Source organism: Micromonospora sp. NPDC049359 (genome assembly GCF_044466585.1).
Classification (GTDB): domain Bacteria; phylum Actinomycetota; class Actinomycetes; order Mycobacteriales; family Micromonosporaceae; genus Micromonospora.
The window spans coordinates 550-57092 of the sequence record NZ_JBITMW010000005.1 but is presented as its reverse complement, the minus strand read 5'-3'; the positions used below and the strand labels follow the sequence as shown (position 1 = coordinate 57092).

Below are 56543 nucleotides of genomic sequence, written 5' to 3'. Positions count from 1 at the left end.
ACCCGCCGTCGACCGGGCGGCCCGCGCCGATCAGGTCGTCGACCGTCCGCCGGACGGCGTCGCCGTTGGGCAGCCGGCCGAGTACCACGACCGCCGCTCGCCAGTGCCGCAGATCCTCGACGGCCTGGCGGCGGTCGGCCGCGCTCAGCACCGGTGTCAGGCCGGTCTCGGCGACCCGGCGCAGCAGCAGGGCGGTGGGCCGGTCCGGGGCGCCCCAGCGGGCCGCCGGGTCGTCCGGCCCGCTCGGCCCGATGAAGTACCCGCCGGGGGCGTCGAACGACAGCCCGGCGCGCGCCGACCAGAGCATGACCGGGCTCAGCGCGGCGCCGGTGACCGGAGGCAGGCCCACCACGGTCCGTCCGGGCGGCACCAGCGTCCGCCATCGGCCCTCGGCGACGAAGGCCGGCACCGGCGGGACCGGAACAACCCGGATCGGTGTCGGCGTCAGCGGCAGCAACGCGGCGGCCACCGCCGACGCCCACACCAGCCGTACCGGCAGGCCCGGCACGGCCGTCCGGCGGGCCCCGGCGACGCGGTCCACGAAGAGCGCCACCAGGACGCCGAGCACCGGCACGCAGACCAGCGCGAACCGGGCCGGCACCGCCAGGTCGAGCAGCGGCAGCCCGGCGACGAGCCGGTACGGGCCCGGGATCCCGGTGGCGCTGCCGTCCACCCGCAGGTCGGTGCCGAGCGACAGCAGGGCGAAGACCACACCGCAGCCGGCCAGGGCGCGGACCAGCGGTCGTCGCCACAGCCAGACCACGACCACGACGGCGAGGACCAGCAGCCCGGGTCCGAAGAACGAGTTCTCCTCCGTCGGGTTCGGTGAGAGCAGACCCGGCAGCCAGTCGTCCCCGAGCACCGTCTGCCGGGCCGAGGCGGTGAACGACGCCGCGTCGAGCTGGAAGCCGTGCGCGGCGAAGGCCATCCCGGTGTAGTGCTGCGGGCCGTGGAACTGGAACCACAGCGGGTACGCCAGCAGCACCGCGCCGACCACCGCCGCCACCGCGAGCCGGCCGAGGAGGGCCGGCGCGAGACGACGGGCCGCGGCCCGATCGGCCAGGGCGTAGCCCAGCGCGAACACCCCGGCGGCGAGCGCCAGGAAGACCAGCACCTCCTCGCCGATGAAGACCTGCCAGACGAGCAGCAGCCCGAGGCCGACACCGGGCCGCCACACCGCCGACCGGCCGGTGCCCGCCCGGAACACCAGGGCGAGGATCGCCGGCAGCAGGAACTGGGCGGCCACGTGCAGGTGCGCGCCGGCCTGGGCGACCATGCCGGGGGCGAATCCACAGACCAGCCCGCCGAGCGCCGCCGCGGAACGGGCGGAGACGAGCCGACGGCGCAGCAGCGCGTACCAGGCCGTGGCGGTGCCGGCGAGGCAGCCGACCACCGCCACACAGAACGCCACCTGCGAGCCGAACAGCAGCGTGACCGGGGCCAGCGGCACGCCCAGGCCGAGCACCGACGTGTTCGCCATCAGGTTGATGCCGTACGGCGCGTTCAGGGCGGCGCTGAAGAGCGGGTTCTCCCCCGCGACCACGGCGTGCGCCGCGTGGGCCAGCATCCACTCGAAGAGCACCTGGTCACCGGCCTGGTGGAAGAGCCGCTGAGGATGACCCCACTGCCGGCTGGTCAGCACCGCGGCCAGCGCCAGGTAGCCCGCGACCACCAGCGCGTCCGGCAGCCACGCCGCTCGTGGCGGGCGCGCGGTCGGGGAATCGGCCGGCGTCGTCGACGGCGCCGTTCCCGTGGTCATCAGACCGAGCGGTCGGTCAGCGTCCGGACATCCCACACCCAGACGTCCAACTCCTGGCGGCCGGGGCCGACCAGCTCTTCGACGGTACGCCGCAACGGCTCGGCGTTCTGCTGACGGACCGGGAGTACGAGGATCGCCGCCCGCCAGTGCCGCAGCTCGTCCGTGAAGCGCCGGCGCTGCCGGTCGTCCAGTTTGGAGGTACGACCGGTGGTCGCCACCTCCTCCAGCAGTTGGCCCACTCCGCTGGGTCGTCCGCCGAACCGGCCAGGGTCACCGGTGTTGCCGTTGCGGGGGGCGAGGAAGTAGCCACCCGGGATCTTGAAGTCGAGGTTGGTGGCCGCCGCCCAGCGCATGCCGTGCGTGTTGCCCATGCTGGGCACCGGGATCGGCACGAGCGTCTGGTCCGGACCGACGTACGCCCGCCACCGGTCGGCGGTGATGAACTCCGGCACCGGGGGCCGGGAGACCATCCGCAGCGGCATCGGAGCGATCGGCAGCAGCGCGAACGCCAGGCCGGCGGCGGTGAGCGTCCGGACGGTACGTCGGTCGGCCGGCCGCAGCGCCCAGGCCCGCTCGACGGCGATCGCGAGCAGCAGACCGATGACCACCGTGGTGATCAGACCGAACCGGGTGGGCACCACCGCGTCCAGCAGGGGCAGGTGCACCAGCAGCTCCCACGGCCCGGTGACCAGGTCCCGGTCCCACCAGGAGATCTGCTCACCGAGCGAGAGCAGGGCGAAGAACGCGCCGGTCGCGGCGAGCGCCCGGACGAGCATCTCCCGACGCAGCCAGACCACGACGCCGACGGCGAGCATCGACAGGCTCCAGCCGAAGAAGGCGTTCTCCTCCGAGTAGTTGGGCGCCAGATTGACGTTGGCCCGCTGGTTGCCGCCGAGAGTGGCCGAGCCGGGCGCGAAGAAGGCGGCGATGTCGTTGCCGTAGTCCTGCACCGCGTCGCTGAGCCCGTGGTACGCCATCGGCCCGACGAACTGCACGTACAGGGGGTACGCCAGCAGGGCCCCGGCCAGCAGCGCGCAGGCGGCGAGACCGGCGGCCAGCGGTCGCCACGCCGCCCGCCAACGGTCCGGCTCCTGGACCACCACAGCGATCAGGAAGATCCCGCAGGCCAGCGCCGTGAAGAGCAGGATCTCCTCGTTGATGAACGCCTGCGCGGTGACGAGCAGAGCCAGCAGGGCGCCGTCGCGGACCGGCCGGCGCGAACGGGTCAACACCAGGACCCGCCACACGATGAACGGCAGCAGGAACTGGCTGATGATGTTCGGGTGCCAACTCGCGTGCGAGAGCATCGCCGGGGAGAAGCCGCAGAACCAGCCACCGACGGCCGCCGCGAGCGGCGTACGCACGAGGTGGCGGCGGAGCACGAGATACCAGGCCATGGCGGTGCCGGCGAGGCCGAGCGTCACCAGCACCACGAAGGACACCGCCGGACCGAACAGCAGGGTCACCGGCACCATCGGGATGCCCAGCGCCAGCACCGCCGTGTTGGCCATCAGGTTGACGCCGTCGGGGTAGTTGAACTGCTCGGTGTAGAAGGGGTACTCACCGTGCAGCACCACCCGTACCGAGTGGGCGAGGAAGAACTGCACCTGAGCCGGGTCACCGGTGTAGAGCGACGCCACCCGACCGGCCGGGTCCAGCCAGAGCCGGCTGGTCACCCAGAGGGCGGCGAGCAGGAACAGCGCCCCGACCGCCAGGTGTTGCCGCCGTCGGGTCCAGCGGGCCCAACGGCTCCGCCTCGGCCCGGACGCCGGGACCGTCCCGTCCGGCGCGGTGGTCGCCGCCCCGGTCTCGTCCCGGTCGACCTCGTGCGGCACGACCTGATCCAGCGCGACCTGGGCCGGCGCGGCCTGGGCCGGCGCGGCCTGGTCCACCGCGACCTCGTGCGGCACGGCCTGGGCCGGCGCGGTTGTTTCGGGCGCGGTCGAGGTCACCGGGGCCGGGGCGGTGTCGACCCGGTCGGTCAGGGCGGCGGAGTCGCCGGGCGCCCCGACGGACCTGGCCCGGGAAGCGAGGGCGCGGGACTCGGCAGGCGTCACAGTCGGCGGAGTCTACCCGAGTGGCGAAAAGGGCACTAAAGCCCCGGTGATGTCCATTGTGGCGGACGAGGAACCGGCCAGCGGCGGCGTCGCATCGGACATCTCGTACTATGGCGCTTTCCGACAGCGACGGCGAGGCGATCGGGGGCGGATCAGGTGACTCCGGGCCGCCGGCACGGCAGGATGCTCGCCGCCCTGCTGACGGCGTTGTTGGTCAGCACCGCGTGCGGTCCCGTCGCGGACCGCGCGCCTCGCGACCTGCGGGTGGGGTACGACAGCCTCGACGGCACGCTGGCCGTGTGGCCGCCCCGGGGCGATCTGTCCGGCGACGCCGCGGCGACGACGGCGGTCACCGAGGCGGTACGCGACTGGCGGTCACCGGACGACGACCGGGCGCACCTGCCATCGTCCGGCATCCTCTTCTCCGGACGCGTCGACGGGACCCCGGTTGCCCTGGTCGCGGCCGACGTGCCGGGCGAGAGCGCGTCCTGGCTGCTGCAACTCACCGGTGACGGCGGCCGGTACGCGATCAGCCGCGCCACCGAGTACACCGACCCCGGCTACCTGGTCTACTCCGACGTGCTGCCGGTCCAGACGACCGGCGGTCGGCGCTACCTGGTCTCGGCCCGGGTGCAGCAGTTGCTCGGCCCGCAGGGTCGGGCGTTGGCCGTCACCGACGGCCTCAGCGCGCCGGTCGACGTGCCGGCCTGCACGGCGGTCGGCGTGACGGCGACCCTGCGCGCCACCGAGTCACTGCCCCGGGGGCGGGCCGCCGACCGGCTGCTCGATCTGGGCACCGGCACGACCGACCCGCGTTATCCGCTGGTACGGGACGAGTCCGGCGCCGGCCGCCGCGCGCTCACCGGCCTGGACACCTGTGTGCTGGCCGGCGAGCGGGGCCCCTTCGGCAGCATTCCGCGCCGGATCGGCGACCGGGACGCGCCGAAGTCGGTACCGACGTCCTGGCCGATGGCGAAGCTCTCGGTCCGGTCGCTCGGGGAGGTGGCGCTCGGCGGCGGCGAGCCGGCCGAGTTGCAGCAGCTCAGCTGGGACACCGACGCCGGCACGATGACCGCCGTCGTCTACCGGCCGGCGGACGGGAGCGCCCCGGTGGTGTCGCCGGCCGACCGGGCCACCCCGTTGCAGACGTACCAGCTTCCGATCCCCAACCAGCCGCTGCTGGTGCTCAGCTGGCGGGCTACCCGGGACAGCTCGCTCTCCGTGCCGCCGGGCACCCCGCTGCTGGTGGAACGCCCCGGCCTGGTGGTCGTGCCGGAGCCGTCCCACACCCAGACCTACAGCCTCGCCAACACCGACAAAACCCACTACCGCTCAGTAAGCCCCCACCGCTAACCCCCACCCCGCCCCACCCCGCCCGGCCCGCCCCGGCCCGCCCCGGCCCGCCCCGGCCCGCCCCGGCGATCTTGCACTTTCTGCTGCGACACAAGGCGCAAAAGGGTGCGCTTCGACAACCGAAAGTGCAAGATCGGCGCGCGGCGAGAGGGTGGGAGGGTGGCGGGAGGGCGGGAGGGTGGGAGGTCGCGCGGGGACGCGGCCGGGGTGGCGCGGACGCACGACGGCGGGCAGCCCCTGGGGGCGCCCGCCGTCGGTGGAGCCGGGGCTAGTTCTGGGCGGCCGTGTTGCTGGTGGGGGTCAGGTGGTCCGGGGTGGCGTCCAGGCGGGAGATCCAGCCGGTGACGTCACGGGCCACGTCCTGCGCGGTCAGGCCGAGGTCGGCGAGGATCTGCGCGCGGGTGCCGTGCGGGTGCCAGTCGGCCGGTACGCCCAGGTCCTTGAGCGGCACCCGGACGTCGGCGTCGCGCATCGCCTGGCCGATAGCGTCGCCGACACCGCCGACGCGGACGCCGTCCTCGACGGTGACCACCAGGCGGTGGCGGGCGGCCATGTCGACCAGCTCGGCCGGGACCGGACGCACCCAGCGGGGGTCGACCACGGTGACGCCGTAGCCGTGCTCGGCGACCCGGGCGGCGACCTCCATGCCCATCTGGCCGAAGGAACCGACGGCGACGAGAAGCACGTCGGTACGCGCCGACTCGGCCAGCACGTCGACGGTGCCGACCCGGCGCAGCGCCGGAAGGTCCGCGGCGACCGCGCCGGTCGGGAAGCGCAGGACCGTCGGGCCGTCGTCGGTGGCGACCGCCTCGCGCAGCTCCTCGCGGAGGGTGACGGCGTCACGGGGAGCGGCGATCCGCAGACCGGGCACCACCCCGAAGACCGACATGTCCCAGATGCCGTAGTGGCTGGGGCCGTCCGGGCCGGTGATGCCCGCCCGGTCCAGCACGAAGGTCACCGGCAGCTTGTGCATCGCCACGTCCAGCAGGACCTGGTCGAAGGCACGGTTGAGGAACGTGGCGTAGACGGCGACCACCGGGTGCAGGCCACCGAGCGCCAGGCCGGCCGCCGAGGTGGCGGCGTGCTGCTCGGCGATGCCCACGTCGTACACCCGCTCGGGGTACTTGCGGGCCAGCTTGGCGATGCCGGTCGGCTCGGCCATGGCGGCGGTGATGCCCACCACGTCGGGCCGATCGTCGGCGATGGCCAGCAGCTCGTCGGCGAAGACGTGGGTCCACTTCACCGAGGGTGCGGCCAGCAGCGTGCCGGTCTCCACGTCGAAGGCGCTGCTCGGGCCGTGCAGGCAGTCCGCCTCGTCCTCCTCGGCCGGACGGTAGCCGTACCCCTTGCGGGTCACGGCGTGCACGATCACCGGGCCGCCGAAGTTCTTCGCCGCGCGCAGGGCCGACTCGACGGCCGCCACGTCGTGCCCGTCCACCGGGCCGACGTACTTGATGCCCAGGTCCTCGAACATGGCCTGCGGGGCGACCGCGTCCTTGATGCCCTTCTTGACCGCGTGCAGCACCTCGTACATCGGCTTGCCGACCAACGGGGTGGAGCCGAGGGCGTCCTTGACCGTGTCGAGGACCTTCTCGTAGCCCGGGTTGAGTCGCAGCGAGGAGAGGTGGTCGGCCAGCCCGCCGATGGTGGGCGAGTAGGACCGGCCGTTGTCGTTGACCACGATGACCAGCGAGTTGCCGGCGGTGGCGATGTTGTTCAGCGCCTCCCAGCACATGCCGCCGGTGAGCGCGCCGTCGCCGACCACGGCCACGACGCTGCGCTGCTCACCGCGCAGGGCGTACGCCTTGGCCAGCCCGTCGGCGTAGGAGAGCGCGGTGGAGGCGTGCGAGTTCTCGATGAGGTCGTGCTCGCTCTCGGCCTGGCTGGGGTAGCCGGAGAGGCCACCGCGCTGGCGGAGCTTGTCGAAGCCGGCCTGCCGCCCGGTGAGGATCTTGTGCACGTACGCCTGGTGGCCCGTGTCGAACAGGAGCCGGTCCCGGGGGGAGTCGAAGACGCGGTGCATGGCCAGCGTCAGCTCGACCACGCCGAGGTTGGGCCCGACGTGCCCGCCGGTGCGGGAGACCTTGGCGATCAGGAAGTCCCGGATCTCGGCGGCGAGCACATCCAGCTCCTCGCCGGACATCCGCTTGACGTCCTGCGGACCTCGGACCGTCTCCAGCAGCCGACCGTGGTTGGCCGTGTCCTCTTCAACGCTCATGACCGGAGAGTCTATCGGCCGCCCGGTACTCCGCAGCCTGGCCCGAGCCGCTTGCCGCGGAGCAGCCCGCTGAGCACCTGGTCAGGCTGGCGGCAGCAGCAGTCCGACGCACTCGACGTGCTGGGTCATCGGGAACAGGTCGAAGCCGCGCAGCGCCGTCAGCCGCCAGCCCAGCTCGGCGAAGGTGCGGACGTCCCGGGCGAAGGCCGCCGGATCACACGCCACGTACGCGACCGCCCGTGGACCGGCGGCGGCCAGGGCGCGCACCACCGGGGCGCCGGCGCCGGAGCGCGGCGGGTCGAGCACCACCACGTCGACCGGGCCGGTGATCCGTCGGCGGGCCAGCGCGGTCTCCACCCGCGCCGACACGACCTCGACGCGGGGCAGGTCGGCCAGGTTCTCCCGGGCGGCGGCGACACCCTGCGCGGAGGCCTCCACCAACGTCACCCGACCGGACGCGCCGACGCGGGCGGCCAGCCCGGCGGCGAACAGCCCGGCGCCCCCGTAGAGGTCCCAGGCGACCTCGCCCGGCTGCGGGTCCAGAAGCTCCAGCACAGCCGTGTTCAGCGTGTCGGCCGCCGCCGGGTGCACCTGCCAGAACGCGGACGCGGGCAGCGCCCAGTCCCGCCCGGCGGCCACCTCACGGACCTCGGTCGGCCCGCTCACCGGGGTGACGACCCCGTCGCGGACCTCGGCGACGCTCACGTCCCCGCCGCCGCTGACGACGGTCTCCACCGCCTCCGCTGCCGGCCAGCGCGCACCGGCCGGACTGAGCACCGCAAGCTGCTGGATGGCCGGGTGGGCGATGCGGCAACGGTCGATCGGCACGACCTCGTGCGAGCGGTGTTTGAGCAGGCCCGCCCGGTCGGCGGCGTCAACCGCGTAGCGGACCCGGGTACGCCAGCCGAGCGGTCCGCCCGGGAGCGCCTCCACCTGCACGCCGAGCCGATCCAGCTCGACGTCGGTGAGCCCGCCGAGACGGGCCAACTGCTCCCGCACCACGGCGGTCTTCCAGGCCAACTGCGCGGCCGGGGCGACGTGTTGCAGGTCGCACCCGCCGCAGGCGCCCGGCTTCGCGTACGGGCAGGGCGGCTGCACCCGGTCCGGCGAGGGGTCCAGCACGGTCACGGCGTCGGCCCGGACGAACCCCCGGTGCACCTCGGTGACCTCGGCGATCACCCGTTCTCCGGGCAGCGCGTGGCGGACGAACACCACCTGCCCGTCCACCCGGGCGACACAGTGCCCGCCGGGGGCCACCGCGTCGACGGTCAGTTCGACCCGCTCCGCCTCGCCGAGGCCCCGCTCGGCCGTCGAAACCGAAGCCGTACCCGCGGTCGTGCGCTCAGTCACGGCTCTCTCCCAGCGTCTCGCCGCCCGCCGGGGTGGCCTCGCCGGGCGGCGGCGCGGCCACCGCCGCCGGCACGGTGCCCCGGGGTCCACGCGCCGGCGTGTTGGAGAGCGTGGCGTCGAGCCGGTCCAGGTTCTTGCTGGCGGTCGAGGCGAGCTGCCACGGCACGCTGACCACCATGACCCCCGGTTCGAAGAGCAGCCGGCCCTTGAGGCGCAGCGCGCTCTGGTTGTGCAGCAGGTTCTCCCACCAGCGCCCCACCACGTACTCGGGGATGAAGACGGTGACCACGTCGCGCGGCGACGTACGGCGGGTGGAGGCGACGAAGTCCAGGATCGGCCGGGTGATCTCCCGGTACGGCGAGTCGACGACGGTGAGCGGGATCGCCATCTCCCGCCGTTCCCAGTCGGCCTGCAGGTCGCGGGTGTCCTTCTCGTCCACGTTGACGGTCACCGCGGTCAACGTGTCCGGGCGGGTGGCCCGGGCGTACGCGATGGCCCGCAACGTCGGCTGGTGCAGCTTGCTGACCAGCACGATCGCGTGGTTGCGGGCGGGCAGCACGCCCCGGCTCTCGTCCGGCGGGGTCAGTTCGGCGGCGACCCGGTCGTAGTGCCGGCGGATGGCCAGCATCAGCGCGTAGATCACCGCCATCGCGGCGATCGCGATCCACGCGCCGAGCAGGAACTTGGTGATCAGGACGATCACCAGCACCGTGCCGGTCAGGCCCATGCCGAACGTGTTGATGGCCCGGGAGCGGTGCATCCGCTTGCGGGCCTCCGGGTCCCGCTCGGTGCGCAGCCGCCGGTTCCAGTGCCGGATCATGCCGGCCTGGGAGACGGTGAACGAGACGAACACCCCGACGATGTAGAGCTGGATGAGCCGGGTCACCTCGGCCTGGAAGCCGACGATCAGGACGATCGCGAAGAGGGCGAGGAACGTGATGCCGTTGGAGAAGGCCAGCCGGTCGCCCCGGGTGTGGAACTGGCGGGGCAGGTAGCGGTCCTGGGCGAGGATCGAGCCGAGCACCGGAAAACCGTTGAACGCGGTGTTCGCGGCCAGGAAGAGGATGAGCGCGGTCATCCCGGCCACCACGTAGAGCAGGATCGAGCCGGCGCCGAAGACCGTCTCGCCGAGCTGGGTGGTGACCGTCTTCTGCACGTACCCGTCGGGGCCCGAGACGATCTGCAGGGCGGGGTCCTCGACGAACTGCAGGTGGGTCAGGCGGGCCAGCCAGATGATCCCGACGAGCAGGCTCACCGCGATCGCGCCCAGCAGCAGCAGTGTGGTGGCGGCGTTGCGGCTCTTCGGCGCCTTGAACGCGGGGACGCCGTTGGAGATCGCCTCGACGCCGGTGAGCGCGGCCGCGCCCGAGCTGAACGTCCGCAGCAGCAGGAAGATCAGCGCGAAGCCGGTCACGCTGTGCTCGGCCTGGATGACCAGGTCGGCGCTGGGCGCGCGGAGGTCGTCGCCCAGGACGAAGACGCGGAACAGCCCGGTGAGCAGCATTCCGCCCATCACGATCACGAAGCCGTAGGTGGGGATGGCGAAGGCGGTACCCGACTCGCGCAGCCCGCGCAGGTTGACGGCGGTCAGCAGGATCACCGCGAGGACCGCGATCATGACCTTGTGGGTGGCCACGAACGGGACCACCGAGCCGAGGTTGGCCACCCCCGAGGAGACGGACACGGCCACCGTGAGCACGTAGTCGACCAGCAGGGCGCTGGCCACGCCGATGCCGAACTTGGGGCCGAGGTTGACCGTGGCCACCTCGTAGTCGCCGCCGCCGGAGGGGTAGGCGTGCACGTTCTGCCGGTAGCTGGCCACCACCGTGAGCATCACCACGACGACCGCGAAGGCGATCCACGGGGAGAACACGAACGCCGACGCCCCGGCGATCGACAGGGTCAGCAGGATCTCGTCAGGCGCGTACGCGACGCTGGACAGCGCGTCGGAGGCGAACACGGGCAGCGCGATGCGCTTCGGCAGGAGGGTGTGCTGCAGGCGGTCGGACCGGAACGGTCGACCGAGGAGCAGCCGCTTCAGCAGCGAGGTGGGACTGGCCACGAACGCCAAGAGTACGACCACCACGGTGCGAACGCGGGGGTGGGCGATCATCGCCGTGCACGGCGGCGGGGTACGGTCGGTCCCCGCTCTCGACCGGGACGTGGCAGGCTCGCACTCGAAGGCCACCGGTAGCGGGAACGGTACGCACCTTGGGAGGGACAGCGTGCACGTCGTGATCATGGGATGTGGGCGGGTCGGGTCGACCCTCGCCCACAGCCTGGAGTCCCGGGGACACTCGGTGGCGGTGATCGATCAGGACGCCGACGCCTTCCGCCGGCTCGGCCCCGACTTCGCCGGCATCACGGTGACCGGGGCGGGCTTCGACGGCGAGGTGCTGCGCCAGGCCGGCATCGAGCGGGCGGACGCCTTCGCGGCGGTCTCCAGCGGCGACAACTCCAACATCATCTCGGCCCGCCTGGCCCGCGAGACCTTCGGCGTGTCCCGGGTCGCGGCCCGGATCTACGACCAGCGCCGGGCGCAGGTGTACGAGCGCCTCGGCATCCCCACCGTGGCGACGGTGCGCTGGACGGCCGACCGGATGCTGCGGCACCTGGTGCCCGAGGGCAACGTGGAGATCTTCCGCGACCCGACCAGCACCGTGTCGATCGTCGAGGTCCCGGTGCACCGGGAGTGGATCGGTCACCCGGTGCACGTGCTGGAGCAGTCCTCGGGTGCGCGGGTCGCCTACCTGATCCGCTTCGGCATCGGAACGCTGCCCACCGCGTCCACCCTCGTGCAGGAGGGTGACCAGGTGTTCATGCTGGTCAGCGACGACATCGTGGCCGCGGTCACGGCGGTGGCGGCAACGCCGCCGGAAGGAGGGCACTGAGCCATGCGGATCGCCATCGCCGGCGCCGGCAACGTGGGCCGTTCGATCGCCCAGGAGCTGATCGAGAACGGCCACCAGGTGATGCTGATCGAGCGTCAACCGAAGATGCTCCGACCGGACCGGGTGCCCGCCGCCGAGTGGGTGCTCGCCGACGCGTGCGAGGTGGCCAGCCTGGAGGAGGCGAACGTCGCCGGCTGTGACGTGGTGGTCGCCGCCACCGGCGACGACAAGACCAACCTGGTGCTGTCGCTGCTGGCCAAGACCGAGTTCGCGGTGCCCCGCGTGGTCGCCCGGGTCAACCGGGCGGAGAACGAGTGGCTCTTCACCGAGCAGTGGGGCGTCGACGTCGCGGTGAGCAAGCCCCGGGTGATGGCCGCCCTGGTCGAGGAGGCGGTCACCGTCGGCGACCTGGTCCGGCTCATGACGTTCCGGCAGGGCGAGGCCAACCTGGTCGAGATCACCCTGCCGCCGACCGCCCCGTACGTCGGTCAGCCCCTGCACGCGGTGCCGCTGCCCCGCGACTCCGCCCTGGTGGCGATCCTGCGCGGCAAGCGTGTCCTGGTGCCCAGCCCGGACGACCCCATCGAGGCCGGCGACGAGTTGATCTTCGTTTGTACGGCCGAGGTGGAGGACGACGTGCGCGCGGTCATCCTCGGCCCGGACAGCGTCGAGCGGACCCGCGGCTCACGCTGAGCCGTCCCCGGCGCCGGCCCTGCTCAGGCGCCGGGCAGCGGGGTGGGCTGCGGCTCCCGGGTGACCCGGCGCACCGTCCAGACGGTGATGAGCAGCAACAGCGCGTACGGCGGATAGCCCAGCGCCAACCGGGCCACGCCCAGCGCGGTGTCCTGGTGGGCCAGGTAGAGCCCGGCCTGCACGCCCACCTTGGCGAGCCACACCACGCCCCAGAGCACGGTCAGCCGGGTGAAGATGCGCACCAACTTCGGGTCGGTCCGCCACTCGGAACGGCCCTTGGCGACCAGCACCGACCAGATCCAACCGACGAGGGGCTGTCGGACGGCCGCCGAGATCAGCAGGGCGATGCCGTAGCCGATGCCGTACAGGATGCCGGGCAGGTAGAAGTCGCGCTCATCGCCGGTACGCCACGCGATGGCGGCGCCGATGCCGACGCCGAACAGACCGTTGACCGCATGTCGGATCGGCCGGCGCTGGGCCAGCCGCAACCCGGCGATCAGCAGCGCGACGGCCACCGAGGCGATCACGGCGGGCCGCAGGTCACCGATGATGTTGGCGACCACGAAGACGACCACCGGGATGCTCGACTCGACCAGCCCACGCCAGCCGCCGAGCTGGTCGGCCATCTGCTCGGCGATCGTCGGCAGCGCCTCGTCGTCCTCGGCAGGAGTCTCCGGCTGTGCCGCCCGGTCCTGTCCCGTCGTCATGACCGGCCTTCCGTCCCCGGCGCCGTCACTTCGGCGAGTCCAGCTCGTAGTACGGGTTGTAGATGACCTTGCGGTCGTCGCGCATCGCCACCCGGCCACGAGCGGTCAGGTGCCGCCCCGGCTCGATCCCGGAGATGTGCCGCCGGCCCAGCCAGACCAGGGTGACGACGTCGCTGCCGTCGTACAGGTCGGCCTCCAGGGTGGGCAGGTTGGTGCGCGGCGTGTAGACCACGGTGCGCAGCCGACCGGCGACCGAGACCAGTTGGCCCCGGGAGCACTGCTGGGCCAGGACGCCACCGCACTCGGCGCTCTCCTGCCGCAGCTCCTGCGCGTCGATCTCGGCCTCGCTGGCGGTGAACCGTTGCAGGATGCGCCGCAGCGACACCTTGCTCTCGTCGGTCGTCATGACCTCCGCGTCACCCTCTCCACGCTCGCCGGGACCAGCCCGGCTCCGGCGACGCCGGAACCGTCCCGCCAGCGTACGCCGACGGGGTCGGTTCCGGCGGGCCGGGACGCGGTCGTTCAGACCTGGCGGGGCTCGCTGGACGCGTCCTCGGCCTGGTCGGCCATCTCGCGGGGCAGTCGCAGCGGCAACGGCTCACGGACCGGCTTCGCCTCCTGGCCACGGTCGACCACCAGGCCTTCCAGGCACTCGGCGAGCGGGCCCGAGCTGGCCGAATCGGTGGCCGCCGGCCCCTGGAAGACGCCACGGACCATCCAGCGCGGCCCGTCGACGCCGACGAACCGCAGGTTGGTCGGGCCGTCCGGGGTCCGTACCTGGGCGTGCAACTCCGTGCCGTACTCGCCGTCGACCTCCTGCGCGGAGGCGCCGTCCCGCAGCAGCGACTGCCGGATCTCCTCGCGCACCTCGTCCCAGATCCCCTCGGACCGGGGGGCCGCGAAGACGCCGAGCTGCAACGCGTTGTCCCCGTGCACCAGCACGACCTGCTGGATCACGCCCTGCGGGTCGGCCTGCACCCGCACCTCCACCTCGGCGACCGCCGGAATGTGCAGGCTGCCCAGGTCGAGCCGCTGCACCTCGTCGTCAACCTCGGAGATGTCGTACGGCCCGCGCACCAGCGCCGCCGCCGCGCCGCCCTCGTCGAGGACCTCGGTGCCCCGCTCGTCGCGGGTGTGCCGCCCGGCGTCGGCCCGCTTTCGGGAGAAGATCACTGCGCCCACCCTCCGCTGTTCACGATCACCCTGCCACTTCTTCCGTCTGCCCGCCGGCCGGCGACGGCACCAGCTGAGCGTGCCCACCGGTCGAACCGTGCCCGCCGGTACCACGCGTGGACCCGGGCAGCTCGGCCACCGGCTCGAACCGCGCCCGTGCCACGCGCTGGATCACGAGCTGGGCGATCCGGTCCCCGCGAGAGATCTTCGCGGGCGTGTCCCGATCATGGTTGATCAGGTTGACCATGATCTCACCCCGATAGCCGGCGTCGACCGTACCGGGCGCGTTGAGCACCGTCACGCCGAGCCTGGCCGCCAGGCCGGACCGGGGATGGACCAGGCCCACGTAGCCGTCCGGCAGGGCGACGGCCACGCCGGTGGGCACCAGGGCGCGGCCGCCGGGCGGCAGCTCCACGTCCGCGGCGGCCACCAGGTCGGCCCCGGCATCGCCGGGATGGGCGTACGTGGGCATCGGCAGCTCGGCATCGAGCAGCCGTACGGGCACGGGTACGACGTCGGTCACGGGTCCCCTCTTCGGTCCGGTTGTCTCCGGTGACCCTGCCATCCTGCCGGTTGGCCGGCCCGCCGTGCGCCGTACCCTCGCAGGAGTGAGCATGTCGCCCTCCCCGTCCGCCGATCGGCCAGGGGTTCCGGCCCGCCCGGCGTACGCCGAACGGCTGGACCTGCCCTGGTGGCTGTGGCTGATCAGCCTGGTGGCCGCCGGACTGCTGGCGGTCGAGATCTGGATGGGTGGCTCCGGCGCCCGCGCCTGGGTGCCCTTCGCCGTGCTGCTGCCGGTCACCGCCGTCGGGCTGTGGTGGCTGGGCCGGATCGGGGTGGCGGTCGTCGACGGTGAGCTGCGGGTGGATGACGCCCGGCTGCCGGCGCGCTTCGTGGGCGACGTGGTCCCGTTGGACGCCTCCGGGCGTCGTGAGGTGCTGGGCGTGGGCGCGGACCCGCTCGCCTTCGTGGTGCAGCGGCCGTGGATCAGCGGCGCGGTGCAGGTGGTGCTCGACGACCCGGCCGACCCGACCCCGTTCTGGGTGGTGAGCAGCCGGCGTCCGGTCGAGTTGGCCGAGGCGCTGCTGGCCGCGCGGGACGCCGCCAGGCCCGCCGACACCAGGCCCGCCGACACCACGGCCGGCGAGCCGGGCTGAACGCCGCCCAGGGCCCGCTCAGGTGCCCGTGGGCGGGCCGGGCAGGGCCGGCGGTGACGCCGGCCGGGCGATGCCGCGACGACGCAGGTCCGCCTGGAGCTGGTCGGCCATCTGGCGGGTGGCCCGGCGGTTCAGGAAGCTGGCCACCGCCGCGCCCGTGAGGAACGGCCCGAGGGTGGTGAGGTTGCGGCCGAAGCGCCGCAGCAGCATGTCCCGCATCTCCTTGCGGGCGGCGGTGCCGAGCACCGCGCCGACCCCCACGCCGGGCACCATCGGGTTGACCCCGCGCTGAGTGGCCCAGGAGTGCACCAGGGCCACCGCCCGCTGACTGCCGGCGTCGGGCAACGACACGCCGTGGATCTCGTGCAGCTCACCGATCAGTTTCAGCTCCACCGCCACGACGGCGACGGTCTCGGCGGCGAGCAGCACGGGCGCGGAGAGCAGCGTGGGCGCCACCGTCCACTCGACGGCGGCGACTCCCCCGCCGGCCGCGCCGATCCCGGCCGTGGTGCGGGAGGCGTTGCGGATCAGTCGCTCGGCCAGGGCGGCGTCGTCCAGGCCGGGGAAGTGCCGACGCAGGGTGGCCAGGTCCCGGACCGGCACGTGCGGGGCTATCTCGGCCACCGTGTCGACCATCCAGCGCACCGCGGCACGGGGCTTGAACAGGTCGGAGATGCCCCGGCTGCGGGCCTGGGACACCATCCGGGTGAGCAGTTGGCGTCGCCGGGCCGGCGCGATGTCGTCCTCGGTCAACGCCGCGACGGTGGCACCGAGGTCGTCCGCGCCGCCGTCGGTGGTGTCGCCTCGATCGCTCATGGGTGGAACCTCCCGGTGCTGTGGCTACCCGCTACGAGTCAAGCAGGTACCCACCGGCGTCGCACGCCTACACCGGTAGCGGCGGCCCCGATCAGGAGGCCGCCGCCGGTGTCGTGCGTGTCAGACGCACTCTCGGCAGATCAGCTCGCCGTTGCGCTCGACCGCCAGCTGGCTGCGATGGTGGACCAGGAAGCAGCGGGCACAACGGAACTCGTCCTGCTGCATCGGTAGCACCTTGACAGTGAGCTCCTCGTCGGCCAGGTCGGCACCGGGCAGCTCGAAGCTCTCGGCGACCTCGGCCTCGTCGACGTCCACCGCGCCCGACTGTGAGTCGACGCGCCGGGCCTTGAGCTCTTCCAGGCTGTCCTCGCCGAGGTCGACCTCGTCGCGACGCGGGGCGTCGTAGTCGGTGGCCATCGGATGTCACTCTCCCATATCGATGTTGTCGCTTCCGGTTGTAACGCCGGACGACGCTGTTTCGGTTCCGCTGGCCGGCAACCACTTGTGTCGGGCACCCGACCCGCGGACCGTACGGGTCGGGACCGCTGGGGCCACTCCCCTGCGAGCGCGGAACCTTACCCCCCCTTGGGCGAGGCATGTATACCGCCCTTGCGGCTGAGATGTACGCCCCCGCACGCGAAGTTGTTCCCAATGTGATTCAGGCGACACGAAGATAGGGGTAGTAGTACCCGGTTCGCGGTCGGCGCGCCGGCATGTCGGACTGTTTCCACGCGACGGCCGGACAACCGTTAACCTCAGCGGCGTATTCGACGGCCGGCGGTCAGCGCGATCGTTGGCGGCCGCCACCACCCACCTCAGCTCCGGGGAGCGCCCAGATGAGTTTTGCGCGAGTGCGAGCACTCGTCGTCGTCGGCCTGCTGGGGGTCCTGGCGCTGGCGTTCGTGATCACCGCGATCGTCCGGGACAGCCAGGGCAAGGCCGGCGCGGCGGGCAGCTGCCCGGACGGCTGGCCGCTGGCCGACGTCACCCTGCACGAGACCAAGGACGTCAAGATCAACGTCCTGAACGCGACCGACGAGCCGGGCCGGGCGAGCGCCGTCGCCGACGACTTCCGGAACCGCAAGTTCCAGGTCAAGAAGGTCGGCAACGCGCCCAAGGGCATCGACGACGTGGCCGTGCTGAAGTTCGGCCCCAAGGGTGTCAGCTCCGCCCACCTGCTGAAGGCGTACTTCCTGGACAACGCCGATCCGGTCTACGACCCCAAGCGCACCGACGACACCGTGGACGTGGTGTTGGGCAACGGCTTCCAGCAGCTCGCCACCACCACCGAGGTCAACCAGTCCCTCGGCGACCTGGGCCCGCCGGTCGCGCCGCCGGGTTCCTGCCCGTCCCCCGGCCCCAAGAAGTGACGGCCTGACCGGCAGTCCCACCTTAGGGGCCGCCGGAGGCGTCCAGGGCGGCCAGCCGGTCGTGCAGCCCGGCGAAGAGGGCCGGCGGGGCCGCGATCACCAGGTCCGGGCCCGCCGGGCGACCGGCCAGGCCGGCCACCCGGGCGCCCGCCTCGGCGGCGACCAGGCCTCCGGCGGCCTGGTCCCAGGCCGACAACCCCTTCTCGAAGTACGCGTCCAGCCGCCCCTCCGCGACCATGCAGAGGTCCAGCGCGGCGGCGCCGAGGCGACGGATGTCACGTACCGAGGCGATCAGTCCGGCCACCACCGACGCCTGGTGCGCCCGACGGCCGGCGTCGTAGCCGAAACCGGTGCCGACCAGCGCCTGCCCCAGGTCGGTCTCACCCGAGCAGCGCAGCCGGACACCGTCGCGCCACGCCCCGCCGCCGGCCGTGGCGGTCCACTCCTCACCGGTGTGCACGTTGCGCACCACGCCGGCGACCACCGTCCCGTCCACCTCGGCGGCCAGCGACACCGCGCTGTACGGCAACCCGTAGAGGTAGTTCACGGTGCCGTCGATCGGGTCGACGATCCACCGCACCCCGCCCGGTGCCACCGGACCGGTGTCCGTCGTGCCGTACTCCTCGCCGAGGACCGCGTCCCCCGGTCGCAGCCGGCGCAGGGCGTCGAGGACCTGGCGCTCGACGGCCCGGTCGGCGGCCGTGACCACGTCGGTGACCGTGCTCTTGGTCGCCGCCACGGAAACTCCCTCGACCCGCATCCGGTACGCGGTCGACGCGGCGTCCCGCGCCACCTCGATCGCGATCGCCAACAATTCCCGCGTTAACGGTGCCGAACGGTCCATTCCAGGGTCCCCTTCCGGCACGACCGGGGCGTTGCGGGCCGTGCGCGAGTATCATCCTTACAAAGTCCACATCTGCGCCGAATCGGCGGTCCCGCCGCCGTTACGCCGTGCGGCGCAGGATGATCGCCGCAGACGGCGTTACAATTCACCCCTACCCACGCGCCGCGGGCCGCCGAGACCACCGGCCGGCCCGGGACACGGGGGTTCCTCAACCACATCGCCCGGCCCGGTTGACCCGCCGTGCCGGACGACCCGGCCGTGCCCGCTCTTCGCCTCCGGAAGGTCATTCGTGACAGAACCCCGCCAGCCCGGCGCCGACGTTCGCTCGCTCACCGACACCCTGATCGCCCATGCGCAGAGCGCTGGCGGTCAGCTCACGTCGGCTCAGCTCGCGCGCACCGTCGAGACCGCCGAGGTGACTCCGGCCCAGGCCAAGAAGATCCTGCGGGCGCTCTCCGAGGCGGGAGTGACCGTGGTGGTGGACGGCTCGGCCAGCACCCGCCGCCGGGTCGCCGCAGCTCGCTCGACGACCCCGGCGTCCCGAGCCACCACCGCCAAGACGACCAAGAAGGCCGCCGCGCCCGCCCCGAAGCAGGCGCCCGCCTCCGACGAGGCGGCGGCGACGCCCGCCCCGCGCAAGGTGGCCGCTCGCAAGACCGCCGGGGTCGCCGCCGCGGCAGCCACCCCGGCCAAGGCGACCAAGTCCACCCGCGCGACCAAGGCCACCGTGGCCGCGGCGGCCGGCGCCAAGCCGGTCAAGGCAGCCGGCAAGGGCGAGGGCGCCGAGGGTGAAATCGACCCGGAGGAGCTCGCCGCCACCATCGAGGACGTGGTGGTCGAGGAGCCGGCCGAGCTGGCCCAGGCCGCCGAGACCGACGCCGCCGCGTCGGCCACCGACAACGACTTCGAGTGGGACGACGAGGAGTCCGAGGCGCTCAAGCAGGCTCGGCGCGACGCCGAGCTGACCGCCTCCGCCGACTCCGTGCGGGCGTACCTGAAGCAGATCGGCAAGGTCCCGCTGCTCAACGCCGAGCAGGAGGTGGAGCTGGCCAAGCGGATCGAGGCCGGGCTCTACGCCGCCGAGCAGCTGCGCGCGGCCGACGAGGGCGAGGAGAAGCTCGCCCGGGAGATGGTCCGCGACCTGGGCTGGATCTCCCGCGACGGCGAGCGCGCCAAGAACCACCTGCTCGAGGCGAACCTCCGTCTGGTCGTGTCCCTGGCCAAGCGGTACACGGGACGCGGCATGGCCTTCCTCGACCTCATCCAGGAGGGCAACCTCGGTCTCATCCGGGCGGTCGAGAAGTTCGACTACACCAAGGGCTACAAGTTCTCCACGTACGCCACCTGGTGGATCCGGCAGGCCATCACCCGCGCCATGGCCGACCAGGCCCGCACCATCCGTATCCCGGTGCACATGGTCGAGGTCATCAACAAGCTCGGCCGCATACAGCGTGAGCTGCTCCAGGACCTGGGCCGCGAGCCCACTCCGGAGGAACTGGCCAAGGAGATGGACATCACACCCGAGAAGGTGCTGGAGATCCAGCAGTACGCTCGGGAGCCCATCTCGCTGGACCAGACCATCGGCGACGAGGGCGACAGTCAGCTCGGTGACTTCATCGAGGACTCCGAGGCCGTGGTCGCCGTCGACGCCGTCTCGTTCTCGCTCCTGCAGGACCAGCTCCAGCAGGTGCTGCAGACGCTCTCCGAGCGTGAGGCGGGCGTCGTACGGCTGCGCTTCGGCCTGACCGACGGTCAGCCGCGGACGCTGGACGAGATCGGGCAGGTCTACGGGGTGACCCGGGAGCGGATCCGCCAAATCGAGTCCAAGACGATGTCCAAGCTGCGACACCCGTCCCGGTCACAGGTTCTCCGGGATTACCTGGACTGAGCCTGTTTCGTCAACCGAACGTGTCGTTTTGACCACCTGGCGTGCAACGCCAGGTGGTGATCGTCCGGATACACGAATGTGATCGTTGACGTGGCACCCTGGGTTCACGGCACACTGTCCCTGCCATGTGTGACCTCGGTCCCCCGCGGGCACACAGGGAAGGCAAGGCCCAGCACGGGTGTTGCACGATAGGTGAGCAACGACCGAAGAGATTGTTCATCGGTGACGACCAGAGGAGGAAGGCGATGACCCCGACCCTCACGCCGCCGCCCGAGACGGTGGCTCCCCCAGCCGCCGATGAACGGTGCGACCGCTGCAATGCTGCCGGCAAGCTCCGAATCACTCTCTCGGGTGGGAGCGAGTTGGTGTTCTGTGGGCACCACGCGAACAAGTACGCGGAGGATCTCGTGAAGATCACCGTTCGGTTCGCGACGGACCCTGAGTTCAGCTGGCGTGGCGCCGATCTGATGGCGAACTAAGTCCGCGACCGACATAGCCGACCGGAGGTACCCCACACGGGGTGCCTCCGGTCGGCTTTTCCCTGCCCTGCCCAGCCCTGCCCAGCGCCCGCCAATATCCACGCAACTTCGGGGATATTGCTGGTTCCGACGCGCGAGAGGCAGCAACATCCCCGAAGTTGCACAGATCTTGGGCACCGGGCCCTCCCCGCGCCCCGCCCCGCGCCCCGCCGCGCCGCGCGCCCCGCCCCGCGCCCCGCCGCCCCGCGCCCCGCCGCGCGCCCCGCGCCGCGCCGCGCCGCGCCGACCAAGATCGTGTTCGAACCAGGATGTAGTGGCCTCACAGACCCGTGACACCACTACATCAGTGATCGAGCACGATCTTGGTGGGCACGCGACACCTGGGGGCACGCGACACCTGGGGGCACGCGACACCTGAGGGCGCTGGGGCCTGGGGGCGGGGTGCCTCGAATACGCGGGGTGCCTCGGGTGCCCGGGGGTGCCCGGGTTGCGGAGGCGCCGGATGCTCGCCGCGCGTTCGTGCTGGGGTCGTGGGGTGCGTGGGGTCAGAGGGTCTGCACGGTGGCGATGCGTTCCTCGAGCTGTTCGATGGTGGCCTGGGCGCTCGGCGGCCCACCGCAGAGCCGGCGCAGCTCGGCGTGGATCTTGCCGTGCGGCTGGCCGGTGCGGTGGTGCCGGGCGGCCACCAGAGCGTTGAGTTGGCGCCGGAGCGCCACACGACGCTGGGCGGCACTCAGGGGCACCGGAGGCGCCGCCGAGGGCGCAGCGGCCGGCTGAGCGGCCCGCTCGGCGGTACGGCGACGCTGGGCGGCCAGTTGGTCCGCCTGCCGCTTGGTCAGCAACAGGGAGACCTGGTCGGCGGTGAGCAGACCGGGCAGGCCCAGGTACTCCTCCTCCTCGGGCGTGCCGGCCTGCGCGGCGGTCCCGAACGACGCGCCGTCGAAGATCACCTGGTCCAGTTCGGCGGTGGCCGAGAGCGCGGCGAACCGCTTCTCCAGCTCCCCGCTGGCCTGGTCGTCGCGCTGCGCGCGTTCCAGCAGGTCGTCGTCGAGGCCGTCGGACTCCTTGGGCTTGCCCAGGACGTGGTCCCGCTCGTTCTCCATCTCGCTGGCCAGCCCGAGCAGGTGCGGCACGCTGGGCAGGAACACCGAGGCGGTCTCACCGGGGCGGCGGGCCCGCACGAACCGGCCGATCGCCTGGGCGAAGTACAGCGGGGTGCTGGCGCTGGTGGCGTAGACGCCGACGGCGAGCCGGGGGATGTCGACGCCCTCGGACACCATCCGTACCGCGACCAGCCACCGCTGGTCGGACGCCGCGAACGTCGCGATCCGCGCGGACGCGCCCTGGTCGTCGGAGAGGACCACGGCGGCCTTCTCACCGGTCACCTGCTCGATCAGCTTGGCGTACGAGCGCGCGGTCTGCTGGTCGGTGGCGATGATCAGGCCACCGGCGTCGGGCATCCCCGCGTTACGCAGCACGGTGAGCCGGGCGTCGGCGGCACGCAGCACCTGCGGCATCCAGTCCCCCGCCGGGTCCAGGGCGGTACGCCACGCCTGCGCCACCAGATCCTGGGTCATCGGCTCGCCGAGGCGGGCCGCCAGCTCGTCCCCGGCGTTGGTACGCCAGCGGGTCTCCCCCGAGTACGCGAGGAAGAGCACCGGCCGGACGACCCCGTCGCGCAGCGCGTCGGCGTAGCCGTACACCGAGTCGGCGCGGGAGCGCAGCAGCCCGTCACCGCCCCGCTCGTACTCGACGAACGGGATCGGGTTGTCGTCGGAGCGGAACGGCGTGCCGGTGAGCATGAGCCGGCGTACGGCCGGCTCGAAGGCGGCCTTGACACCGTCGCCCCAGGTGCGGGAGTCACCGGCGTGGTGGATCTCGTCGAGGATGACCAGGGTGCGACGGGTCATCGTGCGTCGCCGGTGCACCTGCGGGGCCATGCCGACCTGGGCGTAGGTGATCACCGCGCCGTGGAAGTCGGCGGCGGAGTGCACGTCGGCGTTACGGAACGCGGCGTCGAGCTGGATGCCCACCCGGGCCGCGGCCTCGGCCCACTGGGTCTTCAGGTGCTCGGTCGGGGCCACCACGGTGACCGCCTCGACGGTGCCGTCGGCGAGCAGTTCGGCGGCGATGCGCAGGGCGAAGGTGGTCTTGCCGGCGCCCGGGGTGGCGACCGCGGTGAAGTCGTCGGTACGCCGGCGCAGGTACTCCACCAGGGCCTTGCGCTGCCAGGCTCGCAGTGCCGGGAACGTCTCGAGCACCGGCGTCCGGGCTGCCACGCGAAGCTCCTCTCCGACCGCACCAGGGCGGACACCGGGCGAGGGCCACGAGTACCGCCGCCCATGAAAACGCCTCCGCGCAGTAGCTGCCGCGAAGGCCGACTCAGCATAACCAGCGCGCGCCCGCAGGCCCAGGCGACGCCACGCTGGTCACATTGGCAACGGCGGTGCGACGGGCCTCACCAGGGGTCGCCGGTGTGCGGTGGACGCAGGGTCGCCACCGGCGCGGACCAGCGTCGACGCAGCGCGACCAGGCGCAACCCGAACACGCCGACGGCGGCGGCGGTGAGCGGCACCGGGCCGGTCTGGCCGCTCAGGTGGAGTAGAGCGACCGCGACCGATCCGACCAGCGCGGCCACCGCGTAGATCTCCCGGCGCAGCACCACGGGGATCTCCGCGGTGAGCAGGTCGCGGCCGAGCCCGCCGCCGATGGCGGTCAGCATGCCGATCAGGCAGGCGCCGACGGCCGGCACCCGGGCGTCGAGCGCCTTGAGTGTGCCGGTCACGGTGAACAACGCGAGGCCCGCCGCGTCGAGCACCAGCACGGTGGTGCGCAGCCGGGCAAGTTGCGGGTGCAGCCAGAACACGGCGACCGCGGTGATCGCGGCGGTCGCGGCGTACCGCCAGTCGGCGAAGGCCAGCGGTGGCACCTCGTCGATGACGAGGTCGCGGAAGATGCCGCCGCCGAGCGCGGCCACGAAGCCGACGAACGCGACGCCGAAGAGGTCGAGCCGTTTGGCCACCGCGGCCGAGGCCCCGGAGGCGGCGAACACCGCGACCCCGGTCAGGTCGGCGAGGAGCAGGGCGGTGGAGGTGGTCACCGCCGCAGGCTACGTCGCCGGCCGAAGGACCGGCCGGGGTTCACTCGCGGTACGAGTCGTAGATCTCCTTGCACTTGGGGCAGACCGGGGAGCCCGGCTTGGCCGCCTTGGTGACCGGGAAGGTCTCTCCGCAGAGCGCGACGACGAAGGTGCCCATGACGGCACTCTCGGCGATCTTCTCCTTGCGGACGTAGTGGAACATTTCCGGACCGGTGTCGGCGTCCTTCAGCTCCGGACGCTCGAGAACCTCTGTGCTCACGTCTGCACCTCCAACCGACAAGTTTGGCAGGTCATCACGGCCGGGTCCACTTGAGGCCGGCCGACGTCCGACCCCGTACGGTGCCCGGGTGACTGACTTTCGCATCAGCTACGGCACCGAGGTCGCCGCAGCCCTGCGCGACGGCCGACCCGTCGTCGCCCTGGAGAGCACCATCGTCTCGCACGGCCTGCCCCGCCCGCAGAACCTGCGGGTGGCGCGGGAGATCGAGCAGGCGGTCCGGGACGCCGGGGCGGTGCCGGCGACGATCGGCATGATCCGTGGCGAGCTGGTGGTCGGCCTGGACGACGCGCAGCTGACCCGACTGGCCACCGTCGATGGTGTGACGAAGCTCTCGGTGCGGGACCTGGCCGTGGCGGCGGCCACCGGCGCGGACGGCGCCACCACCGTGGCCGCGACCAGCGCGGTGGCCGCGGCGGCCGGGATCGGGGTGTTCGCGACCGGCGGGTTGGGCGGGGTGCACCGGGAGGCGGAGCACACCTTCGACGAGTCGGCGGACCTCGTCACCCTGGCCCAGACGCCGATCACGGTGGTCTGCGCCGGAGTCAAGTCGATCCTCGACGTGGGCGCGACGTTGGAGCGCCTGGAGACCCTCGGGGTCGCCGTGCTCGGCTACCGCACCCGACGGTTCCCCGGCTTCTACCTCACCGACGCCGGCTTCGACCTGGACTGGTCGGTGGACTCGCCGGAGCAGGTCGCCGCCGTACTGGCCGCCAGGGACGAGCACGCCGTGCACACCGGCGCGCTGCTCGTCGCCAACCCGCTGCCGGTCGACGAGCAGCTCGACCCCGAGCTGCACGACCGGACCCTCGCCGACGGCCTGGCCCTGCTGGAGCGGGACGGGGTGACCGGCAAGGCCGTCACGCCGTACCTGCTGGCGCACTTCCACTCGGCCACCGAGGGCGCGAGCCTCGCGGTCAACATCCGGATCATCCTGCGCAACGCCGACCTGGCCGCGCGCATCGCGGTCGCCACGGTCGCCCGCGCCTCCGCTGTCCCGGCATGACCCCTGGGACCCGGGTGGTCGTCGTCGGAGACGTGATCACCGACGTGGTCGCGGTGCTCACCGGGCCGCTCGCGGCGGGCACGGACACCGAGGCCGGGATCAGCCTCGGCGGCGGCGGCCAGGCGGCCAACACCGCCGCCTGGGTGGCCGCCCAGGGGTTGGCCGTCACGCTGGTCGGCGCGGTCGGCGACGACGACGCGGGGCGCGACCGGGCGGCCGAGTTGGCCCGCGCGGGCGTGGACTGCGTCCTCGATCGGGTGCCGGGCGTACCCACCGGCACGGTGGTCGTGCTGACCGGCGACGGCGAGCGGACCATGATCACGTCGCGGGGCGCGAACCTGCGGTTGAGCGCCGAGCACGTCGACAAGGCCCTCGCGGCGGCGCCCGACGCGGGGCATCTGCACCTGTCCGCGTACACCCTGTTGGACGCCGCGTCGCGCGCAGCGGGGCTGCGGGCGTTGGCCGCCGCCCGCGAGCGCGGGCTCACCACCAGCGTCGACGCGGCCTCCGCGGGGCCGCTGCGGCGCGTCGGCGCGCGGGCCTTCCTGGGTTGGGTACGCGATGTCGACCTGCTCCTGGTCAACGCGGACGAGGCCACGGTGCTGGCCGGCGGTCTGGACCCGGCGGCGCAGGGGCGGGCGTTGTCGGCGACGGCCCGGCGGGTGGTGGTCAAACGTGGCGCGGCGGGGGCGGTGTGGGTCGAGGGCCGCCCGGCAGCGGTCAGCGTGGCGGCGGCCCGGCGGGTGGCGGTGGTGGACGTCACCGGGGCCGGCGACGCCTTCGCGGCCGGGCTGCTGACCGCCTGGCTCGGCGGGGCCACCGCGACCGCGGCCCTGGACCGCGCGACCGAACTGGGGGCGCTGGCCGTCTCCAGCGTCGGCGCCCGACCACCGGCCTGAGACGTCGGAGCCCTGGCCCGCGGGGCGGGTCAGGGCTCGACGTCGATGATCTTGTGAGGGCGCTCCTCCGCGGTGAGGCTCATGGGTGGGGTCTCGACCCGCCGCCGCGGGTGGAACCGGTTGGACAGCCGGTGCTCCTCCTTGGGCGGTCGGTCGTTCGCCAGGAGCACGGCCAGCCACGGGATGAGCACCATGCCGAGGGCGCACAGCGGCAGCCAGAGCCAGAGCAGGGGAGCGTTCGCGCCGACCAGGATCGCTCCGGCGACGATGCAGGCCACCCGGATGCCCATCATGAGGACATAGCGGCGCTGACGGCTCGTGAGCTGATCGTGCTGGCTGCGCGAGGCATCGGTGATCAGAATCGGCTCGTACGCCTGACGCTTCACCAGGGACCTCCTCGAGGGGATTACGCACCATCCTGTCACCACGAAGCCGTGATCAGCGAATATCGAGTCATCCCGGTACGTGTTACGCGCGTGGTACGCTGCGCGACGTGGGCAGCAGGTTCAGCTTCACCGACGAGGCGTTGGCCAACCTGAGGGTCTACGACGTCACGCCCGGGGAAGTCTGGGAGGCGCTGCACAGCGCGCGACGGGTCATCCGCCACCTGGGCGACGACGTGATGGTGGTCTACGCCGCCGCCCGCCGGGGCCGTCGCCTGGCGGTGCTGCTCGCCGAGGCCGATGGCACCGACAACGACTGGGACATCCTCTCCGCCCGCGAGCTGAGCGACGCCGAGTCCAAGCGCTACGACGAGGCCGTGCGGAGAGATCGCCGATGAGGGGGGCCGTGACGATGCACCGCAACGACGCGACGAAGCAGTTCCACAGCGGCGACGACCGGCTCGCCGAGCTGATCGACGAGAGCTCCGCGGTGGACCTGCCCACGCCCGACACCGACGTGCCGATGGTGAGCCGGTCGGTCCGGCTGCCGCTGGAGACCTACGAGCGGGTCCGCGCCGCCGCCGACGCCCGGGGCATCGGGGTCACCACGCTGATGCGGCAGTGGATCGAGGCCGGCCTCGCCGACCTGGACGACTCGGCCACCGTCTCGCTGGCCGACGTCCGGCGCGCGCTGGCCTCCCTGGCGCACCCCACCGCCGCCTGAACGTCAGCCCTGATCGGCCTTCGCCGCCGCCTTCATCTGCTGCTTGTACTCCCGCACCCGGCGCAGCGAGTCGGCGTCGGTGACGTCCGCCACCGACCGGTACGCGCCGGGGTCGCCGTACCCGCCGGCCGCCGTCCGCCAGTCCTGCGGGGTCACCCCGAACCGCTTGCCCAGCAGCGCCACGAAGATCTGCGCCTTCTGCCTGCCGAAGCCGGGCAGGTCGGCGACGCGCCGCAGCAGCTCCGGCCCGTCGGCGACGCCCGACCACAGCAGCGCCGCGTCGCCGTCGTAGCGCTCCACGAGCACCCGGCAGACCTCCTGCACCCGCGTCGCCATCGCCTCGGGGAACCGGTGCAGGGCGGGCGGAGTGGCGAAGAGCGCGATCAGCGCGTCCGTGTCGTAGCCGGCCAGCTCCGCCGCGTCCAGGTCGTGACCGAGCCGCTGCGCCAGCACGTACGGCGAGGAGAAGGCCTTCTCCATCGGCACCTGCTGGTCCAGGGTCATGCCGATGAGCAGGGCCAGCGGGCTGCGCTCCAGCAGTCGGTTGGCCTCGGGGCCGATGGGAAGCACGAGCGTCATGGCCACCATCGTGCCCCGCCCACCGACCCGGTCGGACACCGACGCTCCGACGTCCGTCGGCGGGTGCCGCCGACCCGGGACGCGACGCGGGGCAGGATGGCGACGTGGACGAACACGACATGCTGCTCTCCCCCGCCGGCGTCGACGCCCTGCGGACCGCGCTGACCCGGGCCGGGTTCACCAGCAACGGCATCGCCGAACGGCTCGGCCCGCAGGCCACCGCCTCGGTCGCGCGCAACGACTACCGGGCCGCGCTGCGCGCAACCGAGGACCGCGATCCGCTCGCCACGCTGATCCGGCTGTTCATCTGCGACCAGACCGAACCGGAGACTGCCGTCGCCGCCGCGCTGGCACCGTTGGGGCTCGCCGAGGCGCTGGCCGGCGGGATCGTCGAGCGGTACGACGAGGGCCTGCGCGCGGGCGTCGACCTGGAACCGTACGGCGACGACTGGTGGGTGCTCGCCGACGTGCCGGCCTCGGCCCGGCCCGGTCGACCCCTGCGCGCCGAACACGTGCTCGGTATCGGCGGGGCCACCCACACCCTGATCGGGGCGACCGTACGCCGGCCGGTCGGCGCCGCGTTGGACCTGGGCACCGGCTCCGGCGTGCAGGCCCTGCACCTCGCGACCCACGCCGACACGGTGACTGCCACGGACCTCTCCGAGCGGGCCCTGCGCTTCGCGGCGACCAACGCCGCCCTCAACGGCCAGGACTGGGAGCTGCTGCGCGGCGACATGATCGCGCCGGTGGCCGGCCGTCGATTCGACCTGGTGGTGAGCAACCCACCGTTCGTGGTGGGCCCGGGCACCACCACACACGTCTACCGCGACTCGGGTCGGGTGGGTGACGCCATCGCCGCCGAGCTCGCCGCCGCCGCCCCCGGCCTGCTCACCGAGGGCGGCACCATGCAGTACCTCGCGAACTGGGTGCACGTCGCCGGTGAGGAGTGGGACGAGCGGGTGGCCGGCTGGTTCGCGGGAACCGGCCTGGACGCCTGGGTGATCCAGCGCGAGGTCGCCGATCCGATGGCGTACGTCGACCTGTGGCTCACCGACGTCGGTGAGGGCGCCGACCCGCAACGGGCGGCCGTCTGGCTGGACTGGTTCGACCAGCACAAGATCGAGGCGATCGGCTTCGGGATCGTATCCCTGCGCCGCGGCGGCCACGCCGATCCGGTGGTCCGCGTGGAGGACCTGCGCCAGCGGGTCCAGCCGCCGCTGGGCGACCAGATCGGCGCGTGGTTCGACCGCCAGGACTTCCTGCGGGTACGGGACACGGAGGCGTTGCTCGCCGAACGCTACCGGGCCGCCGACGGTCTCCAGCTCCGCCAGGAGGCCACCATGGGTGACGAGGGCTGGGCGGTCGACCGGCAGGTGCTCGCGATGCCGCACGGCCTGCGCTGGACCGAGGAGATCGACCCGTTGGTGCTGGCGCTGGTCGGCGGGGCGGACGGCCGCCTACCGCTCCGCGACCAGCTCGCCCTGCTCGCGGCCGCCCACGACGTCGAACCCGCCGAGATGGCCGAGGCCGCCGGCCCGATCGTCGCGCACCTGGTCGAGCGCGGCTTCATCCAGCCGGTGACCGAGTGATGCCGCGGACCGGCGCGGCGACGCTACCGCCGACTCCTGCGGCGGCAGCGGTGCCCACGGCGGCGGCGCTGGTGCCGACACCCGCGGCGCTGGTGCCCCCGACGGCGGCAGCGCTGGTGCCGACAGCGGCGGCGCTGGTGCCGACAGCGGCGGCGCTGGTGCCGACAGCGGCGGTGGTGCGCTGATGCGGGCCGTGGTGCAGACGGTCGGGCGGGCCAGCGTGACGGTGGACGACGAGGTCGTCGGTGCGATCGAGGACGGCCTGCTGGTGCTGCTCGGCGTGACGCACACCGACACCGCCGAGACCGCCGCGACGATGGCCCGCAAGGTGCACGAGCTGCGCATCCTGGACGACGAGCGGTCCGCCGCCGACGTCGGGGCGCCGATCCTGGTGGTCAGCCAGTTCACCCTCTACGGCGACGCCCGCAAGGGCCGCCGTCCGAGTTGGACAGCAGCGGCCCCCGCCGAGATGGCCGAACCCCTGGTGACGGCGGTGGTGGAAGCCCTGCGCCAACGCGGCGCGAAGGTCGAGACCGGCCGCTTCCGCACCCACATGCTCGTGGAAAGCACCAACACAGGCCCCAAAACAATCCTCCTAGACCTCTAACCCCTCCCCTCCCCTTCCCCCCTCCCCTCCTCCCTCTCCCCTTCCCCCCTCCCCGCGTCGATCAAGAGGTTCGCGTCAAATTCCGCACGATTCTTGACGCAAACCTCTTGATCACCGGGAGCGTCGGGGGCGCCGGGAGCGCCGACAGCGCCGACAGCGCCGGGAGCGCCGACAGCGCCGGGAGCGTCGACAGCGCCGGGAGCGTCGACAGCGCCGGGAGCGTCGACAGCGCCGGGAGCGTCGACAGCGCCGGGAGCGTCGACAGCGCCGGGAGCGTCGGGGGGCCCGGGGGGGGCGGCAAGCGGGCTGGTGACAGTTTTTTGTGGCGATCCTGCGGGATTGCTGTCGGGTCCGCGATCAGCTCACTCCCGTTTCACGTCCCGCCCGCCAAGCTGTGTCTCACACCGGCACCACTGGGCCGGAGACACGGCACAGACGTGGGATACGGGGAGACGAAGATGACGGAACACCGGACGCGCCCGGCCACCAGCACCGAGACCGAGGCCCTCACCGACCTGGACGCCACCGACGAGCGCGGCATCTCCACCGACCTGGTCCGGGCGTACCTCAACGGCATCGGCCGGACGAAGCTGCTGACGGCCGCGCAGGAGGTCGAGCTGGCCCGGCGGGTCGAGGCCGGACTGTTCGCCGAGGAGAAGCTCGCCACCTGCACTCCGGTCTCGGACGAACTGCGGGCCGACCTGGAGCTGATCGTCGTCGAGGGCCGCGCGGCCAAGGACCACCTGCTGGAGGCGAACCTGCGGCTGGTGGTCAGCATCGCCAAGCGCTACACCGGACGCGGGATGGCCTTCCTCGACCTCATCCAGGAGGGCAACCTCGGTCTGATCCGGGCGGTGGAGAAGTTCGACTACGCCAAGGGCTACAAGTTCTCCACGTACGCCACCTGGTGGATCCGGCAGGCCATCACCCGCGCCATGGCCGACCAGGCCCGCACCATCCGTATCCCGGTGCACATGGTCGAGCAGGTCAACCGGATGGTCCGGGCCCGCCGCGAGCTGGCGGTGACGCTGGGCCGCGAGCCAGGCGTCGCGGAGATCGCACGGGCGCTGGAGATCCCCGAGTTCCAGGTCATCGAACTCATCTCGTACGACCGGGAGCCGGTCAGCCTGGACCAGGCCGTCGGCGACGACGGGGAGAGCGCGCTCGGTGACTTCGTGGCCGCGGTGGACCCGCGTACCGACCCGGGCGAGGGGGCCGCGCAGGGCGAGCTGCGCAACGAGGTGAGTGTCGTGCTGGCCACGCTGTCGCAGCGGGAGCAGGCGGTCATCCGGCTCCGGTTCGGGCTGGACGACGGCCGGCAGCGCACCCTGGACGAGGTCGGCCGGGAGTTCGGCCTGTCCCGCGAGCGTATCCGGCAGATCGAGAAGGGGACGCTGCTGAAGCTGCGCGCGCCGGAGCGGGCCCAGCGCCTGGAGGCGTACGCCTGCTGACGCGCCCGAAGTTGTGGAAGGCCCTGGCGGTTCGCCGGGGCCTTCCCCCTTGCCGCGATGGTTGACTGGAGACCCGACGAGAGGCCACCCGTGAACTGGACGCTGGAAGTCGTGATCGTGCCCGTGTCGGATGTGGACCGGGCGAAGAGCTTCTACGCCGACCAGCTTGGTTTCGCCGTCGACCACGACACCGTGATCGGTGACGACGCGCGCATCGTGCAGCTGACCCCGCCCGGTTCCGGCTGTTCAATCGTGGTCGGCAAGGGCGTCGTCCCGGAGATGCCGCCCGGCTCGCTCAGGGGCCTGCAACTGGTCGTGCCCGACCTGAAGCGGGCCCACGCCGAGCTGGTCGAGCGGGGCGTGCGGGTCAGCGAGATCCAGGTGGTGGGCGTCAACCCCCGACCGGTGCCCGACCCGCTGGACAATGTCGGCTTCGTCTTCTTCGCCGACCCGGACGGCAACACCTGGGGCGTGCAGCAGATCTCCAGCCGCGCCTGACCGACGCGCGCCCTCACAGGCGGCGGGGGCCGGTGTCCGGCCGGGCGGCCACGCCGCCGACGCGTACCTGGGCGTGCAGGACCGAGATGCCGTCCGGGCGGGCGAGCACCGGGTTGAGGGTCACCGAACGTACCCGGGGCTGCTCGTCGGCGAGCTGACCGACCCGCAGCAGCAGGTCGGCCAGGGCCGCGCGGTCCACCGGCGCGGCGCCCCGGTGTCCCCGCAACAGCGGCGCCGCGCGGGGCTCGTCCACCAGTTCGGCGGCGTCGGTGTCGGTGAGCGGCACCGCCCGCCAGGCCCGGTCCCCGAGCAGGTCGGTGGCGACTCCCCCGAGGCCGAAGCCGACCACCGGGCCGAACGCCGGATCTTCCACCAGTTCCACCACGCAGGCCACCCCGGGCGGGACCATCGGCTGCACCAGCACGTCCGCGCCGAAGCCGGCGGCCATCTCGGTGTACGCGCGGCGGACGCCGGCCTCGTCGCGCAGGTCGAGACGGACCGCTCCCAGGTCGAGCCGGTGCCGCAGCCCCGGATCGGCAGCCTTGAGCGCCACCGGGAGACCCACCCGCGCCGCCGCTTCGGCCGCCGCGTCGACCGTGTCCACGAGCGTCGACGGCACGGTCCCGATGCCGTACGCGGCCAGCAGCGCCCCCGCGTCGACGGGGTCGGCGCGCAGCGCGGCCTGCGCGGCGTCCCGGTCGATGCGGGGCAGCTCGGGTGCCACGCCGGACGGGCGGCCCAGCCACCGCGCGTACCGGTGCACCCGGGCGAGGGCGCGGACAGATTCCTCCACGCCGCCGTACGCGGGCACCCCGGCGGGCAGCCGGCCGACCAGGAAGGTCGCCACGGTCGGTTTGCCCAGGGCGAGGGCCGCCGGAAGGGCGGCGGTGACGTCGGCGTCCACGTCGGTGCGTTGACCGGGCAGCGGTGGGGCGAAGACCACCACGAGGGCGTCCACCCGGTCGTCGCCGGCCGTCTCGGCGAGGGCGGTGGCGAACTCGGCGGCCCCGGCGCTGGGCCCGACGTCACGGGGGTAGCCGTCGGCCACGGTCAGGCCCTGCGCGACGCACGCCGTCGCCGCCAACCCGGTCAGCGCCGACGAGTTGCCGACCACGCCGACCCGGTCGCCGGTGGGCAGGGGCTGGTTGGCCAGCAGCACCCCCACGTCGAGCAGTTCCGCCACCGTGTCCACCCGGATCACCCCGGACTGGGCGAAGAGCGCGGCCACCGCCACCTCGTCCGGGCCGGCGGCGTCACCGACCCCGGGCGGGCGGGCCGGCGAGGCGAGCGCCACCACCGGTTTGGCGCGACCGATCCGCCGGGCCAGCCGGGCGAACTTGCGCGGGTTACCGAACGTCTCCAGGTACAGCATGATCACGTCGGTGCCGGGGTCGTCCTGCCAGTACTGCAACAGGTCGTTGCCGGACACGTCGGCCCGGTTGCCGGCGGAGACGAAGCTGGACAGGCCGAGGCCACGCCGGTCCGCCTCGGCGAGCAGCGCCACCCCGAACGCGCCGGACTGGCTGAAGATCCCCACCCGACCGGCCGGCGGCAGCGCGGGCGCGAGCGTGGCGTTGAGGCGTACCGTCGGATCGGTGTTGGCCACGCCCAGACAGTTCGGGCCGACCACGCGCATGCCGGCGGCGTGGGCCGCGCGGACCAGCGACCGCTGGGTGGCCGCGCCCTCGCCGCCGGCTTCGGCGAAGCCGGCCGAGATCACGACGAGGCCGTGCACGCCGGCGGCGGCCGCGTCGGCGACCACCGCGGTCGCCGCCTCCGGCGGGACCGCCACCACCGCCAGGTCCACCGCCACCTGGGCGTCGACAGCGCTCGGGTACGCGGGCAGCCCGGCCACCGTCGACGCGCTCGGATGCACCGGCACGACCGCGCCGGTGAACCCGCCGTCGCGCAGGTGCCCGAGCACCGCCGCGCCGACGCCCTGCCCGGTGGCGCTCGCGCCGTAGACGGCGATGCCCCGCGGCGCGAGCAGGCGGGCGATCGAACGCGCCTCGGTGCGGTGCTCCCGGCCGCGCTGCACCTCCAGGGTGGCCTCGGTCGGGGCGATCGGGAAGCTCAGGTGCACCACGCCGTCGGCGTACGCGCGCTGGACCTGGTAGCCGAAGTCGGCGAAGACCCGCAGCATCGTCCCGTTGGCCGGCAGCACCTCGGCGACGAAGCTCATGATGCCGTTGCGCCGGGCGGCGTCGGCCAGGTGCTCCATCAGCACCGAGCCGATGCCCCGGCCCTGGAAGGCGTCCTCCACCACGAAGGCCACCTCCGCCTCGGGCGCCTGCGGGCCCAGGCGCTCGTACCGGCCGACCGCGACGATCTGGTCGGCGGCCAGCACCACGAACGCCTCCCGGTCGTGGTGGTCGACCGTGACGAAGCGGATCAGGTCGCGTTCCGGGATGCGCGGGTACGGCGAGAAGTACCGCAGGTAGCGGGTGCGCTCGGAGAACCGGCTGTGCATCGCCACCACGCCCGGCGCGTCCGTCGGGTCGATCTGTCGCAACTGGACCGTGCTGCCATCGCTGAGCAGCACGTCGGCGGGTTGGTCCACGTTCGTCACCGGAAACGGCCCGGCTCAGTCCCGCGGATCGTACGGATCGAGCCCGAGCAGCGGGAAGACGGTCTTGCGGGTCGCCGCGATGGCCCGGTCCACCGCGTTCGGCTCGCCCGTCGGCTGCCACGGCTCGTACGACGGGTCGGCGTCGTCGGTCATCCGCAGCGGGATCTCCCGGCCCGGTCGACGGGCCGCCGCCAACTCCCGCCAGGCGAGCGGGGTGAGCGTCGCCGGGTCGATCGGGTCGCCGGTCGCCACGGCCAGCAGGTGCGTCCACGCCCGGGGCACCGCCTCGACCAGCGCGTACCCGCCGCCGCCGGTGGCGACCCAGCGGCCCTCGCACAGCTCGTCGGCGAGCGACCGCAGCGCAAGGTAGGTCGCGCGCTGCCCGTCCACCGTCAGGTTCAGATCGGCCAGCGGGTCCAGCCGGTGCCCGTCCGCGCCGCACTGGGTGACGAGCACCTGCGGGCGGAACGCGCGCAGCACCGACGGCACGATCGCGTGGAACGCCCGCTGCCAGCCGGCGTCGTCGACGCCCGGAGGCAGCGGCATGTTCACCGCGCTGCCCTGCGCGCCCGGCCCGCCGGTCTCGTCGGGAAAGCCGGTACCGGGAAAGAGCGCCAGCGGCGTCTCGTGCAGGCTGACCGTGAGCACCCGCGGGTCGTCCCAGAAGATGTCCTGCACACCGTCGCCGTGGTGCACGTCCACGTCGACGTACGCGATCCGCTCCGCGCCCAGGTCGAGCAGCCGGGCGATGGCCACCGCCGGGTCGTTGTAGACGCAGAAACCGGACGCCCGGGCGGGCATCGCGTGGTGCAGGCCACCGGCCACGTTGACGGCCCGACGGGCGTCCCCCCGCCAGACCGCCTCCGCGGCGGCAACCGTCGCGCCGGCGATCAACGCGCTCGACTCGTGCATCCCCTCGAAGATCGGGTTGTCGGAGGTGCCCAGCCCGTACCCGGCGAACAGCGGGTCGCGCGGCGCGGCCCGTACGGCGGCCAGGTAGGCCGGGTCGTGCACGCGGGTCAGCAGGGCGTCGTCGGCGGGCTCCGGCTTGACCACGCGCACACCGGGTCGGGTCAGGACGCCCAACTCCTGGGCGAGCGCGACGGTCAGCTCCACCCGGACCGGGTCGAGCGGATGGTCACCCAGGTTGTAGGCGAGCAGCGCGGGGTCCCACACCACCACCGTGTCGTCGGACATGAGCCCATCGTCGCACGAGGACCGTCGTCGGCCCGTCGCACGCGCTGGTCAGCGCTCTGGTGTCGGCCCGGTGGCGACCGGCCGGGACGCGTCGGCGACCCAGTTGCTCCACGACCCGACGTACAGCGCGGCGTCCGGCCGGCCGGCCAGGTGCAGCGCGAGAACCGCCTGCGCGGCGGTGACACCGGAACCGCAGTACGCCCCGACCTCCCGCGCCCCCTGGACGCCGACGGCGGCGAACCGGTCCCGCAGCACCTCGGCGGCCGGGAAGCGCCCGTCGGCGCCCACGTACTCGCCGGCGGGCAGGTTCGCCGCGCCGGGCACGTGACCGGCGACCGGATCGATCGGTTCGACCTCGCCCCGGAAGCGCGGCGCCGCCCGCACGTCGAGCAGCACGGCGTCGTCGGCGCAGGCCAGGGCGGCGGCCTGCCCGGCGTCGAGCACCGGGAGCGCACCGGGGCGCACCTCGACGTCGCCGGGGCGCGGGGTGGGCGCTTCGGTGGAGACCGGTCGGCCGGCGGCGACCCAGGCCGGGAGGCCCCCGTGCAGCAGGCGCACCGGCCGGTGCCCGACCCACCGCAACGTCCACCAGGCGCGGGCGGCGGCCAGGCCGTCGCCGCCGTCGTACACCACCACGGGGTGACCGGAACGGACGCCGGCGGCCCGCAGCGCCCCCCGCAGCGCGCCCGGGTCGGGCAGCGGGTGCCGGCCGCCGACGCCGGGCGGCCCGCACAGCGCGGTGTCCAGGTCGACGAAGACCGCGCCGGGCAGGTGGCCGGCCAGGTAGTCGTCGTGGCCGGGCGGGCCGGTGAGCCGCCAGCGGACGTCGAGCAGGGTGGGCGGGTCGGCGTGGTCGAGTTCGGCGGCGAGCCGGTCCACCTCGACGAGCAGCTCCTCGGTACCGGACATGGCGACCATCCAACACCATCCGGGTCAGCACGGTGCGATTCGGCAGCGGTCGCTCGGCGCGCGGCAGGGTAGCATCGTGCATCGGAGGGCCGCTTACCTTATGAAGTCTCACGATCTGGTCGACACGACCGAGATGTACCTGCGCACCATCCTCGAGCTGGAGGAGGAGGGAGTGCCGCCGCTGCGCGCCCGGATCGCCGAGCGCCTCAAGCAGAGCGGCCCCACCGTCAGCCAGACCGTGGCCCGGATGGAGCGCGACGGCCTGCTCACCGTCGAGGGCGACCGGCACCTGACGCTCACCGCGCTCGGCCGGGGCACCGCCGTGGCCGTGATGCGCAAGCACCGCCTCGCCGAGCTGCTGCTCGTCAACGTCATCGGGATGCCCTACGAGGAGGCCCACGAGGAGGCCTGCCGCTGGGAGCACGTGATGAGCGACGCCGTCGAGAAGCGGGTGTACGACCTGCTCAACCGGCCGACCCGCTCGCCGTACGGCAACCCGATCCCGGGTCTGGAGGAGCTGGGCTCCCCCGGGGCCCCGGCCAGCGAGGCCGGCGAGGGCGAGCGCAACCTGGCGTTCCCCGGGCTGTCCGGGCCGGTCGTGGTCCGCCGGATCTGCGAGAGCGTGCAGACCGACTCCGACGTGCTGCGCCAACTGCACGCCGCGGGCGTCGACCCGGGCGCCACGGTGACCGTGGCCCAGGAGCGCGACGGGGTGTCGATCGACCGCTCCGGTGACCGGGTACGGCTGCCCCGCGAGGTCGCCTCCCGGGTCTTCGTCGCCGCCAGCTGACCGGGACTCGGGCGGTCACAGCGCCCGAGTGTCGACCTTCTTGGCCACGGCGATCAGCTCAGCGGCCAGCTTGTCCGCAGCAGTGCGCTCGCCCCGGGCGCCGGTCCAGGTCAGGGTGGCGAGTCGGCCGTCGGTGGCCAGCCAACCGACCTCGGCGACCGGCCCGTGCCCGCCGCTCGCGGCGGCCGTCCGCCGGTACGCCTGCTGACCCAGGCCGGTGACCTTCGTCGCCTTGTCGGGCACCACGTCCGCGCCGAAGGTGGTCTTGTCGATGCTGGTCTCGGACACGCTGAGCGTCAGCTCCGGCAGCGCCGCGCGCTCGGCCCGGACCACGCAGGTGTGGGTGTCGTTCCGCTCGCTGGCCGCCGCCACGTCGAAGCGCACCTTGACGATCTCTTCGATCACCGCGAAGTCCAGCAGCCGGCACGCCCCGCCCGACGAGGCCGCCGCCACGTCCAGGGCCACCGGCGCCGGTGGTGGCACCGCCACCGGCCCGGCCTCGGCGGCACAGCCGCTCACCAGCAGGCCCGCCAGCCCGGCGACCACGATCCGCCCGCGCACGTTCCACCCTCTCGCCGACCGACGGCGGAAGGGGCCCGCCGGATGTCCGTCGGAAACCGTACGGGGTGTCCGGGTCCGGCGGAAGTCCTCATTCCGAGGGTGGATCGTCCACGTACGGGCAGTGCCGGCAACCCCGTCCGCAGCACGTGCCACGACGGGCCAGGAAGCCGGCGCTGAGCACGAACAGACCCGTCGCCGGATCGGGGTAACCGGCCTCTCCGGCGGCCAGCGCGGCGTCGTGCGCGGCGAGGATCCGGGCCCGGTCGGGGTGCTCGGGCGGCAGGCGGGACGGGTGCGGCTCGGTGAGCGGTCGGCCGGCCAGGGGTCGTCGCTCTCCGCTCACCGGGCCAGTCTGCTTGAGTCTCCACCGGGGGGAGACGCGAGGGTGGTGGCATGAGCGGTGATGAGCGGTACACGATCGGCGACCTGGCCCGGCGCACCGGCCTGAGCGTCAAGACCATCCGCTACTACGCCGACAGCGGGATCGTCCCGCCGACCGACCGGAGCTCCGCCGGCTATCGCCTGTTCGACGCCGAGGCGGTCGCCCGGCTGGAACTCGTCCGGACGTTGCGTGACCTGGGCGTCGATCTGGCCGCGATCCGTCGGGTGGTGGACCGCGAGGCGCCCCTGCGCGAGGTGGCGGCCACCCACGCGCAGGCCTTGGCGGCGCAGATCCACGTGTTACGACTGCGCCAGGCGGTGCTGACCGTCGCCGCACGGCGCGGGGCCGGCCCGGCGGAGGTCGACGACCTGCGCCGGTTGGCCCAGCTCACCGCCCACGAACGGGCGCACCTGGTGGACGACTTCCTGGACAGCGTCTTTCCCGGCGATCCGCCGATGTACCCGGGTGTGCTCGTCTCGATGACGCCGGAGCTGCCCGACGACCCCACGGCCGAGCAGGTGCAGGCCTGGCTGGAGCTGGCCGAGCTGTGCCGCGACCCGACCTTCCGGACGAGCATGCGGCGGCTCGCCCGTCAGCACGCCGCCGACAACGAGGTGCCCGGCCTCCCTCGCCCGGACGCCGTCGCCCTGGTCCGGGACGGGGTGGCGGCTGCCCTGGCCGCCGGTCTCGATCCGGCTGGGCCCGAGGCCGATCCGGTGGTCGCGGCGGTCACCGGCCGGTACGCCCGCCTGCACGGCCTCGCCGACGACGCCGACCTGCGCCGACGGATGCTGGACCGGCTGGTCCTGGCCAACGACCCCCGCCGGGACCGCTACCTCGACCTGCTGTCGGTGATCAACGGCTGGTCGGGTGGGGGCGCGGTCGCGCCGGCCGTGGGCTGGTTCGTCCGAGCGCTGCGCGTCCGGATGCCGGTGGAGGCTCGGTCTCAGCCGAACCAGGTCATCGCCTGACCATGGCCCCGGGTCCAGGCCAACGGCTTGCCGTCCAGCGCGAGGACGTTGTGCAACGCCGCGTTCGGCGAGTCGGGTAGCCCCTCGTGGGGCAGCACCTCCGGGGCCTCGTTCGCGATCCAGTGCCCTGGCAGCTCACCGACCAGCCGCACGAACGCGTCCCGGCGCGCGGCGGGCACCTGATAGAGCACGGACGTGTGGAAGACCACGAGCGTCGCGTCGGCCGGCGCGCGGGCCGCCAGTGCCGGCAGGTCGTCCACCAGGTCGCCCCGGACCAGCAGCGGCGGGTCGGCGGCGGCGACCGCCGCCGCCGCGCGCAGCCGGGCCCGCCGGTGCGCGTGCTCCGGCCAGATCAGGGCGTCCAACCAGGACACGTCGTCGGGGTCGCGCACGTCGAGCGGGTTCAGGTCGAGGCCGGCTCGCCACACCACCTGGGGTACGCGCCCAGGCGGCACCAACCCGCTGGCCGCGCACTCCAGGACGGGCCCGCCGTCGCCGACCTCGTGCTCGCCGTACCGGTAGGCGTACCGGTCGGGGTAGAGGCACAGCCCGGCCGACGCGCCGACCTCCAGCAGGGCGAGGGGCTGCGGCAGCGCGGCGAGCACCGGCAGCAGCACCGCGCACCGGCCCGCCTCGTTCGTCTGGGTGGCCCTGCGCTTCAGCTCGGTGTCGATTGCCGGCCAGTGGGCCAGCACGTAGTCGTGGAACGCGGTCGGGTCGTCGACCGGGCCGCCCAGCCAGCGGACCACGCCGTACAGCAGGTTCGGCTGGCGCTTGGCGGGCGGGAGCCCGTCGAGCAGGGCGAGCAGGGCGTGGTCGTCGGCGACGGCGTACGACAGCCGCTCGTACGTGGGTGAGACCCCGTACGCCTCGCGGCGGGCGAACTCGACGTACGCCTCGGCGGTTGTCATGCCCTGATCGTCGCAGCCCATTGGCCGGAAATTCAGCCCCCGGACCCGTGCGCTGGCTCACCCACCTTCTAGAGTGCTGCCGCGGCCAAACCGCTGAGCAGCAGCTCAGCCGGCCGGCGCAGCGGAAGGGAACACGTCGTGCGGGGTGACAATGTCCGGGTACTCATCGTCGGCGGGGGCATCGCCGGGCTGGCGACGGTCGCCGCGTTGCGTCCGTGGGGCGCGACGGTCGACGTGGTCGAGCGGGCACCCGGGCCGACCGACTCCGGCACCGGCATCTACCTCACCGGCAACGCGACCCGCATGCTCGACGTCCTCGGGCTGCGCGAGCCGGTCGCCGACGTCGCCGTGGAGATCACCCGGCAGCGCAGCGCCAACCAGCAGGGACGTCGCCTCTTCGACATCGACGTGACCGCGCTGTGGCAGGGCGTCGGCCCGTGCGTGTCGCTGCCGAGGGCGCGACTGCACCGGGCCCTGGCGGCCGGCGTCGGAGACGCCCCGATCCGCTGGGGTCGCCACCCGGTCGCGCTCGACCCGGAGGGCGACCGGGTCGCCGTCGAGTTCGACGACGGCAGCACCGGACGGTACGACCTGGTGATCGGCGCGGACGGGGTGCACTCGACGGTGCGCCGGCTCGCCTTCGCCGGTCAGGCGGCCCGCGACCTGGGCCAGTACGCGTACCGCTGGGTCGCTCCCCGGATCGACGACGAGCCGTTCTGGTCGGTGCAGCTGGGGCGGGGCCGGCAGTTCATGACCATCCCGATCAGCGCCGAGCACACGTACTGCTACTACAACGACGGCCCGGTGGCCGACCGGCCGGGCTGGCGCGACGACGTGGCCGCGTCGTTCACCGAGCCGGCGGCGACCATGCTCAAGGCCCTCGACCACGACGACAGCACCCTGCACGCCGGCCCGAACCAGGAGGTCGTCCTCGACTCCTGGACCCGCGGGCCGGTGCTGCTGATCGGCGACGCCGCCCACGCCACCTCGCCGAACATGGCCCAGGGCGCGGCGATGGCGCTGGAGGACGCGGTCGTGCTCGCCTCGTCGCTGGCCGCCGCCGACTCCCTCCCCGAGGCGCTACGGGGGTACGAGGCGCGGCGACGCCCCCGCACCAACTGGGTGCTCAGCCAGACCCACCGCCGGGACAAGGCCACCGGCCTCCCGCCGGCGCTGCGCGACCTGGTGATGCGCCGCCTCGGTGAGCAGATGTTCCGCTCGAACTACGGTCCGCTGTTCGCCCAGCCCTGACCCCCGTCGGGTCGGTCGGGGCACATTCCACGATCATGCGCCCGGATTCCACGACCCGTTCAGCCGCCACCGCGCCCGGCTCACCAGGCTGGGTGGACGGTCGCCAGGCACGGCCGGCAGCAGCGGATCCGGGGAGTGGAGCCAGTGCGCAGACAGTGGACGAGCTGGGCGTTCGCCGCGGTGGCGACCGGTGTGGTGGTCGGCGTTGTGCCGTCTGCCGTGGCGGGCGCGATGGACGGCGCGCGGGCAGCGCCCCTCGGCATGATCCCTTGATGCTGACCAGTCGTGGCCGAGCTGCTGCGACTGGTCAGCATCAGATGATCGTGCCGGTGTTCTGAGCAGGAACTGGCTCACGCAGCCGGCTTGTCAGGCCACTCAGCCCGGCAGGGCGAGTTCCAGATCGCGACGGGTCAGGGCGGCGCGCAACCGCAACCCATCGGCGGCCAGATTCTCCCGCCCGCCCTGCTCGCGGTCGATCGCACAGATCACCGACTCGACTGTCGCGCCGTTGGCCCGTAACTGCCGGCTCGCATCTCCCCGGCTGGCAACCAACCTCCGTGCCCACCGCCTTGACCTCAAGTTCGCTCAAGGTCCGAGCATGGGTGCATGACGGTGCTGAACGAGACGCGACAGGCGCTGGAGCAGCAGCGCACTGTGGACATCACGACGACCGGGCGGCGGAGAGGTCAGCCGAGAAGGACGGAGATATGGCGCTATCAAGCCGGCGGCCGCTACTGGCTCACGGGGAGCCCGGGGGCGCGTGACTGGTACGCCAACGTACTCGCGCATCCCGAGTTCACGCTGCATCTGGCCGGCCTGGAGGTGCAGGTGCGAGGGCGTCCCGTGACCGACCCGGACGAGCGGGCACTCGTGCTCGGCGAGATCGTCCCGACCCTGGACTGGGCCGGAAGCTTGGAAGGCTGGATCGCCGGAAGCCCTCTGGTGGAGATCGAATTCGGCTGACAACGCCCAACTTCGCGGACATCTCCCGAACCGGAACTGAGCCTCGCAAACAGCGCTGCCCCGACCTCCACCAAGGAGGCCGGGGCAGCGCTGGGGCGTACGTCAGCTGCAGCCGCTGGTGGAGCCGCAGCCCTCGCAGACGTAGCAGCTACCGGCGGGGCGCATCTTCGTACCGCAGGTGAAGCAGAGCGGCGCGTCGGCGGCCTTGCCGATCACGGCCTCCAGCAGCTCGGTGCTGGAACCCACGCTCGTCACCGGCTTGGCGGCGGCCACGTCGGCCATCTCCTGGGCCGGCTGGGCGACGGCCTCGGTCTTGGCCGGAGCCTCCACCGGCGCGGAGGACGCCATCGCGGTGAGATCCGCACCGGTGACGGCGGCGGCCTCCGCGTCGGCCTCGGCCCGCAACTGGGCGGCCCGCTCACCGGCGGTGAAGATGCCCAGCTCGGCGCGGCGCTCGTAGGGCAGGAAGTCCAGCGCCAGGCGACGGAAGATGTAGTCCATCACCGAGGCCGCCATCCGCACGTCCGGGTCGTCGGTCATACCGGCCGGCTCGAAGCGCATGTTGGTGAACTTGCTGACGAACGTCTCCAGCGGCACGCCGTACTGCAGGCCGATGCTGATGGCCACCGAGAAGGCGTCCATCACGCCGGCCAGGGTCGAGCCCTGCTTGGACATCTTGAGGAAGACCTCGCCGAGGCCGTCGTCCGGGTAGGACGACGCGGTCAGGTAACCCTCGGCACCACCGACGGAGAAGCTGACCGTCTCGGACGGGCGCTTCTTCGGCAGGCGCTTGCGCACCGGCCGGTACTCGATGACCTTCTCCACCGCGGCCGGCGCGGCGGTCGTGGTCTCGACGGCGGCCGGCTCGGTGGCCTTGTTCTTCTTGGCCACCGACAGCGGCTGGCCGACCTTGCAGTTGTCCCGGTAGATCGCCAGGGCCTTGAGGCCGAGCTTCCAGCCCTCGAAGTAGATCTTCTCAACGTCCTCGACGGTGGCCGCCTCCGGCATGTTGACCGTCTTGGAGATGGCGCCGGAGACGAACGGCTGGATGGCCGCCATCATCCGCACGTGGCCCATCGGGGCGATGGTCCGCTCACCCATCGCGCAGTCGAAGACCGGGTAGTGCTCCGGCTTCAGGCCGGGGGCGTCCACCACGTGGCCGTGATCGGCGATGTGCTCGACGATCGCCTCGACCTGCTCCTCGGGGTAGCCGAGGCTGCGCAGGGCGCGCGGCACGGTCTGGTTGACGATCTGCATCGAGCCGCCGCCGACCAACTTCTTGAACTTGACCAGCGCCAGGTCCGGCTCCACGCCGGTCGTGTCGCAGTCCATCATGAAGCCGATCGTGCCGGTCGGGGCGAGGACGCTGGCCTGCGCGTTACGCCAACCGTTCTTGTCACCGATCTTGTTGCCCTGGGTCCACTGCTTGGTCGCCTCGCGGACGATCGCGGTCGCCACCGGGCTGGTCGGCTTGATCTCGTCATTGGCGGCGGCGTGCTTGCGCATGACCCGCTTGTGCGGCTCGGCGTTACGGGCGTAGCCGTCGTACGCGCCGACGACCCCGGCCAGCTCGGCCGAGCGCCGGTACGCGGTACCGGTCATCAGGGACGTGATCGCGGCGGCGACCGAGCGGCCCTGCTCCGAGTCGTACGGCAGACCGGTGGCCATCAGCAGGGCGCCGAGGTTGGCGTAGCCGATGCCGAGCTGCCGGTAGGCCCGCGACGTCTCGCCGATCTTCTCCGTCGGGAAGTCGGCGAAGCAGATCGAGATGTCCATCGCGGTGATGACGAACTCGACGGACTTGACGAACTTCTCCACCTCGAAGCCACCGTCGGCGCGGAGGAACTTCATCAGGTTGAGCGAAGCCAGGTTGCACGAGGAGTTGTCCAGGTGCAGGTACTCCGAGCACGGGTTCGACGCGGTGATCCGCCCGGTCTCCGGGCAGGTGTGCCAGTCGTTGATCGTGTCGTCGTACTGCAGGCCCGGGTCGGCGCACTCCCAGGCGGCCTGGGAGATGGCACGGAAGAGGTTCTTGGCATCGACGGTCTCGATCGTCGCGCCGTCCAGCCGACCGCGCAGGTCGAAACCCTTGCCGTTCTCGACCGCCGACATGAACTCGTCGGAGACCCGGACCGAGTTGTTGGCGTTCTGGTACTGCACGCTGACGATGTCGGAGCCGCCGAGGTCCATGTCGAACCCGGCGTCGCGCAGCGCGCGGATCTTGTCCTCCTCGCGCGCCTTGGTGACCACGAACTCCTGGATGTCCGGGTGGTCCACGTCGAGGATGACCATCTTGGCCGCGCGCCGGGTGGCACCGCCGGACTTGATGGTGCCGGCCGAGGCGTCCGCGCCACGCATGAAGCTGACCGGGCCGGAGGCGTTGCCGCCGGAGGAGAGCAGCTCACGGGACGAGCGGATGCGCGACAGGTTGACGCCGGAGCCGGAGCCGCCCTTGAAGATCAGCCCCTCCTCCTTGTACCAGTCGAGGATGGAGTCCATCGAGTCGTCGACGGCCAGGATGAAGCAGGCGCTGACCTGCTGCGGCGACGGCGTACCGACGTTGAACCAGACCGGCGAGTTGAAGCTGAACACCTGGTGCAGCAGCATCCAGGTCAGCTCGTGCGCGAAGATCTCGGCGTCGGCCGGGCTGGCGAAGTAGCCGTACTCCTCGCCGGCGGTGCGGTACGTGCTCACCACCCGGTCGATGAGCTGCTTGAGCGACCACTCCCGCTCCGGGGTCCCCACCGCGCCCCGGAAGTACTTCGTGGTGACGATGTTCGCCGCGTTGACGCTCCACGACTCCGGGAACTCCACGCCCCGCTGCTCGAAGTTGATCGAGCCGTCCCGCCAGTTCGTCATCACGACGTCCCGGCGCTCCCACGAGACCTCGTCGTACGGGTGGACCCCCTCCGTCGTCCACACGCGCTCGATCTTCAGCCCCGCGCCTGCCTTGTTCCGTGAACGGCTCGTTGTCACGCCGTCGCCCCCCTCGTCTGCGCGGTCACCCACCGCGCGTCCTGATCTCTCGGAAAAACAGTGAAGTCTCAGTTGGTACGGCCGGCGGCCTCGACCGCGTCGGCCCGACCCTGCTCCCGGGCTCGCGCCGCAGCCCGCAGCGTCTCGATCTCGCGCTCGAAGTCGGCGAGCGAGTCGAAGGAGCGGTAGACGCTGGCGAACCGCAGGTAGGCGATCTCGTCCAGGTCGCGCAGCGGGCCCAGGATCGCCAGGCCCACGTCGTGGCTGGGGATCTCGGCGGCCCCCTTGGCCCGGACCGTCTCCTCCACCCGCTGCGCGAGCAGCGCGAGTGAGTCGTCGTCCACCGGCCGGCCCTGGCACGCCTTGCGCACCCCGCCGATGATCTTCGTGCGGCTGAACGGCTCGGTCACCCCGCTGCGCTTGACGACCGCGAGGACCGCCTCCTCGACCGTGGTGAACCGCTTGCCGCACTCCGGGCAGGAACGCCGCCGCCGGATGAGCTGACCGTCGTCGGCCTCCCGCGAGTCGACCACCCGGGAGTCGGCGTGCCGGCAGTACGGACACCGCATCGCGGACCCCCTAATCATGATCAATCGCGTCGTACCGGACACACCCGGGCACAGGCCGCCGCAACGGTGCCATGCGCTCATGGCGCCCGCTGTGATCGACCCTACGGGAGTGCGGTCGGTAGTCAGACCCAACCTGTGGGCAACTTACGCCCGTGTCACTACTACATCTAGGGGTCGACGGTATGTCGCCGACGAACCCGGGTCAAGTTGACCGGCGTGTCCGGCGCGTCACGGACCATCGGCGTCGTCCACCCCCCGCGAGACCAACGCCGACACCCCGCCCGGGTTACCGGCCACCCACCCCGAGCGCGACCGGAATCGGCCAACAATCGAACACGCGTGCTACTCGACGTACCATTTATCAGAACATCCGTACGAGGAGAGTGGTTTTTCACCCCGACACGCCGGTGAGAGGTCGTACAGATGTTTGAAAATGACCGATCTCACCTATACGGTCAGGAACAACCGCACGCACCACGAGCCGACGAGGCACCCAGCGCCGACCAGGGAGGACGGACGTGACCGAGGACCGGGCCAGCCGGCCGAAGAGCCCGCAGCAGATTACCGAGGCGGGCCCGCCGGCCACCCGACGCCGCACCGCCGCGCGCAGCCGGACGGGTCAGCCCGCCGTGCGCCCGGTCACACCGGTGGTCAGCGCCTTCCCCGACCCGGCGACGGTCGACCTGACCGCTCGCCAGCGCCGCATCCTGGAGTTCATCCGCACCTGGGTGGAGCGGCACGGCTACCCGCCGAGCGTCCGGGAGATCGGCGAGGCGGTCGGCCTGGTGTCCCCGTCGAGCGTCGCCTACCAGCTCAAGGAGCTGGAAAAGAAGGGCTTCCTGCGACGCGACCCCAACCGACCGCGCGCCGTGGACGTCCGCGCGCCCAGCGAAGCCATCGACGACGAGCTGTCCCGCGCCCAACGACCCACCCCGGCGTACGTGCCGATGCTCGGCCGGATCGCTGCCGGTGGACCGATCCTCGCCGAACAGGCCGTGGAGGACATCTTCCCTCTCCCCCGCGAGCTGGTGGGCGAGGGCGAGGTCTTCATGCTCCAGGTCAAGGGCGACTCGATGCTCGACGCGGCGATCTGCGACGGCGACTGGGTCGTCGTACGGCAGCAGCCGACCGCCGACTCGGGTGAGATCGTGGCCGCCATGCTCGACGGCGAGGCGACCGTCAAGACCTACCGTCGCCGGGACGGGCACGTCTGGTTGATGCCGCAGAACCCGGCCTTCGACCCGATTGCCGGTGACGACGCCACCATCATGGGCCGGGTCGTCGCGGTACTCCGCCGGATCTGACCGACACGCGGGTGGGTGCCGTCGGCGCTCACCCGCGTCGCTCGACTGTTCGCCCCCTGCTGACCGGGCAATCCGGCAGGACCGTCGCAGTGCGGCCAGGTGACGCCGATCGCGTCAGTAGCGGTCGCCCCGAGGGCCACGACCGCCGCCGGGATACTGCCCGTACGGGTCGACGGGCGCGTCATCGTCACGTCGGCGACCGGGCCGCTGAGCCCGGTAGTCCGGCTCCTGCCCACCGCGGCGCGGCGGCTCGGCCCGACCGCCACCGGCTCGACCACCGCCGGGCTGACCGCCGCCGGGCTGACCACCGCCGCCGTACACACCGCCGCCCGGCCGGCCACCACCGCCACCGGGCCGGCCACCTCCGGGACCGCCGGCACGGCCGCCGCCGTACACACCCCCGCCGGCCGGAGCGCCGGCCGGAGCGCCGCCACCCCCACCGGGCCGGGCAGCGCCGTAACCGCCTCCTGCCGGGCCGGCTGGACGCCCACCCCCGGCACCGGCCGGACGTCCACCCCCGCCGCTGGGGCGTTCGCCTCCGCCGCCGTAGACAGCACCGCCAGCGGGAGCGGGACCACCCCGGCCGGAGCCGCCGTAGACCCCGCCGCTGGCTGCTGCGCCGCCGTACACGCCGGCGTTGGGTCGGCCGCCGCCCGGCGGAACACGGTCGGCCCCGGGCGTGCCAGCGCGGTCGTCGGCGTCGTCCGCCGAATCGTCGGCGGCGGGCGGTCGACGGCGGGCGCGCACGATGCCGAAGATGCCGGCGCCGACGAGCAGCAGACCGAGTACGCCGACCGCGCCCACCAGATAGGTGATATCGGTGAAGCTGAGCCCGTCCATCCACGACTTCTTGGCCGCCGGCTTGTCGCCCGCGGTCGCCGCCAACGGCTCGGCCGCGCTGGTGGACGGCGTGTAGCTCAGGATGTCGACCGGCTCGTCGGCGGCGAACTGACCGGCGTCGGAGACCGTCACGAAGGACTTGCCGTCCGGGGTGTAGGAGATCGCCTCGCCGAACGGGTCGGCCAGCGCCGTCACCCGTGGCTTACCGGTGGTGAGCGCTCCCACGATGTCGTTGTTGGTGACGTCGTACTCGAAGGCGTCCGCGTAGGTACGGACGACGACGCGGGTGCCATCCGGCGATCGGGCGGCGCCGGTGATCGCGAGCCGCCCGTAGACGCTCAGCGGATTCTCGGTGGTGGTCTTCGGCAGCTTGATCTCGCCGACCTTCTTCATCGGCACCGGCGGGGTGTCGCCGTTGTTCAGCTTCGCCGACGGGGTGAAGATCTCCGAGTTGCCCTTCGCCACCTTCGTGATGATCAGTGGCAGGCCGTCGGCCCCCACCAGCAGCGCCTCCGCGTCACGGGGCTTGTTCTCCGGGTAGGAGAGCCGGTGCAGCACCGGCTGCTTGTTACCGGCGATCGGCATCGTCCAGACCGCGATCCGCGTCCGCCGCTCCTTGCTGGTGGCGTTGTCGCCGATGTCACCGATCCACAGGGTGTCGCCCTTCGGCGAGACGGCGAGATCCTCGGTGTCGAACGGCCCCGAACCCGAGTAGCGGACCGCATCCTTGGCGACCTTGCACTTGCTGTCGAGGAAGAAGATCCGCTTCCGCGAGTCGACCTCGGTGCCGTCGTTGATGACGATGTAACCGCTCTTGGTCGCGACCAGGCCGGACAGCTCCCGCAGGCGCTCGTCGGTGACCGTACAGCGCTTCTTGCCGGCGACCGCGGCGAGCGGCTGGGATGACACGGGAGCGGGAGCGGCTACGGCGACTCCGGCCAGCGCCACGGTTGCCCCGAACAGGCCGAGGGCAACCGTGACCGAGGAAACAACGCGGCGCATTCGGCCAGTGTCGCATGCCGCGCGTTTCCGATGGATGACGCCGGGGCCGCTCAAGGCCGGCTGCCGACCGCCTCGCCCTTGGGCGCCACGTCGTACGGCGCCAGCTCGGCGGCGAGCGCCGCGCTGACCCGGACGTGCAGCAGAGTGCCTTCCGCCAGGTGCGACGTGCTGAGCACCTCGCCCGAACGGTGCACCCGGGACACGAGGTCCCCCCGGTCGTACGGCAGGACGACCCGCACCTCCACGGCGGGTTGCGGAAGCCGCTCCTCGATCGCCGCGCGCAACCCGTCGACGCCCCGACCGGAGTGCGCCGAGACGAAGATCGCGTCCGGCCAGAGGCGCTTGAGCCGCAGCAGCGTGTCCTCGTCGGCGGCGTCGGTCTTGTTGACCACCAGCAGCTCGGGGAGCCGGTCCGCGCCCACCTCGGCGAGCACCTCGTGCACCGCCCGCACCTGCTCCTCCGGATCCGGATGGGTGCCGTCGACGACGTGCACCACCAGATCGGCCTCCGCGACCTCCTCCAGCGTCGAGCGGAACGCCTCGACGATCTGGTGCGGCAGGTGCCGTACGAAGCCGACCGTGTCGGAGAGCGTGTAGAGCCGCCCGTCCGAGGCGGTGGCCTTGCGGGTCGTCGGGTCCAGCGTGGCGAACAGCGCGTTCTCCACCAGGACGCCCGCGCCGGTCAGTCGGTTGAGCAGGCTGGACTTGCCGGCGTTGGTGTAGCCGGCGATGGCCACGGCGGGCACCGAGTTGCGGGTACGACGGGCACGCTTGGTGACGCGTACCGTCTTCATGCTCTTGATCTCGCGACGCAGCCGGGAGATGCGGTGCCGGATGCGCCGCCGGTCGGTCTCCAGCTTGGTCTCACCGGGACCACGGACACCCACACCGCCGCCGGCGCCGCCGCCGCGACCGGAACCACCGGTCTGGCGGGACAGCGTCTCACCCCAACCGCGCAGTCGGGGCAGCAGGTATTCGAGCTGGGCCAGCTCGACCTGCGCCTTACCTTCCTTGCTCTTGGCGTGCTGGGCGAAGATGTCGAGGATCAGCGCCGTGCGGTCGACGACCTTGACCTTGGTGCGCTGCTCCAGGTTGCGCAGCTGCGACGGGGACAACTCGCCGTCACAGATGACCGTGTCGGCGCCGGTGGAGAGCACCACCGCGCCGAGGTCGTCGACCTTGCCGCGACCGATGTAGGTGGCCGGGTCGGGTCGCGTACGACGCTGGATCAGCCCTTCGAGCACCTGCGAGCCCGCCGTCTCGGCGAGCGCGGCCAGCTCGGTCAGGGAATTCTCCGCGTCGGTCACCGTGCCCTCGGTCCAGACGCCCACCAGGACCACCCGCTCCAGCCGCAGCTGGCGGTATTCCACCTCGGTGACGTCGCTGAGCTCGGTGGAGAGGCCTGGGACGCGCCGGAGAGACTGCCGCTCCGACAGGTCCAGCTCGCCGGTGGTGACATCGTCGAACTCGTCCTCGACGGGGACGAAGTTCTCCTGGTCTCGCAAGCGGTTCTCCTGTCCGTTTTGATAAGTAGAACGTAATCCTGACACGTCACAACGCCCAGCGCACCTGCTATATGCCCGTGCTGGAGGTCGCCAAAAGCGGGGGCGAATACCAGTCGACCTCCACAACCCGGTAGAAATGCTCAGGCGGCGGCCGACCGGCCGCACAGCCGTGACGGAGGGATCCCGTGGCCATCACCCGACTGCCGAGCGCCGGATTTTCGATCACCATCCGGATCGCCGTGACCGCGGACGCATCCTCGATCGGTCGGCTCACCACCTCCGTCGGCGAAGCCGGAGCGATCGTCACGGCGCTGGACGTGGTGGACTCGGACCCGACCCACGTGATCGTCGACCTGACCTGCGATACCGCCGACGCCAAGCACGCCGACCAGGTGGTCGACGCGCTCCGGACGCTGGACGGCGTGGACGTGCGCAAGGTGTCCGACCGGACGTTCCTCCTGCACCTCGGCGGCAAGATCGAGGTGACCTCGAAGGTCGCCCTGCGCAACCGTGACGAGCTGTCCCGCGCGTACACCCCGGGGGTGGCCCGGGTCTGCATGGCGATCGCCGAGAACCCGGCGGACGCCCGGCGGCTGACCATCAAGCGCAACACCGTCGCGGTGGTCAGCGACGGCTCGGCGGTGCTCGGCCTGGGCAACCTGGGCCCCGCCGCCTCGCTGCCGGTGATGGAGGGCAAGGCCGCGCTGTTCAAGCGCTTCGGCGGGGTCGACGCCTGGCCGGTGGTGCTGGACACCCAGGACACCGACGAGATCGTGCAGATCGTCAAGGCGATCGCGCCCGCGTACGGCGGGATCAACCTGGAGGACATCGCCGCGCCGCGCTGCTTCGAGATCGAGGCCCGGCTGCGCGAGGCGCTGGACATTCCGGTCTTCCACGACGACCAGCACGGCACCGCGATCTGCGTGCTGGCCGCGCTGACCAACGCGCTGCGCGTCGTGGGCAAGCAGCTCTCGGACGTCCGGGTGGTCGTCTCCGGCGCGGGCGCGGCCGGCACCGCGATCATGAAGCTGCTGCTGCGTCAGGGCGTCGGCGACATCATCGCGTACGACCGCCAGGGCGCCCTGCACCGCGGCCTGACCGACCTCAACCCGGCCTGGCAGTGGCTGGCGGAGAACACCAACAAGGAGAACTACTCGGGCGACCTGCCCGGGGCGATCCGGGGCGCCGACGTGTTCATCGGGGTCAGCGCCCCGAACCTGCTCACCGGCGACGACATCGCCGGCATGGCGAAGGACGCGATCGTCTTCGCGCTGGCCAACCCCGACCCGGAGGTCGACCCGCGGGAGGCGCGCAAGCACGCCGCGGTGGTCGCCACCGGCCGCTCGGACCAGCCGAACCAGATCAACAACGTGCTCGCCTTCCCCGGGGTGTTCCGCGGCATGTTGGACGCGCACGCCGAGGAGTTCACCGAGGAGATGGCGATCGCCGCGGCGCGGGCCATCGCCGACGTGGTCGGCGAGGAAAAGATCAACCCGACGGTGATCGTGCCGAGCGTCTTCGACTCCCGGGTGGCCCCGGCGGTCGCCGCCGCCGTCCGCGCCGCCGCGCACAACCCCAGCCCGCTCCCGGCCGCCGACCCCGGCCCGGCGGACCTCCCCGAAATCGCCGCCACCGCCAGCGCCACCCCCTAAACCCCCACCTAGCCCCCTCCCCCGCCCGGCCCCGCTTCGACTTCCCCGGTGATCAAGAGGTTCGCGTCAGAATCGGTGCGAGTCTTGACGCGAACCTCTTGATCAACACGTGCGAAGGGCCCGGAGGCAGGGGGGGTTGGGGGGTTGGGGGGTTAGGGGGTTGGGGTGGGGAGGGTTACCTGGCCGGTTGCTACCAGGATTGCGGGGCCGGAGAGCCAGCAGGAGTCCTTGGTGACCGTTACGGTCAGGCGGCCGCCGGGGACGTCCACCGCCACCACACCGGTGTCCCGGCCGGCGTCACGCAGGACCACGGCCGCCACCGCGCAGGCGCCGGTGCCGCAGGACAGGGTCTCGGCGCTGCCGCGCTCGTACACCCGCATGAGGCTGTGCCCGTCGGTGTCGCCGACCGGGTCGCCCGGCACGATCAACTCGACGTTCACGCCGGCCGGGAAGACCGCCGGGTCGAACTCGGGCGCGACGGTCAGGTCCAGCGCGGACAACTCCACGCCACCGGGCAGGACGCACACCAGATGCGGGTTGCCGACGTCCACGACCGTGCCGGACAGGGTCAGACCACCCAGGGTGGCGGCCGACTCGTCGTACATCCGGGGTCTGCGCATCTCGACGGAGACCGCGCCGCCCTCGACCAGCGCGCGCACGACGCCGGCGCGGGTGGCCACCGGCAACGCCGCGCCGACGGGCGTGGCGAGCCCGGTGTCGAGCAGGTAGCGCACGAAGACCCGGGCGCCGTTGCCGCACATCTCGGCGAACGAGCCGTCCGCGTTCCAGTAGTCCATGAACCACTCGGCCTCGCCGGCCTGGCCGGCGCCGTCAGGATGCTTGGCCGCGCGGACCACCCGCAGTACGCCGTCCGCGCCGATGCCGCGACGCCGGTCGCAGAGCGCCGCGACCAGCTCCGGGGTCAGGTCGAGCTGACCGTCCGGGTCGGGCAGGAGGACGAAGTCGTTGCCGGTGCCGTGCCCCTTGGTGAACTCCACGATCCCATCATCGCGCAGCAGCCGGCACCAGGTGCAGGGCGGCCTCGATCAGGTCCGGCGCGGCCGAGTCGAGCCACTGGATGCGGGGGTCACGCCGGAACCAGGACCGCTGCCGGCGGACGAACCGCCGGGTGGCCCGGACCGTCTCGTCGTGCGCCTCTTCCTCGGTCAGCTCGCCGTCGAGCAGGCGCAACACCTGCTGGTAGCCGAGCGCCCGGCTCGCCGTCCGCCCCTCGGCCAGGCCCCGGCCGACCAGCTCGCGGGTCTCGTCGACCAGCCCGTCGGCCCACATCCGGTCCACCCGCAGCGCGATCCGCTCGTCCAGCAGGCCGGTGTCGAGGTCGACGCCGAGCTGCACCGACGGGTAGTACGGGGTGGGCTGCGGCAGCGACGCGGCGAACGGCGCGCCGGTCAGCTCGATCACCTCCAACGCCCGGACGATCCGCCGGCCGTTGCCCGGCAGGATGCCCTCGGCGGCCACCGGGTCGACGGCACGCAGCCGGGCGTACAGCGGCGCCGGCCCGACCTCGGCCAACTCGCGTTCCAGCCGTTCCCGCAGCGCCGCGTCGGTGCCCGGGAACTCGAAGCGTTCCAGCACCGCCCGCACGTACAGCCCCGAGCCACCCACCAGCAGCGGCACCCGCCCCCGGGACAGGATGTCGTCCACCGCCGCACGGGCCAGCCGCTGGTACTCCGCGACGCTGGCCGGCTCGGTCACCTCCCAGATGTCGAGCAGGTGGTGCGGCACGCCGTCCCGCTCGTCGACGGTCAGCTTCGCGGTGCCGATTTCCATGCCCCGGTAGAGCTGCATCGAGTCGGCGTTGACCACCTCACCGTCGAGGGCGTGCGCGAGCGCGATGCTCAGCGCCGACTTGCCCGCCGCCGTCGGCCCCACCACCGCGACGACTGTCACATCCGCTCCCAGGACGCCACGAAGTAGGCCACCCCGTAGGGCGCCGACTCGTGCAGCAACTCGCCGCGCCACCCGCCGCCGCCGACGCGGGCCGCGTCGGCGAGCACCTGCCACGCCGCCCGGCCGGCGACCTTCAACTGCGCCGACAGACCGGGGTCCAGGTCGCGCAGGGCGTCCAGGTCCGCCTCGGCCAGGGCCGTGGCGACCCCTTTGTCGTACGGGAGAGCGCGCTGGTCGTCGTACCCGGGAGCCTGCTGGCCCCGGCAGGCCGACCCGTCACCGAGCACCAGCAGCGCCACCCGGTCGCCGGCGGCGGCGACCTGGGCGCCGAGCGCGGCCACCTCGACCGGCCCGGCGTCGGCGGCCACCTGAACGGCGGTCACCTGCGCTGCGGTCTCGGGCCCGGCCGTCACCCGCGTCGCGGTCGCCTGCCCGGCCGTCGTCGGCGCATGCCGGGCCAGCAGCCACGCGCCGATGGTCAGGCTCAACGGCAGCACGGCGCCGCGGCCCGGCTGGCCGGGGACCAGGGGCACGTCCAGGTCGACCCCCCACGGCTGGAGCGAGCCGGTTGCCGGGGGTTGGACCGGGCCGGTCACCGGGCCGACGCCGAGCAGCACCACCACCTCCGGGCCGGTCGCCAGCAGCCGGCCGACGGCGAGATCGCAGGCCGACCGCAGGTCGTCCAGTTCGCTGGCGGCGGCACCGGCCACTTCGGGCACGAGCAGGGGCGGATGTGGGCAGACGGCGGCGGCGACCAGTGGCACCCGTTCACCGTAGCGGGAATCCCCGGTGCGTCTCCGCCGCGATCCGGTCAATCAGGCCCTAGGACACCGTATGGTCACGGTCGGCGATAGGCGCTCGACGCGGACCGGGTCGGACCTGTGACAATGCCGGAAGCAACTTGGCTGCGCCGTGGCGGCGACGGGGGACTGCTCCCTCGACGCCGGGAGAACGAGGATGGGCACATGAGCGACTGGACTGCCTTCGGACGGGTGGACGCGGACGGCACCGTTTACGTCAAGACCGCCGAGGGCGAGCGGGTGGTCGGATCCTGGCAGGCAGGAGCGCCGGAGGAAGGGCTCGCGCACTTCGCGCGCCGCTTCGCCGACCTGGTCACCGAGGTGGATCTGACCGAAGCGCGGCTCAACTCGGGCGCGGCGGACGCCGGGCACTCGTTGAGCACGATCCGGCGGATCCGCGCCACGCTGCCGGAGGCCCACGTGGTCGGCGACATCGACGCCCTGACCGCCCGACTGGACAAGCTGGCGACCCTCGCCGAGGAGAAGGCCACCGAGGCGCGCGCCGCCCGGGACGCCGCCCGCGGTGAGGCCCTGGCCCGCAAGACCGCCCTGGTCGAGGAGGCCGAGAAGCTCGCCGCGGAGTCGACCGGTTGGAAGACGGCCGGTGACCGCCTCAAGGAGATCCTCGACGAGTGGAAGACCATTCGCGGGGTCGACAAGAAGGCCGACGGCGAGCTGTGGAAGCGCTTCGCCGCCGCGCGGGACGGCTTCACCCGGCGCCGTGGCGCCCACTTCGCCTCTTTGGACGCGCAGCGCAAGCAGGCGCAGACCGTCAAGGAAGAGCTGGTCGCCGAGGCCGAAAAGATCAAGGAATCCACCGAGTGGGCCGCCACGGCCAACCAGCTCAAGGAGCTGATGACCCAGTGGAAGGCCGCGCCCCGCGCCTCCAAGGAGGCCGAGCAGAAGCTCTGGGAACGGTTCCGGGCCGCCCAGGACGCCTTCTTCAGCCGGCGCAGCGAGGTCTTCTCGGCACGGGACAACGAGCAGCGCGGCAACCTGGAGCGTAAGCAGGCCCTGCTGGCCGAGGCCGAGGCCCTGGACATCGACGCCGACCCCAAGGGCGCCCAGGCCAAGCTGCGCGAGATCCAGGCACAGTGGCACGAGGCCGGCCGGGTGCCCCGCGAGGCCGCCGCCGGCCTGGAGCGCCGGTTGCGCGTCATCGACGACAAGGTCCGCGAGGTGATGGACTCCGCGTGGCGGCGTACCACCAAGGAGGACAACCCGCTGCTCGCCCAGATGCGGGCCCAGGTGGCGGAGGCCGAAGAGCGGCTGTCCCGGGCGCAGAGTGCCGGGGACGCCCGGCGCATCAAGGAGGCCGAGCAGGCCCTCGCCTCCAAGCGACAGTTCCTCCAGCTCGCCGAGCAGGCCGGCTGACCCGACGCAATTCGCGAGCCCCCGGTCCCCGCGCGGGACCGGGGGCTCGCGCGCGTCCCGGGGTCGTCCACTCCGCACCACCTAGCCGCGCATCCCCACCTCATCCGACACGCACGCCCGCACGCCCACACACACGCACACCCGCACACCCGCACACCCGCACACCCGCACACCCGCACACCCGCACACCCGCACACCCGCACACCCGCACACCCGCACACCCGCACACCCGCACACC

General features: G+C 72.7%; 54 protein-coding genes (1 of these 54 running past the window's edge). 24 read left to right on the top strand and 30 right to left on the bottom strand.

Annotated elements, in window-relative coordinates; translation table 11 throughout:
* Positions 1–1759 carry the 5' portion of a hypothetical protein gene (locus ACIBTX_RS13800; RefSeq protein ID WP_396832524.1) on the bottom strand. Its footprint begins 32 nt before the window's first position, so only the first 1759 of its 1791 coding nucleotides appear in the window; the start codon lies at positions 1757–1759; its stop codon lies off the left edge, out of view.
* On the bottom strand, positions 1759–3594 hold the full coding sequence (locus ACIBTX_RS13795; RefSeq protein WP_396832619.1) for a hypothetical protein: 1836 nt from the start codon (positions 3592–3594) through the stop codon (positions 1759–1761). Before ACIBTX_RS13795 ends, ACIBTX_RS13800 begins: the two co-directional genes overlap by 1 nt.
* A 405-nt stretch (positions 3595–3999) precedes the next feature.
* Here ACIBTX_RS13795 and ACIBTX_RS13790 point away from each other — a divergent pair, with 405 nt between their 5' ends.
* On the top strand, positions 4000–5169 hold the full coding sequence (locus ACIBTX_RS13790) for a hypothetical protein (RefSeq protein WP_396832618.1): 1170 nt from the start codon (positions 4000–4002) through the stop codon (positions 5167–5169).
* A gap of 268 nt (positions 5170–5437) precedes the next feature.
* Here ACIBTX_RS13790 and dxs read toward each other — a convergent pair whose 3' ends face one another.
* The 3 genes from dxs to ACIBTX_RS13775 form a co-directional block, all read right to left on the bottom strand.
* On the bottom strand, positions 5438–7387 hold the full coding sequence (dxs, locus tag ACIBTX_RS13785) for a 1-deoxy-D-xylulose-5-phosphate synthase (protein WP_357122743.1): 1950 nt from the start codon (positions 7385–7387) through the stop codon (positions 5438–5440).
* A gap of 81 nt (positions 7388–7468) precedes the next feature.
* Positions 7469–8737 (bottom strand): class I SAM-dependent RNA methyltransferase, encoded by a 1269-nt coding sequence (locus tag ACIBTX_RS13780; RefSeq protein WP_396832523.1) that lies wholly within the window; start codon positions 8735–8737, stop codon positions 7469–7471.
* The gene (locus tag ACIBTX_RS13775; protein WP_357393588.1) at positions 8730–10799 is read right to left on the bottom strand and encodes an APC family permease; all 2070 of its coding nucleotides are present in this window, start codon (positions 10797–10799) and stop codon (positions 8730–8732) included. The genes ACIBTX_RS13780 and ACIBTX_RS13775 overlap by 8 nt, the downstream gene beginning before the upstream one ends.
* Positions 10800–10962: 163 nt before the next feature.
* Here ACIBTX_RS13775 and ACIBTX_RS13770 point away from each other — a divergent pair, with 163 nt between their 5' ends.
* Positions 10963–11628 carry a TrkA family potassium uptake protein gene (locus ACIBTX_RS13770; protein ID WP_357122736.1) on the top strand — a complete coding sequence of 222 codons (666 nt, stop codon included), beginning with the start codon at positions 10963–10965 and terminating at the stop codon, positions 11626–11628.
* Positions 11629–11631: 3 nt separating this feature from the next.
* Positions 11632–12321 (top strand): TrkA family potassium uptake protein, encoded by a 690-nt coding sequence (locus tag ACIBTX_RS13765; protein ID WP_355053285.1) that lies wholly within the window; start codon positions 11632–11634, stop codon positions 12319–12321.
* A 23-nt stretch (positions 12322–12344) separates the two neighbouring features.
* Here ACIBTX_RS13765 and ACIBTX_RS13760 read toward each other — a convergent pair whose 3' ends face one another.
* The 4 genes from ACIBTX_RS13760 to dut form a co-directional block, all read right to left on the bottom strand.
* Positions 12345–13028 (bottom strand): DUF3159 domain-containing protein, encoded by a 684-nt coding sequence (locus ACIBTX_RS13760; protein ID WP_357122733.1) that lies wholly within the window; start codon positions 13026–13028, stop codon positions 12345–12347.
* A 25-nt stretch (positions 13029–13053) separates the two neighbouring features.
* Positions 13054–13434, bottom strand: a complete 381-nt coding sequence (locus tag ACIBTX_RS13755; protein ID WP_357122730.1) for an OB-fold nucleic acid binding domain-containing protein — start codon at positions 13432–13434, stop codon at positions 13054–13056.
* 116 nt (positions 13435–13550) lie between these two features.
* On the bottom strand, positions 13551–14201 hold the full coding sequence (locus ACIBTX_RS13750) for a DUF3710 domain-containing protein (RefSeq protein WP_357122727.1): 651 nt from the start codon (positions 14199–14201) through the stop codon (positions 13551–13553).
* A gap of 25 nt (positions 14202–14226) precedes the next feature.
* On the bottom strand, positions 14227–14724 hold the full coding sequence (dut, locus tag ACIBTX_RS13745; protein ID WP_357122724.1) for a dUTP diphosphatase: 498 nt from the start codon (positions 14722–14724) through the stop codon (positions 14227–14229).
* 85 nt (positions 14725–14809) lie between these two features.
* Here dut and ACIBTX_RS13740 point away from each other — a divergent pair, with 85 nt between their 5' ends.
* Positions 14810–15358: a DUF3093 domain-containing protein gene (locus ACIBTX_RS13740; protein WP_396832522.1), complete on the top strand. Its 549-nt coding sequence runs from the start codon at positions 14810–14812 to the stop codon at positions 15356–15358.
* Positions 15359–15376: 18 nt separating this feature from the next.
* Here ACIBTX_RS13740 and ACIBTX_RS13735 read toward each other — a convergent pair whose 3' ends face one another.
* Positions 15377–16174 carry a hypothetical protein gene (locus ACIBTX_RS13735; protein ID WP_357122717.1) on the bottom strand — a complete coding sequence of 266 codons (798 nt, stop codon included), beginning with the start codon at positions 16172–16174 and terminating at the stop codon, positions 15377–15379.
* A 120-nt stretch (positions 16175–16294) separates the two neighbouring features.
* Positions 16295–16591: a DUF4193 domain-containing protein gene (locus tag ACIBTX_RS13730; RefSeq protein WP_007075406.1), complete on the bottom strand. Its 297-nt coding sequence runs from the start codon at positions 16589–16591 to the stop codon at positions 16295–16297.
* Between the two features lie 434 nt (positions 16592–17025).
* Here ACIBTX_RS13730 and ACIBTX_RS13725 point away from each other — a divergent pair, with 434 nt between their 5' ends.
* Positions 17026–17544: a LytR C-terminal domain-containing protein gene (locus tag ACIBTX_RS13725; protein ID WP_357123363.1), complete on the top strand. Its 519-nt coding sequence runs from the start codon at positions 17026–17028 to the stop codon at positions 17542–17544.
* Between the two features lie 22 nt (positions 17545–17566).
* Here the strand turns inward: ACIBTX_RS13725 and ACIBTX_RS13720 are convergent, their stop codons facing one another.
* Positions 17567–18388 carry an inositol monophosphatase family protein gene (locus ACIBTX_RS13720; RefSeq protein WP_357122714.1) on the bottom strand — a complete coding sequence of 274 codons (822 nt, stop codon included), beginning with the start codon at positions 18386–18388 and terminating at the stop codon, positions 17567–17569.
* A 289-nt stretch (positions 18389–18677) separates the two neighbouring features.
* On the opposite strand from ACIBTX_RS13720, the gene ACIBTX_RS13715 reads away from it, so the two are divergent.
* Positions 18678–20276, top strand: a complete 1599-nt coding sequence (locus ACIBTX_RS13715) for an RNA polymerase sigma factor (RefSeq protein ID WP_357122711.1) — start codon at positions 18678–18680, stop codon at positions 20274–20276.
* A gap of 245 nt (positions 20277–20521) precedes the next feature.
* On the top strand, positions 20522–20755 hold the full coding sequence (locus tag ACIBTX_RS13710; RefSeq protein WP_355234582.1) for a hypothetical protein: 234 nt from the start codon (positions 20522–20524) through the stop codon (positions 20753–20755).
* Positions 20756–21300: 545 nt separating this feature from the next.
* Here ACIBTX_RS13710 and ACIBTX_RS13705 read toward each other — a convergent pair.
* From ACIBTX_RS13705 to ACIBTX_RS13695, 3 genes are all read right to left on the bottom strand, one after another.
* Positions 21301–23034, bottom strand: coding sequence for a DEAD/DEAH box helicase (locus tag ACIBTX_RS13705; RefSeq protein ID WP_357175252.1), 1734 nt, complete (start codon positions 23032–23034; stop codon positions 21301–21303).
* Between the two features lie 179 nt (positions 23035–23213).
* Entirely contained in the window at positions 23214–23855 is a 642-nt protein-coding gene (locus tag ACIBTX_RS13700) for a trimeric intracellular cation channel family protein (RefSeq protein WP_357393595.1), read from the bottom strand.
* A 40-nt stretch (positions 23856–23895) separates the two neighbouring features.
* Positions 23896–24114, bottom strand: coding sequence for a DUF3039 domain-containing protein (locus ACIBTX_RS13695; RefSeq protein WP_007456912.1), 219 nt, complete (start codon positions 24112–24114; stop codon positions 23896–23898).
* Between the two features lie 88 nt (positions 24115–24202).
* Here ACIBTX_RS13695 and ACIBTX_RS13690 point away from each other — a divergent pair, with 88 nt between their 5' ends.
* Positions 24203–25138 carry a pseudouridine-5'-phosphate glycosidase gene (locus tag ACIBTX_RS13690; protein ID WP_357393597.1) on the top strand — a complete coding sequence of 312 codons (936 nt, stop codon included), beginning with the start codon at positions 24203–24205 and terminating at the stop codon, positions 25136–25138.
* A complete protein-coding gene (locus ACIBTX_RS13685) occupies positions 25135–26037 on the top strand; it encodes a PfkB family carbohydrate kinase (protein WP_357122697.1) in 903 nt (300 codons plus the stop codon). The genes ACIBTX_RS13690 and ACIBTX_RS13685 overlap by 4 nt, the downstream gene beginning before the upstream one ends.
* A gap of 29 nt (positions 26038–26066) precedes the next feature.
* On the opposite strand, the gene ACIBTX_RS13680 is transcribed toward ACIBTX_RS13685, so the two are convergent.
* Complete coding sequence (locus ACIBTX_RS13680; RefSeq protein ID WP_357123360.1) at positions 26067–26426, bottom strand: DUF3099 domain-containing protein; 360 nt, start codon at positions 26424–26426, stop codon at positions 26067–26069.
* 104 nt (positions 26427–26530) lie between these two features.
* On the opposite strand from ACIBTX_RS13680, the gene ACIBTX_RS13675 reads away from it, so the two are divergent.
* Both ACIBTX_RS13675 and ACIBTX_RS13670 read left to right on the top strand, forming a co-directional pair.
* Positions 26531–26818 (top strand): hypothetical protein, encoded by a 288-nt coding sequence (locus tag ACIBTX_RS13675; RefSeq protein WP_282261710.1) that lies wholly within the window; start codon positions 26531–26533, stop codon positions 26816–26818.
* Positions 26819–26832: 14 nt separating this feature from the next.
* Positions 26833–27144: a hypothetical protein gene (locus ACIBTX_RS13670; protein WP_396832617.1), complete on the top strand. Its 312-nt coding sequence runs from the start codon at positions 26833–26835 to the stop codon at positions 27142–27144.
* A gap of 3 nt (positions 27145–27147) precedes the next feature.
* Here ACIBTX_RS13670 and ACIBTX_RS13665 read toward each other — a convergent pair whose 3' ends face one another.
* Positions 27148–27732, bottom strand: a complete 585-nt coding sequence (locus tag ACIBTX_RS13665; RefSeq protein WP_396832616.1) for an HhH-GPD-type base excision DNA repair protein — start codon at positions 27730–27732, stop codon at positions 27148–27150.
* Positions 27733–27827: 95 nt separating this feature from the next.
* Between ACIBTX_RS13665 and ACIBTX_RS13660 the strand changes: the two genes are divergently transcribed.
* The 5 genes from ACIBTX_RS13660 (at position 27828) to ACIBTX_RS13640 (ending at position 31868) form a co-directional block, all read left to right on the top strand.
* Complete coding sequence (locus ACIBTX_RS13660; RefSeq protein WP_396832521.1) at positions 27828–29312, top strand: methyltransferase; 1485 nt, start codon at positions 27828–27830, stop codon at positions 29310–29312.
* Positions 29309–29497, top strand: a complete 189-nt coding sequence (locus ACIBTX_RS13655; RefSeq protein ID WP_357393601.1) for a hypothetical protein — start codon at positions 29309–29311, stop codon at positions 29495–29497. The genes ACIBTX_RS13660 and ACIBTX_RS13655 overlap by 4 nt, the downstream gene beginning before the upstream one ends.
* The gene (gene dtd, locus ACIBTX_RS13650) at positions 29497–29919 is read left to right on the top strand and encodes a D-aminoacyl-tRNA deacylase (RefSeq protein ID WP_357393603.1); all 423 of its coding nucleotides are present in this window, start codon (positions 29497–29499) and stop codon (positions 29917–29919) included. The genes ACIBTX_RS13655 and dtd overlap by 1 nt, the downstream gene beginning before the upstream one ends.
* Positions 29920–30377: 458 nt before the next feature.
* Positions 30378–31370, top strand: coding sequence for an RNA polymerase sigma factor SigB (gene sigB, locus ACIBTX_RS13645; RefSeq protein ID WP_357122684.1), 993 nt, complete (start codon positions 30378–30380; stop codon positions 31368–31370).
* 90 nt (positions 31371–31460) lie between these two features.
* The gene (locus tag ACIBTX_RS13640) at positions 31461–31868 is read left to right on the top strand and encodes a VOC family protein (protein WP_357123354.1); all 408 of its coding nucleotides are present in this window, start codon (positions 31461–31463) and stop codon (positions 31866–31868) included.
* A gap of 13 nt (positions 31869–31881) precedes the next feature.
* Here ACIBTX_RS13640 and ACIBTX_RS13635 read toward each other — a convergent pair whose 3' ends face one another.
* From ACIBTX_RS13635 to ACIBTX_RS13625, 3 genes are read right to left on the bottom strand one after another with little or no spacing between them, the layout of a single operon-like run.
* Positions 31882–34437, bottom strand: a complete 2556-nt coding sequence (locus ACIBTX_RS13635; protein ID WP_396832520.1) for a GNAT family N-acetyltransferase — start codon at positions 34435–34437, stop codon at positions 31882–31884.
* A gap of 15 nt (positions 34438–34452) precedes the next feature.
* Positions 34453–35634, bottom strand: coding sequence for an acetoin utilization protein AcuC (locus ACIBTX_RS13630; protein ID WP_357122678.1), 1182 nt, complete (start codon positions 35632–35634; stop codon positions 34453–34455).
* A gap of 48 nt (positions 35635–35682) precedes the next feature.
* Entirely contained in the window at positions 35683–36543 is an 861-nt protein-coding gene (locus ACIBTX_RS13625) for a sulfurtransferase (RefSeq protein ID WP_396832519.1), read from the bottom strand.
* Positions 36544–36643: 100 nt separating this feature from the next.
* Between ACIBTX_RS13625 and ACIBTX_RS13620 the strand changes: the two genes are divergently transcribed.
* A complete protein-coding gene (locus tag ACIBTX_RS13620) occupies positions 36644–37333 on the top strand; it encodes a metal-dependent transcriptional regulator (RefSeq protein WP_355053263.1) in 690 nt (229 codons plus the stop codon).
* Between the two features lie 15 nt (positions 37334–37348).
* Here ACIBTX_RS13620 and ACIBTX_RS13615 read toward each other — a convergent pair whose 3' ends face one another.
* Both ACIBTX_RS13615 and ACIBTX_RS13610 read right to left on the bottom strand, forming a co-directional pair.
* Positions 37349–37894 carry a hypothetical protein gene (locus ACIBTX_RS13615; RefSeq protein ID WP_357122672.1) on the bottom strand — a complete coding sequence of 182 codons (546 nt, stop codon included), beginning with the start codon at positions 37892–37894 and terminating at the stop codon, positions 37349–37351.
* Positions 37895–37982: 88 nt separating this feature from the next.
* Positions 37983–38237 (bottom strand): DUF5522 domain-containing protein, encoded by a 255-nt coding sequence (locus ACIBTX_RS13610; RefSeq protein WP_357122670.1) that lies wholly within the window; start codon positions 38235–38237, stop codon positions 37983–37985.
* Between the two features lie 50 nt (positions 38238–38287).
* Between ACIBTX_RS13610 and ACIBTX_RS13605 the strand changes: the two genes are divergently transcribed.
* Positions 38288–39247 carry a MerR family transcriptional regulator gene (locus ACIBTX_RS13605; protein ID WP_396832518.1) on the top strand — a complete coding sequence of 320 codons (960 nt, stop codon included), beginning with the start codon at positions 38288–38290 and terminating at the stop codon, positions 39245–39247.
* On the opposite strand, the gene ACIBTX_RS13600 is transcribed toward ACIBTX_RS13605, so the two are convergent.
* On the bottom strand, positions 39223–40158 hold the full coding sequence (locus ACIBTX_RS13600) for a DUF2332 domain-containing protein (RefSeq protein WP_357122664.1): 936 nt from the start codon (positions 40156–40158) through the stop codon (positions 39223–39225). The two genes, ACIBTX_RS13605 and ACIBTX_RS13600, sit on opposite strands and share 25 nt — an antisense overlap.
* A gap of 138 nt (positions 40159–40296) precedes the next feature.
* Between ACIBTX_RS13600 and ACIBTX_RS13595 the strand changes: the two genes are divergently transcribed.
* The 3 genes from ACIBTX_RS13595 (at position 40297) to ACIBTX_RS13585 (ending at position 42372) form a co-directional block, all read left to right on the top strand.
* Entirely contained in the window at positions 40297–41409 is a 1113-nt protein-coding gene (locus tag ACIBTX_RS13595) for an FAD-dependent monooxygenase (protein WP_396832517.1), read from the top strand.
* A gap of 144 nt (positions 41410–41553) precedes the next feature.
* The gene (locus tag ACIBTX_RS13590) at positions 41554–41682 is read left to right on the top strand and encodes a hypothetical protein (RefSeq protein ID WP_357122658.1); all 129 of its coding nucleotides are present in this window, start codon (positions 41554–41556) and stop codon (positions 41680–41682) included.
* 333 nt (positions 41683–42015) lie between these two features.
* Complete coding sequence (locus ACIBTX_RS13585) at positions 42016–42372, top strand: nitroreductase family deazaflavin-dependent oxidoreductase (RefSeq protein WP_357122655.1); 357 nt, start codon at positions 42016–42018, stop codon at positions 42370–42372.
* A gap of 102 nt (positions 42373–42474) precedes the next feature.
* On the opposite strand, the gene ACIBTX_RS13580 is transcribed toward ACIBTX_RS13585, so the two are convergent.
* Positions 42475–45381: a vitamin B12-dependent ribonucleotide reductase gene (locus ACIBTX_RS13580; protein WP_357122652.1), complete on the bottom strand. Its 2907-nt coding sequence runs from the start codon at positions 45379–45381 to the stop codon at positions 42475–42477.
* 35 nt (positions 45382–45416) lie between these two features.
* Positions 45417–45917 (bottom strand): transcriptional regulator NrdR, encoded by a 501-nt coding sequence (gene nrdR / locus ACIBTX_RS13575; RefSeq protein ID WP_355053254.1) that lies wholly within the window; start codon positions 45915–45917, stop codon positions 45417–45419.
* A 518-nt stretch (positions 45918–46435) separates the two neighbouring features.
* On the opposite strand from nrdR, the gene lexA reads away from it, so the two are divergent.
* Positions 46436–47221, top strand: a complete 786-nt coding sequence (gene lexA / locus ACIBTX_RS13570) for a transcriptional repressor LexA (RefSeq protein WP_355053253.1) — start codon at positions 46436–46438, stop codon at positions 47219–47221.
* Positions 47222–47335: 114 nt separating this feature from the next.
* Here lexA and ACIBTX_RS13565 read toward each other — a convergent pair whose 3' ends face one another.
* Both ACIBTX_RS13565 and hflX read right to left on the bottom strand, forming a co-directional pair.
* Positions 47336–49063, bottom strand: coding sequence for a hypothetical protein (locus ACIBTX_RS13565; RefSeq protein WP_396832516.1), 1728 nt, complete (start codon positions 49061–49063; stop codon positions 47336–47338).
* A 50-nt stretch (positions 49064–49113) separates the two neighbouring features.
* On the bottom strand, positions 49114–50568 hold the full coding sequence (gene hflX / locus ACIBTX_RS13560) for a GTPase HflX (protein ID WP_396832515.1): 1455 nt from the start codon (positions 50566–50568) through the stop codon (positions 49114–49116).
* A 185-nt stretch (positions 50569–50753) separates the two neighbouring features.
* Here hflX and ACIBTX_RS13555 point away from each other — a divergent pair, with 185 nt between their 5' ends.
* On the top strand, positions 50754–52220 hold the full coding sequence (locus tag ACIBTX_RS13555) for an NAD-dependent malic enzyme (RefSeq protein WP_357393627.1): 1467 nt from the start codon (positions 50754–50756) through the stop codon (positions 52218–52220).
* 152 nt (positions 52221–52372) lie between these two features.
* Here ACIBTX_RS13555 and dapF read toward each other — a convergent pair whose 3' ends face one another.
* From dapF to ACIBTX_RS13540, 3 genes are read right to left on the bottom strand one after another with little or no spacing between them, the layout of a single operon-like run.
* A complete protein-coding gene (dapF, locus tag ACIBTX_RS13550) occupies positions 52373–53218 on the bottom strand; it encodes a diaminopimelate epimerase (protein WP_357398688.1) in 846 nt (281 codons plus the stop codon).
* Between the two features lie 7 nt (positions 53219–53225).
* Positions 53226–54245: a tRNA (adenosine(37)-N6)-dimethylallyltransferase MiaA gene (miaA, locus tag ACIBTX_RS13545; protein ID WP_396832514.1), complete on the bottom strand. Its 1020-nt coding sequence runs from the start codon at positions 54243–54245 to the stop codon at positions 53226–53228.
* Positions 54128–54895, bottom strand: coding sequence for a hypothetical protein (locus ACIBTX_RS13540; RefSeq protein ID WP_396832513.1), 768 nt, complete (start codon positions 54893–54895; stop codon positions 54128–54130). Before ACIBTX_RS13540 ends, miaA begins: the two co-directional genes overlap by 118 nt.
* 201 nt (positions 54896–55096) lie before the next feature.
* Here ACIBTX_RS13540 and ACIBTX_RS13535 point away from each other — a divergent pair, with 201 nt between their 5' ends.
* Positions 55097–56305: a DUF349 domain-containing protein gene (locus ACIBTX_RS13535; RefSeq protein WP_357122632.1), complete on the top strand. Its 1209-nt coding sequence runs from the start codon at positions 55097–55099 to the stop codon at positions 56303–56305.
* Positions 56306–56543 lie beyond the last annotated feature (238 nt).

Bases quoted from the DNA above. Each gene is read 5' to 3' on its own strand.
- dxs (WP_357122743.1), bottom strand. From the start codon at position 7,387: ATGAGCGTTGAAGAGGACACGGCCAACCACGGTCGGCTGCTGGAGACG.
- ACIBTX_RS13730 (WP_007075406.1), bottom strand. From the start codon at position 16,591: ATGGCCACCGACTACGACGCCCCGCGTCGCGACGAGGTCGACCTCGGC.
- ACIBTX_RS13535 (WP_357122632.1), top strand. From the start codon at position 55,097: ATGAGCGACTGGACTGCCTTCGGACGGGTGGACGCGGACGGCACCGTT.
- ACIBTX_RS13720 (WP_357122714.1), bottom strand. From the start codon at position 18,388: ATGGACCGTTCGGCACCGTTAACGCGGGAATTGTTGGCGATCGCGATC.
- ACIBTX_RS13685 (WP_357122697.1), top strand. From the start codon at position 25,135: ATGACCCCTGGGACCCGGGTGGTCGTCGTCGGAGACGTGATCACCGAC.
- dtd (WP_357393603.1), top strand. From the start codon at position 29,497: ATGCGGGCCGTGGTGCAGACGGTCGGGCGGGCCAGCGTGACGGTGGAC.
- ACIBTX_RS13755 (WP_357122730.1), bottom strand. From the start codon at position 13,434: ATGACGACCGACGAGAGCAAGGTGTCGCTGCGGCGCATCCTGCAACGG.
- sigB (WP_357122684.1), top strand. From the start codon at position 30,378: ATGACGGAACACCGGACGCGCCCGGCCACCAGCACCGAGACCGAGGCC.
- ACIBTX_RS13605 (WP_396832518.1), top strand. From the start codon at position 38,288: ATGAGCGGTGATGAGCGGTACACGATCGGCGACCTGGCCCGGCGCACC.
- nrdR (WP_355053254.1), bottom strand. From the start codon at position 45,917: ATGCGGTGTCCGTACTGCCGGCACGCCGACTCCCGGGTGGTCGACTCG.
- ACIBTX_RS13670 (WP_396832617.1), top strand. From the start codon at position 26,833: ATGCACCGCAACGACGCGACGAAGCAGTTCCACAGCGGCGACGACCGG.
- ACIBTX_RS13630 (WP_357122678.1), bottom strand. From the start codon at position 35,634: ATGTCCGACGACACGGTGGTGGTGTGGGACCCCGCGCTGCTCGCCTAC.
- ACIBTX_RS13765 (WP_355053285.1), top strand. From the start codon at position 11,632: ATGCGGATCGCCATCGCCGGCGCCGGCAACGTGGGCCGTTCGATCGCC.
- ACIBTX_RS13625 (WP_396832519.1), bottom strand. From the start codon at position 36,543: ATGTCCGGTACCGAGGAGCTGCTCGTCGAGGTGGACCGGCTCGCCGCC.
- ACIBTX_RS13565 (WP_396832516.1), bottom strand. From the start codon at position 49,063: ATGCGCCGCGTTGTTTCCTCGGTCACGGTTGCCCTCGGCCTGTTCGGG.
- ACIBTX_RS13790 (WP_396832618.1), top strand. From the start codon at position 4,000: ATGCTCGCCGCCCTGCTGACGGCGTTGTTGGTCAGCACCGCGTGCGGT.
- ACIBTX_RS13620 (WP_355053263.1), top strand. From the start codon at position 36,644: ATGAAGTCTCACGATCTGGTCGACACGACCGAGATGTACCTGCGCACC.
- ACIBTX_RS13665 (WP_396832616.1), bottom strand. From the start codon at position 27,732: ATGGTGGCCATGACGCTCGTGCTTCCCATCGGCCCCGAGGCCAACCGA.
- ACIBTX_RS13600 (WP_357122664.1), bottom strand. From the start codon at position 40,158: ATGACAACCGCCGAGGCGTACGTCGAGTTCGCCCGCCGCGAGGCGTAC.
- ACIBTX_RS13585 (WP_357122655.1), top strand. From the start codon at position 42,016: ATGACGGTGCTGAACGAGACGCGACAGGCGCTGGAGCAGCAGCGCACT.
- ACIBTX_RS13760 (WP_357122733.1), bottom strand. From the start codon at position 13,028: ATGACGACGGGACAGGACCGGGCGGCACAGCCGGAGACTCCTGCCGAG.
- ACIBTX_RS13735 (WP_357122717.1), bottom strand. From the start codon at position 16,174: ATGAGCGATCGAGGCGACACCACCGACGGCGGCGCGGACGACCTCGGT.
- ACIBTX_RS13710 (WP_355234582.1), top strand. From the start codon at position 20,522: ATGACCCCGACCCTCACGCCGCCGCCCGAGACGGTGGCTCCCCCAGCC.